Raw genomic sequence first — 46358 nt, 5'->3', positions numbered from 1 at the left:
GCGCGCCCGGAACGATTCGAACGTCCGACCCTCAGATTCGTAGTCTGATGCTCTATCCAGCTGAGCTACGGGCGCGCTGTGGAGGTGGGCTCTTAGAAGCGCTGCGAAAGCATGGCAACCCCCTTGCTGGGGTTATCCACATTTTTTCGGCGGCGGAGCGATAAGCGCCTTCACGGCATTTTGCCCGCGCCCCGTTCCGCGTCTAGGATGATCGCGATGATCCAGTTTCGCTTATGCCCGCCCCGCCCCGCCGCCTTGCTCGCGACCACTGTCATGCTCGCCACCGTGCCGCTGGGCGGATGCGCGCGGGACCGGGATACGACGCCCTATCCTTCGCTTGGCGTGCGACCGGTCGAGAAACAGGGCTTTGCCGAACCCACCGCCAAGCCGGTCGTGCTGCGTCCCGATCCCGCCCTCGACGCGAAGATCGCCGAGATCGGCGGACGGCTGGAAGCGGTCGCGGCGGAATTCGACAAGGCACATGACCGGGCACGGACAAGTGCGACCAAGGCACGCGGACAGGCCGTCGGCAGCGATGCGTGGCTGAACGCGCAGACCGAACTGGCGACGCTGGACGAAATCCGGGCACGCAGTTCAGCCGTCCTGACTGAGATAGACGATCTCGCGATCCAGCGCGCCGCCGCGCTGGAACCCGAATACCCGTCGCTGGTCGCCCTGCGAACGCGCGCGGCGGCGCTGAACACCCGCCAGAGTGAACAGATCAAAACGCTGTCCGCCAGCCTGCCCGCCGGCTGACGCGCTCAGAACCGGCGGATGAAGGGCAGGATGCTGGAATAATCGTCGGTCCAGGCGGCGAGCCCCGGCGGCGCGACCGCCGGGTTCCAGTCGCCGCCCTGCGCCTCCAGCGCCTTCAGCACCCTGCCATCGCGCGACAGAGCCAGCCAGACCGAGGCCGTCGCCGAATATTCGCGGTCCAGATCGGTCGGGACATAGTTGAGCCGGGCGATCGCCCAGCCCTCGTCCCGCGCCGCCGCCGCGACCAGCGGCTCCAGATCGACGAAGCGGTTGGAGATATGGACCAGCAGCAGCCCACGCGACGAAAGAACCCGCGCATAGGTTGCAAAGGCCTCGCGGGTCAGGAGATGCGCGGGCACGGCGTCGGAGGAAAAGGCGTCGAGCGCGAGCAAATCCAGGCTTGCCGGAGCCTCGGCGGCGAGCCGGATACGCGCGTCGCCGATGCGGATGACCGGATCGGGCTGGCATCGGCGCAGATAGCTGAACTGCCCGGTATCGCGCGCGATCCGGACGATGACGGGGTCGATCTCGTAGAAGCGCCAGCTTTGCCCGGAGCGGGCATAACAGGCGAGCGTGCCCGTCCCGAGCCCGACCACACCGATCCGCGCCGCCGGGCCATAGAGCATCGGCGCCGCGCGCATTGCCCGCCCGACGCCCGAATAGGGGGCGTAATAGGTGGTCGGCATACGCTCCCGCGCCTCTGTGCCGCGAAGCTGGATGCCGTGCACCGTCGATCCATGGTCGAGCTCGCGATACCCGGCCCCCTCCCGCACCGTATAGACGCCGAAATAGCTGCGCATCCGGGCGTCGCGCTCCATCGACAGGGAGAGCGCGCGATAGCCGCCGAACAGGACCAGCGCGGCCGCCAACAGCAGGACGAACCCGCGCCGTGCGCCGATGGTCAGGAAGCCCAGCGCCGCGATGACCAGAAAGGCCGTGCCCTGCCGCTCCTCGCCGAACCATGCGGCGGGCCCCATCACTCGCAGGTCCAGCAGCAGAGCAAGGGCGACCGCCAGCGCGATCAGCATCGTACGCGGGTGGCGACGCCACAGGTCGCGGATCGCGGGCAACAGGAATTGCTGCGGAATGAGCGCGCCCGCCGCCAGGATCAGCAGCGGATATTCATAGGTCCAGTCGAACAGCACCGGCGCCAATATCCCGGCGAACACGCCGCCCAGCGCGCCACCGACCGCCATCGACAGATAGAATCCGGTCAGCCGGTCGACCGCCGGTCGCGCCCGGTACAGCGCGGTATGCAGCGCAACCGATACCATGAACAGCAGCAGCAGCGCGACGACGACATTGGAATAGGGCCGCTCCGAATAGCCGCCCATGATGACCCCGCCGAACAGCAGCAGGGTCACCGGCGCGATCCGGGTCAGCGTGTCGGCCGCCCCGCGCCTGGCGGCAAAGGCGATGATGAAGCTCGCCAGATAAAGCCCCAGCGGCAACACCCAGAGCAGGGGCATCGCGACGATATCGGTCGTGATATAGGTGGACGTCGCCAGCACCAGTCCCGACGGCACAGCCGACAGCGCGATCCACAACCCGATACGCCGCCATCCCGGCGACCGGGACGTCGGCGCCACCGCCTCGCCCTTGTCGGTTGAGGGCAGTTGCGCGGCGCAGGCGAGGACCAGCAGCGCGAGCAGGCCATAACCCGCGCTCCACAAACGGCTCTGACCGTGCAGCGTCATCGCGGGCTCGACCAGCAGCGGATAGGCGATCAGTCCGGCGAAACTGCCGAGATTGGATGCCGCATAAAGTGCATAGGGATTGCGCCCCGGCTGCGACGCGGCGAACCAGCGCTGGATCAACGGGGCCTGGGCGGACACGGCGAAGAACAGCGGCCCGATCGACAGGCCGAGCAACCAGGGCACCCACAGCACGGGCTCGGCATCGGCGGGCAGCTCGACCGCCATCAGCCCGATCGGCAACCACAAAGCCGCGACCGCCAGTACCCCGACATGCACCGCCGCCTGCACACGCGGTCGCCACCGCCCCAGCGCATGGGCATAGGCATAGCCGCCCAGCAGCAGCGCCTGATAGACGAACATCGCCGAATTCCAGACGGCGGGCGCCCCGCCCAGCCGGGGCAGCGCCATGCGCGCGACCAGCGGCTGGACCAGGAACAGCAGGAACGATCCCGTCAGGATCGTCGCCACGAACAGCGCGCGCGCCGCCAGGTTTCGGGGTCGGCCGAGCACTAGAGGGAGGATCAGGCGGTCAGCAGTCGCGCCGCATGGGCGGCATGATAGGTCAGGACACCCGCGCATCCGGCGCGCTTGAACGCCATCAGCGTCTCCAGCACCATCGCGTCACGATCCGCCGCGCCCGCCGCCACCGCGGTCTCGATCATCGCATATTCGCCCGACACCTGATAGGCGAAGGTCGGCACGCGGAACTCCTCCTTCACCCGGCGGATGATGTCGAGGTAAGGCAGGCCCGGCTTCACCATCACGCTGTCCGCCCCCTCGGCCAGGTCGAGCGCGACTTCGCGCAGCGCCTCCTCGGCATTGGCGTGATCCATCTGATAGGTGCGCTTGTCACCCTTCAACAGGCCGCGCGTGTTCACCGCATCGCGAAACGGTCCGTAAAAGGCGCTCGCATATTTGGCGGCATAGGCCATGATCTGGACATTGTGGAAACCCTCGGTCTCCAGCGCGGCACGGATCATGCCGACCCGGCCGTCCATCATGTCGGACGGGGCGATCACGTCGGAGCCGGCCCGCGCCTGGGTCAGCGCCTGCTGGACGAGCGCATCCGCCGTCCGGTCGTTCACGACGTAACCGGCCGCATCGACCAGCCCGTCATGCCCATGGGTGGTATAGGGGTCGAGCGCGACATCGGTCAGCACCCCGATTTCGGGCACCGCATCCTTGATCGCCGCGATCGCCCGGCACATCAAATTATCGGGGTTCAGCGCCTCGTGCCCGTCATCGGTGCGCAGGTGCGAGGGGGTGTTGGGAAACAGCGCCAGGCAGGGTATGCCCAGATCCGCCGCTTCCCGCGCCCGCGCGACGATGCCGTCCAGCGACCAGCGCGATACACCGGGCAGGCTGGCGATCGGTTCCTCCACCCCCTGCCCCTCGGTCACGAACAGCGGCCAGATCAGATCGGCCGGAGTCAGCACCGTTTCGGCATGTAGCCTGCGGCTCCACTGCGAAGCGCGGGTACGACGAAGGCGAAGCGCGGGATAAGATGCAGTCATCCCGACAGCATTTGGGGGATCATACCCGACTTGCCAAGCGTTGGATGAAAGCGTTCCGGGTGCGAAAGGAAGCCAGGTTGAGAGAGATACGATCGGCGGCGATGGTGGTGAACGCCAAGTCGCGGCGCGGACAGGCGCTGTTCCGTCGCGCCTGCAGTGCGCTGGCGGGCCTTCCCTACAAGGTCGACGCGCGCGCGGTGGAGGACCCGAAGGACCTGGAGCCGACGGTCCGCGAACTGCTGGCCGCCAAGCCCGACCTGCTGATCCTGGGCGGAGGCGACGGCACGATTTCCGGGCTCGTCGACCTGATGGTCGGGCATGACGTGATGCTGGGCGTGCTGCCGCTCGGCACCGCCAACAGCTTCGCGCGCTCGCTCGGCATCCCGCTGGACATCGAGGGAGCGGTGGAGGTCATCCGGACCGGCCGCCCGCGCCGCATCGACCTGGGCATGATCGACCAGGATTATTACGCCAACTGCGCCGCGATGGGCATCAGCCCGAAGATCGCCGAGACGGTGCCGCACACCCTGAAGCGCGTCGCGGGTCGGCTCGGCTATCTGGGCTGGGCGGCGTATCAGTTCCTGCGCTTCCGTCCCTTCACCCTGATCGTCGAGCAGGATGGGCAGCGCGAGCGGCTGCGCGTCGTGGAGGTCCGCATCTCCAACGGGCCCTATCATGGCGGCACCGAGTTGGTGGAATCGGCCGCCGTCGATTCCGGCGAGATCGTCGTGCAGGCGGTCTGCGGCCATGTGAAGCGCCGCCTGATCGTCAACTGGGCGGCGAGCATCCTGCGCAGCGACTATCGCAAGGAAAAGGTCCGCGAATTCCGGGGGCGCGAGATCAAGTTGAACACCATCCCGCCGCTGCCCATCTCGATCGACGGCGAAGTCCTGGCCCACACGCCTGTCACCGCCAGGATCGCCCCGGGTATCATCGAGGTCATGGCGCCGGCCGCGTAACCCGTTCCTCCGCATCACCGCCCAGGATCAGCCGACGGGCATCGCCTTGTTCGTCGGCTGCCCCTCGGCCAGCGCCTGTCCCTCGCACGCCTCCCGCTCCGCCGGAGCGGTCATGCGCACCTTGCGCCAGCCACCATAGCGATAATAGCCGATCGTCATCACCATCGACGCCAGCGAGCCCGCCGGAAAGCTCCACCAGATCGCGTCTGATCCCAGCATCGGCTCAAACAGATTGGCCAGGCCGAAGCGGACGGGGAACATCGAGATCGCCAGGATCACGAGTGGCCCAACCACCGCCCCGTTCGCCCGCACCGTGGCGGCCAGCACCATCGACACCCCGAACAGGATGAAGCTCCATCCGCCGATCAGGTTGATGCGGGTGGCGATCCCGATCGCGTCCGTCTCGCTCCCCAGGAACAGCCAGAGGACGTGGCGATCGAGCAGCGTGACCACCAGCACCAGCACGCCGGTCAGCAGAAGGTTCATGCGCAACCCGGCCTGGGTGATCTTGCCGACCCGGTCCCACTGCCCTGCGCCGATATTCTGCGCCGCCATCGCGCTGACCGCCGCGCCGACCGCCATGGCGGGCATCTGGATATAGGTCCAGAGCTGGTTCGCCGCGCCATAAGCCGCCGTGGTCGCCGTGCCGTGGCGGTTGACCAGCCCCATCATCGCCAGCGCCGAGGTGGAGACGACCAGCATCTGCAGCCCCATCGGAAAGCCCTTGACCACGATGGTCTTGAGTAGCGTCCGCGTCGGGATCAGATAGCGCCACTCCGCCCCCCGCAGCCGGACGACCAGATCCTTGGCATAGCAATAGGTGACGAGCGCCAGCAGCGAGCCCATATTGGCGATAAGCGTCGCGATCGCCGATCCCTCGATCCCCAGCGCGGGCGCAGGCCCCAGCCCCAGGATGAAGACGGGGTTCAGCACCACGTCCAAGACCGAGCCCAGCGCCATGAACTTCAGCGGCGTGACCGAGTCACCGACCCCGCGCAACGCCATGGTCAGAAGAACCGAAATAAAGCCCGGCGGCATCGCGACGAAGATGACCCGTAAGTAAGCCAGCGCCAGCGGGTAGACCTCAGCCGGGGTCGCCAGCGCGCGAAGAATGGTGGGGGCGGCCAGCCAGCCGACGACCACGGTCGCGGTCGAGATCACCGCAAACAGCCCCAGCGCCGAGCCGAGGACACGGCGCACCGCATCCACGTCGCGCCGCCCCATATTCTGGCCGATCAGGATCGTCGCCGCCATGCCGAAGCCGAAGGTTGCCGCGACCAGCAGGAACATGATGATATTGGCGTTGGTCGTCGCGGCCAGCGCGCGCTCGCCCAGAAACTGGCCGATCCAGATCGCGTTGATCGAACCGTTCAGCGACTGCAGCACGCTGGACCCCAGAGTAGGCAACGCGAACAGCAACAGCGTCTTGCCGATCGGCCCCGCAGTCAGGTCACGACGTCCGGCGTCGGGCTTCACGGCTTCTTGTCTCCGGCCATCAGTTCCTTCTCGATCGAACGCGCCATATCGGCATATTGCGCCGAGGTCCGTCGCGTGGCCCGCCCCGAATACAGCCCGGTCAGATAGCCCCAGTCATAGGCCGTCAGCTGCGCCGGAACCTCGCCGCCGTGAAACAGGGACAGGATCGTGGAGGCGCGATCGCCTTCCAATATGCTGGGGCGTGGGTCGACGACGGCCAGTGTGCGCATCGTCGCATAATCCGCAATCTGGTCGATGCTATGCCCCAGAACGGCCGAACGGTCGATCAGGATGACCGCCGCCACGATCAGAGACTGGATGGGCGCGTCGATACGGCTCGCGCTCGGGATACGCAGGGTCGGGAAGCCGCCATCACCCTGCACGACCTTGTCGCCATCCCGGCTGGCGATCGCGGTCAGATGCCAGGCATGGACCGGGCCGTGATCGCGCCGCAGCGCCCCGACGACGGACGCAGGCAGGTCGCCGAAGATACCGGGCCGATGGTTGACCAGCCAATCGACCTGCGCCGCGCCGTTATCGACGAACAGGATCAGAATATTGGGATGGCATTTGTTCCCCGCCAGAGGGATCTTCAGCCGTTCGGCATTGGCCAGTACGCGGTCGGCCAGCGGCTTTCCCAGCGATGCCGCCAGCCCCGCCGTGGCGACACATAAAGGTTCGCTCACGCGGGCCATGGGATCGTCCGATCCACTTCTGACCGAAAGATCACGCACCCATTTGTCGACGGCCTTTCGCGTGGGCAGCGGCCGGGCGGTCACGACAACGGGATCGCCCGTGGTCTGCGCGGCGGCCGATACCGCCGGCAAGGCCCCTGCCAAGAAGGCAAGCCATGCCAAAGCCGTCCAAACCGTCCTTCGCATCGCCTGCTCCTCCTGTTCGTCGTGTCAGCTGGCGAGCGCGTCCCGAACCGCCTGCAACGCCTCGGCACCCTTGGTACCGTCGGGGCCGCCGCCCTGCGCCATGTCGGGACGGCCGCCGCCGCCCTGCCCGCCCAGCGCCGCCACCGCCTTGCGTAGCAGCTCGACGGCATTGTGCTTGCCCGTCAGGTCGTCGGTGACGCCGACCGCGACCGAGGCGCGGCCATCGTTCACCGCGACCATCACCGCGACGCCCGAACCGCCGAGACGCTGCTTGGCATCGTCCACCGCACCGCGCAGCCCCTTGGCCTCGAAACCTTCGAGCACCTGACCGATGAACGCGACATCGCCGATCTGCTCCGGCCCGGCCGCAGCACCACCGGCGCCCCCACCCATGGCGAGCGCCTTCTTGGCCTCGGCCAGTTCGCGCTCCAGACGGCGGCGATCCTCGACCAATGCGGTGATGCGCGCCGGCACCTCGTCGGGGGTGGTCTTCAGCGTAGCGGCAGCGGCCTTCAGCATGTCGTCACGGTGCGAGAGATACGCGCGCGCGCCCTCGCCGGTCAGCGCCTCGACCCGGCGTACGCCGCTCGACACCGCGCCTTCGGACACGATCTTGAACACGCCGATCTCGCCCAGCGCGCTGACGTGCGTGCCGCCGCAGAGTTCGAGGGAATAGGTGCCGTCGGCATCCTCACCCATCGACACGACGCGAACCTCGTCACCGTACTTTTCACCGAACAGCGCCATCGCGCCCATTTCAATCGCTTCGTCTGGCGTCATCAGGCGGGTGACGACGGGGCCGTTGCCGCGCACCTGCTCGTTCACCTTGGCCTCGACCTCGGCAATGTCGTCGGCGGTCATGCCGACCGGCTGCGAGAAGTCGAAGCGCAGGCGTTCGGGCGCGACCATCGAACCCTTCTGCGCGACATGGGTGCCCAGCCGCTGGCGAAGCGCCTCGTGCAGCAGGTGCGTCGCCGAGTGGTTCGCACGGATCGCGGCGCGGCGGGTGGTGTCGATCGCCAGCTTCACGCTGTCGCCGACCTTGATGCCGCCTTCCTGGATCTCGGCATTGTGCACGAACACGCGGCCGAGTTGCTTGGAGGTGTCGGTGACGACCGCCTTCAGCCCGGTATCGCTGGAGATGGTGCCGCTATCGCCGACCTGGCCGCCGCTTTCGCCATAGAAAGGCGTCTGGTTGACGATCACCGACACGGTGTCGCCTGCGCCAGCGCTATCCACCCGCGCACCGTCCTTGACCAGCGCGAGCACCTCGCCCTCGCCGGTGTCCGAGGCATAGCCAAGGAACTCGGTCGAGCCCGTCTCTTCGGCGATGTCGAACCAGACATCGTCCGACGCCTTGGCACCCGAGCCCTTCCAGGCCGCGCGCGCGGCGCGCTTCTGCTCGGCCATCGCGGCGTCGAAGCCCGCACGGTCGACCGACAGGTTCTGCGCCCGCAGCGCATCCTCGGTCAGGTCATAGGGGAAGCCGAACGTGTCATAGAGCTTGAACGCCGTCTCACCCGCCAGCGTCGCGCCGGGCGCCATGCCCGCCGTCGCCTCGTCGAGCAGCTTCAGCCCCTTGTCGAGCGTCTGGCGGAAGCGGGTTTCTTCCTGCTTCAACGTCGCTTCGATCAGCGGCTGCGCACGGACCAGCTCGGGATAGGCGGCGCCCATCTCGGCGACCAGCGCCGGGACCAGCCGGTGCATCAACGGCTCCTTGGCGCCCAGCAGATGCGCGTGACGCATCGCGCGGCGCATGATGCGACGGAGCACGTAACCACGTCCCTCATTGGCGGGCAGCACGCCGTCCGCCACCAGGAACCCGGCCGAGCGCAGATGGTCGGCGATGACGCGATGCGACGCCTTCTGGCCATTCTCGGCCTTGGTATGGGTCAGCTCGCAAGACGCGGCGATCAGCGCCTTGAACGTGTCGGTGTCGTAATTGTCGTGCACGCCCTGAAGCACGGCCGCGATCCGCTCCAGCCCCATGCCCGTGTCGATCGACTTCTTGGGCAACTCGCCCACGATCTCATTGGCTTCCTGCTCGAACTGCATGAAGACCAGGTTCCAGATTTCGACGAATCGGTCGCCATCCTCCTCCGGGCTGCCGGGAGGGCCGCCATAGATATGGTCGCCGTGATCGTAGAAGATTTCCGAGCACGGACCGCACGGCCCGTTCTCGCCCATCGCCCAGAAATTGTCCTTGGTCGGAATGCGGATGATCTTGTGATCGGGCAGCCCCGCGATCTTCTTCCACAGCGCGAACGCCTCGTCATCGGTGTGATAGACGGTGGCGGTCAGCTTTTCGGCGGGAATGCCCCAGACCTTGGTCAGCAGGGTCCAGGCATGGGTGATCGCCTGTTCCTTGAAATAGTCGCCGAACGAGAAATTGCCGAGCATTTCAAAGAAGGTATGGTGGCGCGCGGTATAGCCGACATTGTCGAGATCGTTATGCTTGCCGCCGGCGCGCACGCATTTCTGCGAGCTGGTCGCGGTGACATAGGGGCGCGATTCCAGGCCGGTGAACACGTTCTTGAACGGCACCATGCCCGCATTCACGAACATCAGCGTCGGGTCGTTCTGCGGCACGAGCGGCGCGGAGGGCACGATCTGATGCCCCTGCGAACCGAAATAGTCGAGAAAGCCGCGGCGGATGTCGTTGGTCGAGGTCATGAGCAGCGACTTAGGCGAGGTTTCATGCGCGCTCAAGCGCCCGCGCGTTCGGGGCGCTCCGTCGCATCGTCAAGCGACCGCATTCTCCCCGGTCGCCCATTGCAATCCGCCGGGCAGCGCGTCGTCGGACAGGTCGATCTGCAACACGCGACGATGCCGCCCCGGTCGTGCGCGGGCCGATCCGTGCAGGATCAGCGTGCGGTAGAGCCAGACGGACCCCGCCCCGGCCAGGCACGTCGCCTCGCCGCAGCGCGCGACCACCGCCTCGATCGACGCCTCCGGTATCAATCCCTCGCGATGCGAACCCGGTGCCACCAGCAGCGGCGCATTCTCGGCATCGACCGGATCGAGATGGAAGCGAACCGTCACCATGCGGTCCAGGAGCGCCACAGGCGGCGCGACATGCACGCGCCCCTGCTTGACCGTCCAGGGACCGAAGCCCGCAACCTCGCGCCGTTCCGCCACTTCGATGGTTCGATCCTGATGCCAGGCGAGCGCCCAATTCGCCGTATCGGTCTTGTCGAACAGCAACGCACGAACCGGCCGCATGGGCGGCGCGACATCCGCGATCAGCCGCCGGACGCCGGAAAGCGCCGCCGCTCGCAACGGGTCGATCCGCAGGCCCGGCCGCCCGGCGGGCCAGTCCGCGAACAAGGCGGCCAGTTGCGCCAACTCGGCGGCGCACAATGGCGACGGCCAAAGCGCATAGCCCCGCTCGTCCAGCGCCTCCATCACCCGATCGGTGCCTCGATCGACCTGGGCGGCGTCGAGAACCAGACCGGCGCGCTGTCGGTCATATGGAAGCAATCCTCCAGCCGGATGCCGAACTTGCCCGGCAGGTAGAGCCCCGGCTCGTTGGAAAAGCACATGCCCGGCGCCAGCGTCGTCGCCTCGCCGCGCACCAGATTGACGGGTTCATGCCCGTCCATGCCGATGCCATGGCCTGTCCGATGCGACAGGCCCGGCAGGCGGTAATCGGGGCCGAAGCCTTGCGCCGTGTAGAAACGCCGGACCGCATCGTCGATGCTGCCCGCCAGCGCGCCGATCCGCGCCGCCGCGCTCGCCACCTGCTGGCCTTTGGCGACCATATCCCAGACCTTGCGCTGCTCGGCGCTCGGGCTGCCATGCACCCAGCTGCGCGATACGTCGGACTGATAACCCTCGACCGTGCAGCCGCAATCCATCAGCACGACCTGGCCGTCTGCCACCCGGTGCACCTGTTTGCTGCCATGCGGATAGGCCGAAGCTTCGCCGATCAGTGCCATGCTGAACTCCGGACTGCCGCCCAGCTTGCGTGTGGCGGCGCTCATCAGCGCCCCGATCTCCGCGCCCGTCATGCCCGCCTCGACGCGGGGATAGACCCAGCGATAGGCCGCCATCGTCACATCGGTCGCCAGCTGCATCAGCGCGATCTCGGGCGGCGTCTTGACCATACGGCACCCGCGCACGACCGGATTGGCCGAGACGAGCCGCGTGTCCGGCAGCACCTTTTGCAGCCCGTCGAATGCGAAGAAGCGCGCGGTCTCCTCGATGCCGACCGGGCGCCCGGTCAGCTTGCGGTCGCGCAGGAACCCGGCGACGACGGCCAGCGGGTTCTGATCCTCCTGCCACACCCGCACCTCGGCGGGCACGGCCAGCGTCTCGCGGACCGAGGGTTCCTCGAAAAAGGGCGTGACGATGCACGGCTCGCCCTCGACCGGCAGGATCGCGGCCGTCAGCCTTTCGCTGCGCCACCATTGCACGCCGGTAAAATAGACCATGGTCGATCCCGGCTCGATCAGGATCGCCCCGATATCGTTCGCCTTCATCAGGCTTTGCGCCCGCGCCAGCCGCCGTGTCCGCTCGGCCGGGCCGATCGGCACCGCCTTGGCCGTCATGTCGGACAGGCCGGAGAGGTCCGGCTCGGCCGCGCGGAGCAGCCCCGGGCGGATCAGCAGCGGCAGGGCGGTGGCGGCGGCGACCAGAGCGCGGCGGGACAACAGGGTCTGCATGACGGGCACGATAGAATTCTTGACCTGAGCGCCGCAATGCCCTTGGCTCGCGCGCGAAACTTATATTGGGGTATGCATGGCCAAGCGGCTGACCTTGTACATCTTCATCGGGCTGGTCCTGGGCCTGATCGTCGGGCTCTCGCTCAACCTGTCGTTGAACGACGGCAGCGCGGCCGCCGCCGCGCAACTGAAGGCGATCGCTGGCTATTTCGCGATCGTCACCGGGCTGTTCCTGCGCCTGATCAAGATGATCATCGCGCCGCTGGTCTTTGCGACCCTGGTCTCGGGCATCGCGCAGATGGGGGATACCAAAGCGCTGGGGCGGATCGGCTTCCGCTCGCTCGCCTGGTTCATTTCGGCGAGCCTGGTGTCGCTCAGCCTGGGGATGCTGCTGGTCAATCTGCTCCACCCGGGCGTCGGCCTGAACCTGCCGCTGCCCGCCGTCACCGCCGATAGCGGGGTGGTGAAGACCGGCTTCGATCTTCAGAAATTCGTGACCCACCTCGTCCCCGCCTCGCTGATCGAGGCGATGGCGACCAACGAGGTGTTGCAGATCGTTATCGGTTCGCTGTTCCTGGGCGTCGCCATCACGGCGGTGGGCGAGCGCGCCGCGCCGTTGGTCCGGGCGGTCGACGCGCTGGTCGCGGTGATGCTGCAGGTGACGGATTATGTCATGCGCGTCGCACCGATCGCGGTGTTTGCAGCCGTCGCGGGCACGCTGACCGAGCAGGGGCCGTCGGTGATCGGCAAGCTCGCCATCTTCATGGGCAGCTTCTATCTGGGCCTGTTGCTGCTGTGGTGCGTGCTGCTGGGCATCGCCGCCCTTTTCATCGGGCCGCGCGTCCGCGACCTGATCGCGCATATCCGCGCGCCGTTGATCCTGGCCTTCTCGACCGCTTCTTCCGAAGCCGCCTACCCGCGCATCCTGGAGGGGCTGGACCGGTTCGGCGTGCCGCCGCGCATCGCCAGCTTCGTGCTGCCGCTGGGCTATTCGTTCAACCTCGACGGCTCGATGATGTACATGACCTTCGCGTCGCTGTTCATCGCCCAGGCTTACGGCATCGACCTGTCGATCGGGCAGCAGATCACGATGCTGCTGGTCCTGATGGTTACGTCGAAGGGGATTGCGGGCGTACCGCGCGCCTCGCTGGTGGTCATCGCGGCGACGATGCCGTTGTTCCACATCCCCGAGGCCGGGTTGCTACTGATCCTGGCGGTCGACCACTTCCTCGACATGGGCCGTTCGGCGACGAACGTGATCGGCAATGCGGTGGCGAGCGCGGTCATCGCGAAATGGGAAGGTCCGCTCGACGCGCCCGAGCCGGTCGACGTTCCGTCGCTGCACGCACCTTCGGGCACACCGGCAAAGGACGCCCCCGACAGTTTCCGTCAGATCGGGGGGCATTGATCGCAGGCCCTATGCCTCACGCATAGGCATAGGGCCCGCCCTTCGCGAGCGCGGCCTGATAGGCGGGGCGGGCATGGACCCGTTCCAGCCAGCCGATCGTCGCGGGGCGGCGGCCGTCGAGCCCGGCGCGGGCCCTTGCTGCCTCCAGCGGAAAGCTCATCATGATATCGGCGGCCGTCATCTGGTCGCCCGCGAACCAGGGCGAGCGGGCCAGCTCGCTCTCGACATAATCGAGATGACGGTCGATCATCGGGTGAAAGCGCTTGATCGCTACCTTGCCCATCACCGGAATGCGGCTGAGCACGAGCAGGACGAAGAGCGGCGGCATCAGCGACCCTTCGGCATAATGCAGCCAGAAGCGCCAGCGCTGCATCGCCTCGCGGTGGGCGGGCGGCCCCAGGCGCCCATCACCCTTGCCGATCAGATATTCGACGATGGCCCCCGTCTCGGCGATCACCAGCCCGTCATCCTCGATGACCGGCGACTTGCCGAGCGGGTGGACGGCCCGCAGCTCGCGCGGGGCCAGCATCGTCCTGGGATCGCGCTCATAGCGTTTCACGTCATAGGGCAGGCCGAGTTCCTCCAGCATCCAGAGAATACGCTGCGACCGGCTGTTTTCGAGATGATGGACGATGATCGTCATGCCTGGTTCCCCTTCATGCGGACAGGGTAACGCATCATAACGACAGCAAGGCCCGAGCACTCCGGTCCGAGCCCGCGCTGCGGACCTATCTCGCCCTGATTCGCCAGATCCATGCCGATGCGGGCAATGCCACCCGGTCTTCGGTCCGGTGATGCGACAGTGCCTCGCGCAGCGCCGTCACGATCCGCGCGCGCTCGTCCGGCGTCGCCGTCGCGATCGCCCGCGCGGCCGGACCGATATGGGACAGGAAATCGACCGCCTCCTCGACCGCGCCCTCCCCTTCGCCGACGATATAGTCGAAGCCGACCCGCGCGGCGCTGTCGATCGTCCAGCCTGCCCGTTCCAGCCACGCGCCGGTCCGGTGAAGATCGGCAAAGGCGAACGGCCCCGGCGCGTAATCGCTCGTCGTCGCCGGAGCATCACCGATCACCTCGTCCGCCAGGGTCGCGAACCGGTTATGCCCGCGCTCGTCGAAGCAGGAAAAGACCATCATCGCGCCCGGCGCCGCCGCCGCGCGAAGCCCGGCAAAGGCGACGACGGGATCGGGAAAGAACATCACGCCGTGGCGCGAAACGAACAGGTCGAACGGCCCTTCGGCCGCCGCCACCGTCACGGCATCGCCGCAGACGAAGCGCGGCGGGTTGCCCGATACCCCGGACAACCACTCGTCGGCACGGGCCTGCGCCAGCGCGAGCAGACCCGGCGACAGGTCGCCCCCGACCAGCGCGAGGTCGGGACGGGCCGCCCGGAGCGCCAGCCCGGTCGATCCCACCCCGCAGCCGATATCGAGTACCCGCCCCTGAGCGGGGGCGACGGCGGCGATCACCGCGTCCAGCTGGGTCGTCAGATGGGTGAAACTACGCTCGGTCCGCCGCCACTGGGCCGCCCAGACATCGCCGACCCGGCCCTGCCAATCCATTCCGCTGGTCACCGCACCGCCCCTTCACAAAGAAATACGGCCCGCCGTTTCCGGCGGGCCGTATCGGCCTTTAGCGCATCGCGCCTCAGATATCGTCCTCGGCATCGGGGCCGGTCATCATCTCCTCGGCGACCTGCTCGGTCCGCTGCCGGATGGCACGTTCCAGCCGGTCGGCCATGTCCGGATTCTCGCGCAGGTAATTCTTGGCGTTCTCACGCCCCTGCCCGATCCGCACCGAGTCGTAGGAGAACCAGCTGCCCGACTTCTCGACCAGGCCGGCCTTCACGCCCAGGTCGAGGATCTCGCCGATCTTCGAAATGCCTTCGCCATACATGATGTCGAATTCGACCTGCTTGAACGGCGGCGCGACCTTGTTCTTCACCACCTTCACACGGGTCGTGTTGCCGGTGATGTCCTCGCGGTCCTTGATCTGGCCGGTACGACGGATGTCGAGCCGGACCGAGGCGTAGAATTTCAGCGCATTGCCGCCCGTCGTCGTCTCCGGGTTGCCGTACATCACGCCGATCTTCATGCGCAGCTGGTTGATGAAGATCACCATGCAGCGCGAACGGCTGATCGAGCCGGTCAGCTTGCGCAAGCTCTGCGACATCAAGCGGGCCTGGAGGCCGACATGGCTGTCGCCCATCTCGCCTTCGATCTCGGCGCGCGGCACGAGCGCGGCGACCGAGTCGACCACCAGCACGTCGATCGCGTTCGAACGGACCAGCGTGTCGGTGATTTCCAGCGCCTGCTCGCCGGTATCCGGCTGCGACACGATCAGTTCGTCGATATTGACGCCCAGCTTCTTGGCATAGACGGGATCGAGCGCGTGTTCGGCGTCGACGAAGGCGGCGGTGCCGCCCATCTTCTGCGCCTCGGCGATGACGTGCAGCGCCAGCGTCGTCTTACCCGACGATTCGGGGCCATAGACCTCGATCACGCGGCCGCGCGGCAAGCCGCCGACGCCGAGTGCGATGTCGAGGCCAAGCGAGCCGGTCGAGATCGCCTCGACCTGCATCGTCTCCTTCTGCCCCAGCTTCATCGCCGAGCCCTTGCCGAAGGCCCGGTCGATCTGCGCGAGCGCGGCGTCCAGCGCCTTTTGACGGTCTGCGTTTGCGGTTGCCATGCCGGTTTCGATCACTTTCAGATTGGCGGCCATCAGATGCTTCCTTCGCTAGACCAAGCGCGTGGTCCATTCAACGCATCTGCAATGTATGCGCTTTGTTCCATGAGAACAAGATGCGAACAAAGCCTATCGTAAAAAAGTCGCCAAGGCCCACCATCCCCTTGCCCGGGCCAGCTCGGCCGCCGCATCACGGGCAGCGACGTCCCCAAACAGCGCGAAACAGGTCGCACCCGAGCCGGACATCCGCGCCAGCGCCACGCCGGGCGCCGCCGCCAGCAGCGCCAGCACCGCGTCGATCTGCGGCGCGATCGCGCGGGCGGGCGGCTCCAGGTCATTGCGGCCGGCCGCGGCGATCGCCATCACCTCGCCCTGGCCCAGCGCCCCCCGATCCACACCGTCCCAGCGCCCGAACACCGCCGCCGTCGATACGCCGACGCCCGGATTGACGAGCAGCACCGGCCGATCGCCCAGCGGCGCCAGCGGTTGCAGCGCATCGCCCTTCCCCTCGCCGCGCGCGGTCTGGCCCAGCAGGCAGGCGGGAACATCCGCGCCCAGCGCCGTCGCCAACGCGAACAGATCGGGATGATCGACCGCCACGCCGTGCAGCCGCGCCAGCGCCCGCAGCGTCGCCGCCGCATCGGCCGAACCGCCCCCTATCCCGGAGGCGACGGGCAAATGCTTGTCCAGCGTGATCGCATGCGACTGCGTGATGCCGAAGCGCTCGCAAAAGCCGCGCGCCGCCCGCATCACCAGATTGTCGTCCCGCGACTCATCTGCCAGCACGGCGGCAAACGGCCCGGTCAGGGTCAGGCGGGTGACATCCGCCGCCTCGACCGTCACCACATCGCCGTCCCGGCAAAAAGCGAACAGCGTTTCCAGCTCGTGATAGCCATCGGGCCGACGCCGTCGCACATGCAGCGCCAGGTTGATCTTGGCCGGGGCGGTTTCGACGATCGCGGTCATGCCCCGCCCATGCGTCGCGCTGCCCGTCGCGGCAAGAGCGTTCACCGCGCCAGCTTGGCCTGGATCGCCGCCTGCGCATCGCCCTCCGCCGTCAGCGCCGCCGCGCGCCAGGCGTAACGCGCCTCGTAATGCCGCCCCAGCGCCCAGTAGATGTCGCCCAGATGATCGTTGATCTCGCTATTGGCGGGTTCCGCCTCGGCCGCGCCTTCGACCAGCGGCAGCGCGCGTTTAGGCTGCCCCGCCTTGTAATAGCCCCAGCCGAGCGAATCGGTGATCGAGGCATTGTCAGGCGCCAGCTTGCTGGCCTTTTCCAGAAGCGCCAGCGATCCGGGGACATCCTTGCCCCGTTCGATCCGTGCATAGCCCAGATAGTTGAGCGCGAGCGGCTCGTCCGGACCCAGTTCGACCGCCTTGGCCAACGCTGCATCGGCCTCATCCGCGCGGCCCGCCTGATCCAGTGCACCGCCATATTGCAGCCAGGCCGCCCAGGGGATGGCGGGATCGGTGCGGGTGACGCGCTCGTACCAGACAGCGGCGTCGGCCGGGCGCTTGGCGGCGATCAGCTGGTCGCCGTAAAGCTGCCAGTCATCGGTCGTCGCCCCCTTCGAGGTGGCCAGCCCCTTGGCCAGCATCAGCGCCTCGCCACCCCGATCGTCCGCGCCGAGCAGGCCGATCCGGACCACGGCGGCACGATGCGCAAAGGCACCGCGTGGATTGATACCCTCCAGCGCGGCGAGGGCCGAGGTCCACGCCTCATCCTTGGACAGCGCCTCGGCCATCAGCAGGCGGGCACGGTCGTTCTTCGGGTCGGCGATCAGGGCGGTTCGGGCGAGCGCGATGACCAGCGGACGCGGCCCGTCACTCGCCAACTCCGCCCCGATCCGGGTGAACAGGCGGGACACGCCGAAGCCGAGATCGGGTTTCGCCCCCAGCGCGCGGCGGTCCACCGACACCAGCGGATCGCTCAACAAACTGCGCGCCACGGTTTCGTCACCCCGCGCCGCCATGATCTGCGCCGCCGCGATCCGCGTGTCGGCGGGCGCACGCAGCGTCGTGAGCAGGATGGCCGCCGCCGCGTCGTCCATCTTGCGCGAGGCCAGCGCGATCAGGATGCGGTGTTCATCGGCGAGACGCCGGGCGACTGGTTCCTTGCCTGCGCTGTCCAGCGCCGCCTCGACCGGCTGCTTGCGGTCCCAGGCTGCCCAGGCCCGCAAGGCGGGGGCGAGGATGCGTAAGGCGCCGTCGTCGATCCGCGCCAGCGCGGCGTCATAGCCCGCCCGATCATCCTTGCGCGCCGCGATCGCCAGGTCGAGCAGCGCGACGTCGATCGGCGCGACCTTTTCGGCCTCCATCACGCGCGCCGCGCGCAGCGCCAGGCTCACGTCGCCGCTCATCATCGCCTCGCGATAGGCGCGGACGGCCACCGCCGGATCGTCGGGCCAGGTCGCCAGGGCAATCGCATAATCCCCGCTCGCCTCCGCCGCACGGCCCTCATCCGACGCCACCCGCGCCGACAGATAGGCGGAAAGGGGCGACCGGCCGGGAACGACCGCCGCCAGCGACGCGGTCGGCCAGCCGCCCATGACCGCCCCTGTGACCGCCAGCGTTACGGTCATCAGGCGGAACGGGGTACGCTTACATATTGGGATAATTGGGTCCTCCGCCGCCTTCCGGCACGACCCAGTTGATATTCTGGGTCGGGTCCTTGATGTCGCACGTCTTGCAGTGGACGCAGTTCTGGGCGTTGATCACGAACTTCGGATCGCCCTCTTCCACGCCCACCACTTCATAAACACCGGCGGGACAGTAGCGTTGCGCGGGCTCGTCGAACAAGGGCAGGTTGTGCGCGATCGGCACCGACGCATCCTTCAGCGTCAGGTGAACCGGCTGATCCTCCTCATGATTGGTGTTCGACAGGAACACCGAGGAAAGGCGGTCGAAGGTCAGCACGCCGTCGGGCTTGGGATAATCGGGCTTCTTCACCTGATCCTTGCGCCACAGGCTCTCGTGATCGGGCTTGTGCTTCATGGTGAAGGGCATCTTGAGCCCGAAATGCTCGGCCCACATGGTCGCGCCCGCCAGGCCGGAGCCCAGCGTATCACCATATTTCTTGACCAGCGGCACGACGTTGCGGACGGTCGACAGCTCCTTGTAGAGCCAGGACGCGCGGAAAGCCTCGGGGTAATCGGTCAGCTCGTCGCCCTCGCGGCCCGCCTGCACCGCCGCGAATGCCGCCTCGGCCGCCAGCATCGCCGACTTCATCGCGCCGTGCGTGCCCTTGATCCGGGGCACGTTCAGGAAACCCGCCGAACAGCCGACCAGCACGCCGCCAGGGAAGGTCAGCTTCGGGATCGCCTGCAGCCCACCGTCATTGATCGCCCGCGCACCGTAGGAGACGCGCTTGCCGCCCTTCAGCAGCTCGGCAATGACGGGGTGGGTCTTCCACTTCTGCATCTCCTGGAACGGGGAGATATAGGGGTTGGTATAGTTCAGCCACGTCACGAAGCCGAGCGCGACCTGCCCGCCCGCCTGGTGATAGATGAAGCCGCCGCCATTGGCGTCATGGCCCAGCGGCCAGCCCTGCGTATGGATCACCCGGCCCGGCAAATGCTTGGCGGGGTCGATGTCCCACAGCTCCTTGATGCCAAGGCCATAGACCTGCGGCTGGCTCTCGCGGGCGAGGTCGAACTGGCGGATGATCTCCTTCGACAGGTGCCCGCGTACGCCCTCGGCGAAGAAGGTGTACTTGGCGTGCAGCTCCAAGCCGGGCTGGTAATCGGACTTGTGCGTGCCGTCGCGCGCGATGCCCATGTCGCCGGTCGCCACGCCCTTAACCCGGCCATCCTCGTGGAACAGGATTTCGGCCGCCGCGAAACCGGGGAAGATCTCGACCCCCAGCTCCTCGGCCTTGCCCGCCAGCCAGCGGCACAGATTGCCCAGGCTCCCGGTATAGGTGCCCTTATTGTGCATGAAGGGCGGGGTCAGCGCGTGCGGCAGGTTGCGGTGCTTGCTCGCGCTCAGTATCCAGTGGAGATTTTCCGTCACCGGCACCTCGGCCAGCGGACAGCCATCGTCACGCCAGTCGGGCAGCAACTCGTCGAGCGCGATCGGGTCGATCACCGCGCCCGACAGGATATGCGCGCCGACCTCCGATCCCTTTTCGAGGACGCAGACGGCCAGTTCGCCGCCCTGCTCCGCCGCGAGCTGCTTCAGCCGGATCGCCGCCGACAGGCCCGCCGGGCCTGCGCCGACGATCACCACGTCATAAGGCATCGATTCGCGTTCGCTCATGGCATCCTCGCTTCTTGACCGCACCACTGCCGTAGCGTCCCGTGTGATGGGCTCGTCCGGGCGCGGACGGTAAACATCCTGTCCTGACAGCCGATCCGACAGATTGACGCGAACGTCAACCTTGCAGCATGGGTTGACCCGATATGGGGGCTCTTCCGACGTTCGATACCGCATTGGCGGCCAGCGTGCTCGATTGGTGGCATGACGCGGGCGTCGACCTGCTCGTGGAGGACGATCCGCGCGACTGGATGGCGCCCGAACCGTCGCGTGCGCTTGTGTTCGCGCCCGCCACCGGCCAGGCCGCTGCTGTTCCGGTCTCGGCGTCCGCCGCGGTCGCGCAGTTGCCCGATACGCTGGAGGCGTTCCTGGCCTGGCGCATCTCGGACGCTGTCCCCGAAGCGAGTTGGGACGGCGTCTCGCTGAGCGCGACCGGCCCGGCCGATGCCGCCCTGATGGTGCTGGTCGACTGTCCCGACCGCGACGATGGCGAGGCAGGGCAGATCCTGTCGGGCGCGCCGGGCCGGTTGTTCGACCGCATGCTGGCGGCGATCGGGCTTTCGCGCGAGACGGTACATATCGCCTCCGTCTGCACGCGGCGACCGCTCGCGGGGCGGACGCCCGCCGATCTGGAGGCGCGGCTGTCCGAAATCGCGCTGCATCATGTCGGGCTGGTCCGCCCGCGTGGCCTGTTGCTGCTCGGCAATGCGGCGAGCCGTGCCGTGCTCGGGACCGAACTCACCAGCGCACGCGGACTTTCACACGCCGTTGACCATAAAAGCGGAAAAGCTTCGGCCATCGCCAGCTTTCATCCGCGCTTCCTGATCGAGAAGCCGATGGCGAAGGCGGAAAGCTGGAAGGATTTGCAAAGGGTCATGGGGGAATTGCGCGCATGAAGCTGGGCCGGGCGATCGCGAAGGGAGCGACCATCGGTGCTTTGCTGGCGGGAGCGAGTGCCGCTGCCGCCGCCGAACCAGCCACCACCCCCGACGCCCGCAGCCCGGCCGCGCTGAAAGCGCCGCCCAGCATTCCCGCACTCCTCGATCCAGACCAGAAGGCCGGTTACGCCCGCGTCTTCGCCGCGATCCGCGAAAGCCGCTGGACCGATGCGCAGTTGCAGCTCGACGCGCTGAAGCCCGGCCCCCTTCACGCCATCGCGCGCGCCGAACTCTACACCGCCAAGGGCTCGCCCAAGGTCGATGTCGAGCGACTGGTCGCCCTGCTCAACGAAGCGCCCGAGCTGCCCCAGGCGGACCAGCTCGCCCGCCTGGCCCGGTCGCGCGGCGCACGGGACCTGCCCCCCTTGCCGGAGGCGCATGACCTGATCTGGCAGGACGGCGCGCCCCGCCGCCTGCGCGCCAAGAGCGTGAAGAGCGACCTGATCGCCGCCGAACTGGCGGTGAAGATGCAGCCCTTCATCAAGGCCGATGACGGCCCCTCCGCCCAGGCGCTGCTCGAATCGACCCAGGGCCTGTCGCCCGAGGCGCTAACCGAGTGGCAGCAGCGGGTCGCCTGGATCTATTTCCTGATGGGCGACGATGCCAATGCCCGGACCCTGGCGACCAAGGCGGCCGATGGGGCTGGCGAATGGGCGATCCAGGGCCGCTGGACGACCGCGCTGTCGGCCTGGCGGCAGAATGACTGCCAGGCTGCCGAGACCGCGTTCGAAGGCACGGCGGCGCGCGCCACCGATGTCGACCTGCGCGCCGCCGCGCTCTATTGGGCCGCGCGGGCCGACATGGTCTGCGGTCGCCCGGACAAGGTCGAGGGGCGACTGCGCTCCGCATCGCAGTTCCGCGAAAGCTTTTACGGCCAGCTGGCCCGCCAGGCGCTGGGGATGCGTGGCGAGCGCGAACCGCGCGGACAGCTTGTCGCGACCGACTGGGCCGCGCTCGATCGGCGCCCCAACATCCTGGTCGCCGCCGCCCTGGTCGAGATCGGCGAGACCGACCTCGCCGATCAGGTCATCCGCCAGCAGGCCCGGATCGGCCAGCCGACCGAATTCCGCAACCTGGTCCGCCTCGCCGAATCGCTCGACCTGCCCGCGACCACCGTCTGGCTGGCGCATAACTGCCCGGCGGGCGTGACGGCCACCGCAGAGGCGCGCTATCCGACGCCAAACTGGGCCCCCGACAGCGGCTGGCGCGTCGACAAGGCGCTGGTCTATGCCCATACGCTCCAGGAAAGCGGCTTTCGCAACAAGGTGGTCAGCCCGGCCGGCGCCTACGGCCTGATGCAGATCATGCCCGCCGCCGCGACCGATTTTGCGCGCGAGCGGGGCGTGTCGATCGACCGATCGGCGCTGACCAAGCCGTCGACCAACATGGATATCGGCCAGCGACATCTGGAGCGGCTGCGCGACATGACGGGCGTGACCGGCGGGCTGCTGCCCAAGGTGATCGCGGCCTATAATGCCGGCCCCAAGCCGGTCGGCGAGTGGAACAGCCTGGTCCGCGACAATGGCGATCCGCTGCTCTATATCGAGAGCATTCCCTATTGGGAGACGCGCGGATACGTCACCATGGTCCTGCGCAACTACTGGATGTACGAAAGCCAGACCGGCAAGACCAAGTCGCCCAGCCGCGCCGCACTGGCCCAGGGCATGTGGCCGCGCTTCCCCGGCCTGCCGGGGGCGAGCGCGGTGCGGCTCCAGCGTCCCAACATCGCTCAGGCGAGCGTGGCGCGCAGGACCACGATCGCGCTGAACGCGACGGTCGGCCCGCAGTCGAACACCGCGGTGCCTCAGGCGAATTGAGCGGCTTTGGAGGCTCGATGGATTTCCTTGGCCTTCGACTTCGCTCAGGCTGAACGGAGGGGGGATTGGGGTCGGCCGCAACCCTCCTCGCCAGTCGTGACACCCCTCCGTCAGGCCTTCGGCCTGCCACCTCCCCTTACAGGGGAGGAATGGCGATGGGCTTCAAGTCCTACCTCCGTTCAGCCTGAGCGAAGTCGAAGGCCACGCCCCACCGCCAACCAAGCCGCCCCCAAAATCTCGACAGAGACGTTCCGCCCCCATGCCCATCGACACCACCCGCCGCTTCACCCCCATCCGCATCGCGGTGCTGACCGTCTCCGACACCCGCTCGCTAGCGGAGGACCGCTCGGGCGACACGCTGGTCGGTCTGCTGGCCGAAGCCGGACATGAGCTGGCCGCACGCACCATCCTGCGCGACGATGCCAACGCGATCGTCGCACAGCTGAACCAGTGGATCGACGAAGCCAGCATCGACTGCATCCTGACCACCGGCGGCACCGGCGTGACGGGGCGCGACGTCACCCCCGAGGCGGTCGAGCGGGTCGCGACCAAGATGATCCCGGGCTTTGGCGAACTGTTCCGCTGGCTCAGCTTCCAGACGATCGGCACCTCGACCATCCAGTCGCGCGCCTGCGCCTGTGTCGCGCGCGGCACCTATATCTTCGCGCTGCCCGGCTCGACCGGCGCGGTCAAGGACGCGTGGAACGGCATATTGCGCGACCAGCTCGACAGCCGCCACCGCCCCTGCAACTTCGTCGAGCTGATGCCCCGCCTGCTCGAGCGCTGATCAGTCGGGCTGCATCGCGGCCAGTTCATGGCCGTCGACATCGCGAAAATGAAAGCGACGCCCGCCGGGAAAAGCGAAGATCGGCACCGCAATCGTGCCGCCCGCCGCCGTAACCGCCGCCAGCGTGGCCTCCAGATCCTCGACCCGGATCACGGGCAGCGGCGCCTTGACCTTCTCTGGCGCGGCGTCGAGCCCGACATCGGTATCGCCGCTCATCGTCGCGGCATAGTCGGGTCCGAAATCGGTGAAGCGCCAGCCGAAGGCCTTGGCATAAAAATGCTTTGCGGCCTCGCGGTCCCCAACCGGCAGTTCGAGATATTCCAGACGCGCCATCACCACCTCCATTGTTCTTGCTATGTTCCGATGACTGGCATAATTTTGGGCCATGGACAAGCCGGTTCGATCATCACCGCGACGGAATGCGTCAGCGCTTGCGGACCTCGATCAGCTTTTCGACCAGGACCGTCCGCGTGCCATCGCCGAGATACCGCTTTTCATGGGGTTCGACGCTGACGCGACCGTAGAGACGGACCGTGAAGACGCCCCAGACGGGCTCAACATGGGCCCAGTGCGCGACACGCCGCGCGCGTGTTTCGAGTTCGGCGCAAAGGTGGTCGAGACAGGCCAGCGACGCCCCGTCTTCCGGGACGGCCTCGACCCCATTGGCCGTCCGGCATTGCTCGAATCGGCTGTTTTCGAAGTTGGAAAACCATCGGCAGGTCAGCAGCATTCCAGGGCCATAGGCGACGCCGCGATGGACCAGGCCATGATCCGGTGGAGCGGCTGCGGTTATCGCGAGCAGAGCAAGCAAAGGTCCCATGCGATCAAGCTATCCCCGCCGCTGCCGAATGCAACGGCACGGCCATGGTAAACCGCGGCGCAACCGGGAATGCGACCAGCACGCGCTTCCGCCTGCCCGCGCGCGAAGCGGACGGCGACTGGCTGGACGCCCAGTTGCTGGTAGACGGTACGCCCCCACCACTCCGGACCAGCGTGACGGTGGTGAAGCCGCGGACCATCCTGACCCGCAACACATCCCCCGACGTGCCGTTTATGCAGTCCATCAATGCCTATGGTGGCTGCGAGCATGGCTGCATCTATTGCTTCGCGCGGCCGACCCATGCCTATCACGACCTGTCGCCGGGGCTGGATTTCGAGAGCCGATTGTTCGCCAAGCCCGATGCCGCCGAACTGCTCCGCGTCGAACTGGCCAAGCCGGGGTATCGCGTCGCACCGATCGCGCTGGGCACCAATACCGATCCCTATCAGCCGATCGAAGCCGAATGGCGGATCACGCGGGCGATCCTGGAGGTGCTCGCGGAGACGAACCATCCCGTCGCGATCACGACCAAGTCCGATCGCGTGGTGCATGATATCGACATACTCGGACCGATGGCAGCGAAGGGGCTCGCCACGGTCTGCGTCTCGGTGACGTCGCTGGATGCGAAGGTCGCGCGGACCGTCGAGCCCCGCGCGCCGACGCCCGAGCGACGGCTGGCGGCGGTGGCGAAGCTCGCGGACGCGGGCATTCCGACCTATGTCTCGATCGCGCCGGTCATTCCCGCGATCACCGATCACGAGATCGAGCATCTGGTCGAGCGCGCCGCTCGGGCGGGCGCGCGCCACGCCTTTTTCATTCCCGTGCGTCTGCCCCATGAAGTTGCACCGCTGTTCCGCGCATGGCTGACGGAGCATTATCCGGATCGCGCGGGCAAGGTGATGTCGATCATCCAGTCCTTGCGCGGCGGCCGCGACAATGATCCGGATTTCTTCACCCGGATGAAGGGACAGGGGCCCTGGGCCGATCTGCTACGCGTCCGCTTCCACCGGGCCTGTCGGCTGCATGGCCTCAACCGCGACCGGCTGCGGCTCGACACCAGCCAGTTTCGTCTGCCGAGCGGCCCACAGGGCGAGCTGTTCTGAGGATCATCCTTGTCGGCCAACGCGTTGGTGGCAGGAAGGAGAGCGATGATGATCCACGATCCCGAACCGACCCAGACCGACGAGATTCCGAACGAGGACGATGCCGACAGCTCCGGCGCAGGCTATGGCAATCACGGCGACGCCGATGAGGAACAGGACCCGCGCAAAGTCGGCGGTTGACCAGCCGCCGCCTCCACCCCGGCCAAGGCCGGGGTGGAGAATTTATCCGACCAGCGCCAGTCGCGCTTCGGACGACTTCATCGCCACGGCCTTCACGCCCGGCAGATCCTCGATATGGCTCGCCAGTTCCGCGTCGAGCAGGAAATTGCGGCCGAGCGTCAGCAGCGTGTCGCCCTCCGCCCCCTTGATCCGCGCACGGACTTCGCCGCGTCCGTTGCGCAAGGGATCCAGCATCGCGTGCAGCGCCTTGAACGCGACCTTGTCCGTCACCGTCACCTCGACCACGAACTTGGCCGTACTGGCCAGACCGTCGAACAGCTGCACCCGCTTGATGCTGACGCGCGGCGCTTCCTCGCCCGGACGGCGATCCAGCTCGACGGTGATGAGGGCGCAATCGCCTTCCTTCGCCGCCTTTTCTAGATCGGCGGCGACCGAGTCGTCGAAACAAGTCGCCAGGAACTGCCCCGTCGCATCCGATAGCTGCGCCATCATGTAGCGCTTGCCGCGCGCGGAGGTCCGCCAGCGCGCATCCTCGACCAGGGCAGCCATGGTGGCCCCGATCCGTGCGCCGTCGTCGGGGATCACCAATTCGGTCAGCGAGGTATAGGTCCGCGCGCCGTGCATCTTGGCGATATGCGCATGCCGGTCGACCGGGTGCGCAGAGAAATAGAAGCCGAACGCCTCCTTCTCCTGCTCCATCCGCTGCGACAGCGTCCAGCGGGTGCCGGTCGGCAGCTTGATCGCGTCGCCCGCCACCTCGGTTTCGCCGAATAGCCCACCCTGCCCGCTGGTCCGCCCCTCATGGGTGCGCGCGGCGATGGCGAGGATGGTCTCGGCTACGGCATGGACGCCCGCCCGATTGGGCTCGATCCCGTCGAACCCGCCCGCGGATGCCAGCGTCTCCAACTGGCGCTTGTTCATCAGGCGCGGATCGACCCGTTTGGCCAGCGCATCGAGCGAGGCGAAGGGACCGCCCGCATTGCGCTCGACGACCAGCTTCTCCATCGCGCCCTCGCCGACCGACTTCAGCGCGCCCAGCGCATAGCGGACGGCGAGGCCATCCTCATGCGCCTCGACATCGAACTCGGCCTGGCTGGCGTTGATGCAGGGCGGCAGCATCGTCACGCCCATGCGGCGCGCATCGTCGACGAAGATTGCCAGCTTATCGGTCAGCGCCATGTCGTAGCACATCGACGCGGCATAGAATTCATGCGGGTGATGCGCCTTCAGCCACGCGGTCTGATAGGCGAGCAGCGCATAGGCCGCCGCGTGGCTCTTGTTGAAGCCATAGCCGGCGAACTTGTCGATCAAGTCGAACAGTTCATTGGCCTTTTGCGCGGGGATGCCATTCACCTCCTGGCAGCCCTTCACGAAGATGGCGCGCTGCGCGTCCATCTCCGCCTTCACCTTCTTGCCCATCGCGCGGCGCAGCAGGTCGGCGCCGCCCAGCGAATAGCCCGCCAGGATCTGGGCGGCCTGCATCACCTGTTCCTGATAGACAAAAATGCCATAGGTTTCGGACAGGATCTGTTCGAGCAGCGCGTGCGGGTAGATGATCTCCTCGGTGCCCTGCTTGCGGCGACCGAAGCTGGGGATATTGTCCATCGGGCCCGGTCGGTACAGCGACACGAGCGCGATGATGTCGCCGAAATTGGTCGGGCGCACGGCGGACAGGGTGCGCCGCATCCCTTCCGATTCCAGCTGGAACACGCCGACCGTGTCGCCCTTTTGGAGCAGGCCGTAAGTGGCTTCGTCGTCCCAGGCCAAAGCGCCGAGATCGACCTCGACCCCGCGCTTGGCGAGCAGCTGCACCGCCTTTTGCAGCACCGACAGGGTCTTGAGGCCCAGGAAGTCGAACTTCACCAGCCCCGCGCCTTCGACGAACTTCATGTCGAACTGCGTGACCGGCATATCCGAGCGCGGATCGCGGTAGAGCGGGACCAGCTGCGCCAGCGGCCGGTCGCCGATCACCACACCGGCGGCGTGGGTCGAGGAGTGGCGCGGCAGGCCCTCTAGCTTGGTCGCCAGGTCGAGCAACCGGCGGACCTGGTTGTCGTTGGCGTACTCCTTCGCCAGCTCCGGCACGCCGTTCAGCGCACGCTTCAGGTCCCACGGGTCGGTCGGGTGGTTGGGGACCAGCTTGGCGAGGCGGTCGACCTGGCCATAGCTCATCTGCAGCACGCGGCCGGTGTCCTTCAGCACCGCGCGCGCCTTCAGCTTACCGAAGGTGATGATCTGTGCGACCTGATCGCGGCCGTACTTTTCCTGGACGTAGCGGATGACCTCGCCACGCCGGGTTTCGCAAAAGTCGATGTCGAAGTCGGGCATCGACACGCGTTCCGGGTTCAGGAAGCGCTCGAACAGCAGGCCCAGTTTCAGCGGATCGAGATCGGTGATGGTCAGCGCCCAGGCGACGACCGAGCCCGCGCCCGAACCACGGCCCGGACCGACGGGAATATCGTGATCCTTGGCCCATTTGATGAAGTCGGCGACGATCAGGAAGTAACCGGGGAAGCCCATCTGGATGATGATATCGACCTCGAACGTCAGCCGCTCGTGATAGGCCTCGCGCCAGCCGGGTTCGCCTTCGCCCTCCAGTTCGGCGATACGGTCGAGGCGGGCGTCGAGCCCGGCGGTCGCGTCGCGGCGGAGCATCGCCGCCTCGCCCTCACGGTCGCCCGCCAGGCTGGGCAGGATCGGCTTGCGCCACGGGGCCATCACCGCACACCGCTGCGCCACGACCAGCGTATTGTCGATCGCCTCGGGCAGGTCGGCGAACAGCTGCTTCATCACCTCGGCGGGCTTCAGCCACGCTTCGGGGCTGCTCTTGGGCCGATCGTCCATTTCGACATAGGTCGAATTGGCGATGCACAACATGGCGTCATGCGCGTCGCGGAACCCGCTATCGGCGAAACAGCAGGGATTGGTCGCGACCAAAGGCAGGTCGCGGTCATAGGCCAGGTCGATCAGCTCCTGCTCGGCCGCCATCTCGATGGGATCGTCGCGGCGCGCGAGTTCGACATAGAGCCGATCGCCGAAGATCGCCTGAAGCCGGTCGGCATAGGCTTTTGCGCGGTCCGGCTGGCCCTCCGCGAACAGCCGCGCGATGCCGCCCTCGCCGCCCGCCGTCAGCGCGATCAGGCCGGTGCTGAATTTCTCCAGCGTGTCGAAGCCGACATGCGCGGCCAGCTCGATCGGCCGGTCAAGATGCGCCGCCGACACAAGCGCGCACAGATTGTCATAGCCGGTCACATCCTGCGCATAAAGCGCGACCCAGTCGACCACCGCGCCGACATTTTCTGGCATGTCGGGCCGCGCGACGCCCAGCATCGTGCCAATGATCGGCTGCACCCCCGCCTTCTTCGCGGCGTCCGAAAAGGCCATCGCGGCGTAAAGCCCGTTGCGGTCGGTCAGCCCGGCGGCGGGAAAGGCGTTCGCCTTGGCCTGCGCCGCAATCGCCTTGGGATCGATCGCGCCGTCGAGCATCGTGAAGGAGGAAAAAATGCGGAGCGGCACATATCCGGAATGCATCGCCCACCCCTACCCGCTCGTGCGTGATTCGACCAGAGCGGAACCCGGCGCAAGGCGATCCGTTACGCCTACAGAAGGATCACCCGAGCGCAGGACAGAGACGATGACCGATATGGACCGTGGCTTTGGCACAGCATTCCGCCCGGGTGCGGGCTGGGGCTGGATTCTGGCATATGGCGTGCTGTCGGCGCTGCTCGGGTTGGCCGCGTTTCTCTTCCCCGTGCCCGCCACGCTCGCCGCGACGCTGGTGATCGGGGCCTTCTTCATCGCCTCCGGCCTGGTGTCGATCGGCGCGGGCATTTTTGGCAAAGGGCATGAAGGACGCGGCTATGCCAGCGGGTTCGGCATCCTGTCGCTGGTCATCGGCCTGATCATGGCCTTCGAGCCCGCGACGGGGGCGATCTCGATCACGCTGCTGGTCGCGGTGTGGCTGGGCCTTCGCGGCGTCCTTGAGATCGTGCTCGGCACCCGGATCCGGCGGCGGCGCGGCTGGATGATCGCGCTCGGCGTGCTTAACATCATCCTGGCGGTCTTCGTGCTCGCGACGCTGCCGTGGAGCGCGATGACGCTGCCGGGTTATATCCTGGGGCTCAGCTTCCTGTTCGGCGGGATCACCGCCATTGCCTCGGCGCTGGATCATAAGAAGGGGGCGAGTGCGTTCGCACTTTGAAGTCGGTCGAGTGGCCTTCGACTTCGCTCAGGCTGAACGGGCGGCCTGAGCGAAGATGGGGTTACAGCAGCCCCTCTATATCCTTCGCCAGATCCTCCGGCTCGGTGGTCGGGGCGTAGCGGCCGACCACCTTACCCGAACGATCCACCAGGAATTTAGTAAAGTTCCACTTGATCGCCTTGGTCCCCAACACGCCCGGCGCCTGCGCTTTCAGCCACTGGAACAGGGGATCGGCGCCGTCGCCATTGACCTCGACCTTCGCCATCACCGGAAAGGTCACGTCATAGGTCAGCGAACAGAAATTCGCGATTTCTATCGCATCGCCCGGCTCCTGCGCACCGAACTGGTTGCAGGGGAAACCGATCACCGTCAGCCCCTGCGCCTCGTAGCGGCGGTGGAGCGCCTCCAGCCCCTCATATTGCGGGGTGAAGCCGCATTTGGACGCCGTGTTGACGATCAGGAGCACCCGGCCCGCATAGCCGCCCAGGTCGACCGGCGCGCCATCCGCCGCCGCGACGGTGAAATCCGCGATACCGCTCATGCGTGTTTCCCCAGCAGATAGTCGAGATTGGCGCGAACGCCCGGCCATTCGCGGTCGATGATCGAATAGACGACGCTGTCGCGGATGCGCCCATCGGCCATCACCTGATGCCCGCGCAGCACGCCGTCCTTCTTCGCGCCCAGCCGTTCGATGGCGGCCTGGCTGCGCTTGTTGAGTGCGTCGGTGCGGATCTGGACCGCCTGCGTCTTCATCACCTCAAAGGCATATGCGAGCAGCATCCGCTTCGCCTCGGTATTCACGCCGGTCCGCTGGACGCGGGTGGCATAGAAGGTGCCGCCGATTTCCAGCCGCCGATGCTGCGGCGCGATCCGCATATAGCGCGTCGTACCGACCACCTCGCCGCCCGGCGTCTCGACCGTGAAGAGCAGCGCACGGCCGACATCCCGCTCCTTCAGCGCCGCCGCCAGCCAACGCTCGGGCACCTTCATCATCGACACATTGGCGTAGAAGATGTTCCAGAGATCGCCCTCGCGCGCCGCCTCGACCAGCGCGGGCAGGTCGTCCTCCCTGAACGGGCGAAGCGTGACATGGCGACCGGTCAGCACGGGCGTCTCGGTCCAGACGCTCATTGCAGGCGCCCTTCATGCAGCCGGACGATGCGGTCCATCTTCATCGCCAGCCGCTCGTTATGCGTCGCGATCAACGCCGCCGAGCCCTCGCCGCGCACCAGCCGCAGGAACTCGGCCAGCACCACCTCCGAGGTATGTTCGTCCAGATTGCCGGTCGGCTCGTCCGCCAGCACCAGGGGCGGCTGGTTGGCGAGCGCGCGGGCAACCGCTACACGCTGCTGCTCGCCGCCCGACAGCTGGCTGGGGCGATGGGTCAACCGGTGGCCCAGGCCGAGCGCGGTCAGCAGTCCCTTCGCCCGCGTCTCGGCTTCGCCGGACAGCTTGCCCTTCACCAGCTGCGGCAGGACGACATTCTCGGTCGCGTTGAAGTCGGGCAGCAGATGATGGAACTGGTACACGAAGCCCAGATAGTCGCGCCGCGCCACGGTGCGGCCATGCGCGTCGAGCTTCGACACCTCCTCGCCCGCGATCCGGATCGAGCCGGAAAAGCCCCCCTCCAGCAGGCCGACCGCTTGCAGCAGGGTCGACTTGCCCGAACCCGACGGCCCCAGCAGCGCCACGATCTCACCGGGCGCGATGGCCAGGTCGACGCCGCGCAGCACTTCGATCGTCTGCCCGCCTTGCGTGAAACTGCGCGACAGCTCGCGCGTCTCCAGCACCGGCTGGGCCGCGCGCGGCTCGATCACGGTACCCATGCGGATGATCGGGTCATTCATAGCGCAGCACCTGAACCGGGTCCGTGCTCGCCGCCTTCCAGGCGGGGTAGAGCGTGGCGAGGAAGGAAAAGACGAGCGCCATCGACGCGATCACGATGACTTCGACCGGATCGGTCTTGGATGGCAGCTCGGTCAGATAGCGGATCGAGGGATCCCACAGATTCTGCCCCGTCACGAACTGGACGAAGTTCACCACGCCCTGGCGGTAGAACAGGAACACCGCGCCCAGCCCCAGCCCCGCGACCGTGCCCAACGCGCCGATCGTCGTACCCACCGTCATGAAGATGCGCATCAGCCCGCCGCGCGTCGCGCCCATCGTGCGCAGGATCGCGATGTCGCGCGTCTTGGCGCGGACCAGCATGATGAGGGAGGATAGGATGTTGAACACCGCGACCAGGATGATGATCGACAGCACGGTGAACATCGCCACCCGCTCGACCGCCAGCGCCTCGAAAAGCTGCGCGTTCATCGTCCGCCAGTCGGCGATCACCGCGCGCCCGCCCAGCTTGTCGGCCAGCGGCGCCAGGATCTGACCGACCCGGTCGGCGTCGACCGTCTGGATCTCGACCATGCCGACCGTATCGCCCATCAGGAGAAGCGTCTGCGCATCCTCGATGGGCATGATGACGTACGCCTTGTCATAGTCGTACACCCCGATCTCGAAGATCGCGCCCACCGTATAGCTGACGATGCGCGGCACCGTGCCGAAGGGGGTCGTCTGCCCCTGCGGGCTGATCAGCGAAATTTCCGAACCCACGCTCGCGCCCAGCGCCTCGGCCAGGCGGCTGCCGATCGCGATGCGGCCGCTGCCCGGCGTGATGCTGTTCAGGCCGCCCATGACGATCTTCGACCCGATGGCCGAATTGCCGCGAATATCGGCGACGCGCATACCGCGCACCAGCACCGCCTCGACCCGGCCATTATAGCTGGACATCAGCGGCTGTTCGATCATCGGCACCGCGCTGGTCACGCCGGGCGTCGCCCTGGCCTCACGCACGATGTCGCGCCAGTCGGGCAGACGACCGCCGACGCCCTGCACCACCGCATGGCCGTTCAGCCCGACGATCTTGTCGAACAGCTCGGCGCGAAAGCCGTTCATCACGCTCATGACGATCACCAGCGCGGCGACGCCCAGCATCACCGCGACCAGGCTGATCGAAGCGACCAGGAAGATGAACGCCTCCCCCTTGCCCGGCAGCAGATAGCGCCGGGCGATCATCCGTTCATAACGAGACAGGATCATGCAGGTCCGATCGATCCATGGAGAAACTGAGTAGCCCAGCGGCTGTACGGGCGGCACCGGACGCTGGCAATGCCGTGCCCGAAGCCGGCGGCAAAACGGCCGACTCCGGCAATTGTTGCCCGCACGCCACACAAGCGCGGCAATCGTAGCGCGGATGCCGCAAGAGGGATGACAAGCCGCCCTGCCGTACCGTAACACACTCTCACTGAGACACAGGCAGCAACGGCCGTGGTTCGGGGATTGCTCCAACGCTCACCCAACGAGGTTGATGCGGGAGCGGGAAAAGGGGGCTGACGAGCGATCGTCACGCAGGCGCCCGGATCGGAAACGATCCGGGCGTTTGTCATTTCAGCCGTGGCGCCATGCCCTCCCTCGGAAAATGCCGCCGGAACCGACGAGGAAACGGGGAGCTTCCAGACTCCGTCTCCAGATGCCGGCCCGGCGCCCGTTCACGGGACTGTCGCTATACCAGATCAAGATGAACCGAATGTGGACGAATCATGGGATTCGCCAGACGGCGGCATGCCCCACCACCACCGGGCTGGCGCCCGCATCAGAACGACTTGGAAATCGTGAACCCATAGGTCCGCGGATCACCCGGCTGGCCCACGATCAGCCCGGTCGACCCCGACTGCGTCGCCAACAGCTCGTAATAATTGTGATCGAACAGGTTGCGGACCCAGACGAACGCGTTCCAGCTGCCCGGCGCCTTGAACCCCGCACGCACGTTCGACAGGCTGTAGCCGTTGATGTCGGTATAGGCCGATCGCGACGGATTGGACGAGAATTTCGACCGATAGCTGCCGTCATAGCCTAGATAGAATTGCCCCTCCGTCCCTGCCACGGTCGCGGGCAGGTCATATTCGGCACCGTAAGAAAAGGCCCAGCGCGAAACGCCCGGCAGCCATTGGCCCGAGATATTGCAATAGGGCAGCGAATTGCCCGGCGTCCCCGCCGCCGCAGGGGTACCCACGATCTGGCCGTTCACCACCGGCAGCGCGGTGCCGCCCGACAGCTCGGGCGGGCACGGCGCGTTGGTGAAACGGGTATAGCGCGCATCGGTGAAGGCGCCGTTCGCATAGACGTTGAACCGCTCGGTCGGGCGGAAGGCCGAGTCGATCTCGATCCCACGCGTCCGCACCCGGCCCGCATTGGCCAGGTATCCACGCAGGACGTTGACCTGAAGATTGTTCACCGTCGCCTGATAATCGCCGATCTCTGTCCAGAAGCCCGCGATGTTCACCGTCGCGCGGCGGTCGGCGAACTGGGTCTTCAGGCCAAGTTCGAAATGATTCACCTTTTCGGGCCGCACGGTCTGCGTGGCGAGGATCGGATTGTTCTGCCCGTCGAGCGGCAGGCCGGACAGGTTGATGCCACCCGACTTATAGCTCCGCGCATAGGTCGCATAATAATGGACGTTCGGGTTGAACTCGTATGCGACGGTCAGGTCGCCCGACAGGTTCCAGTTGGTGAAGGAGGGCGTGTAATTCTGCGGCGCGAGCACCCCGCGCTGGTCGCTGGTCAGGCTGGTCGAGCCTGCGCCATTGGTCACGACCGAGACATAGGAGCCGTCCTTGCGGTCGTAATTCAACCGCAGCCCCGGCGACACCGACAGGCGGTCGTCGACATGCCAGGTCAGCTTGCCGAACAGCGCCGCCGAGGTATTGGTGAAGCCGATCGTGTTGCGCGCGGTCAGGCCGTTCAGCGTCGCCGGATTGCGCCCGCCCGTGCTGGTCGGATTAAGCAGGAAGGCGCTCGCCGCCGGGCCCTGCACCTGCAAGCCTTGCGTGTCGATCGACTGCCAGAAATAAAAGGCGCCCAGCACATAATCGAGCGTCCGCTTGCCGTTCGACGCAATGCGGATCTCCTGCGTCACCTGGCTCTGCTGCGACGGATTGGCCGAAACGGTCGTGATCGGCAGGCCGATGAAATCGCGATCATTCGACGGATCCCAGTGCCAGAACCGCCAAGCCGACACACTGGTCAGCGTCGCCGATCCGACATCCCAATTCGCGACCAGCGACAGCCCGCCCAATTCCTGCTTGGCGCGCAGATCGGTGTCGACATCGGTCAGCCGGTCGAAGGCGTTGGTCGAGGGAACGGCATAACCCTGCGCCGCCGCCAGCGCCGCATATTGCCGGATGAGCGGCCGCTGCGTCGCGCCCACCCGCGCATAATATTGGACGCAGCAATTGGGGTTCTGCCGCGCATAATCGCCCGACAGTGTCAGGTCGAGCGTCGGCGTGGCGTGCCACAGAAACTGGCTGCGCAGCGACAGATTGTCCTGGCTGTTCTGCCATTCCTGCTGGCGCGTGTTCCAGATGGTCCCGCGCCGCGTAGTAATCGACGTCGACAGCCGCACCGCGACCTTGTCGTCGACCAGCGGGCCGGACACCGACGCCTTGGCCTGGAAAAAGTCGTAATTGCCTGCGCTTAGCTCAACCCGCGCCTCGGGCGTGAAGCTGGGCGGGCGGGTGATGATGTTGATCGCGCCCGCCGTGGTGTTCTTGCCATAGAGCGTACCCTGCGGCCCACGCAGCACCTCGATCCGCTCGGTATCGGTAAAGTCGAACGTCGCCGAGGCGATGCGGCTGTAATAGACCTGATCGACATAGATGCCGACGCCCTGCTCGATCCCGTCATTAGTCAGCCCGAACGGCGCGCCGAGCCCGCGGATATTCGCCGCCGAGTTGCGCGGGTTGGTCGAGTAGAATTGCAGCGTGGGCTGGATCTGGGTCAGCCGGTTGACATTGTATGTCCCCGTCTCGGCCAGCGCGGTGCCGCCGATCACCGACATGGCGATGGGCACGCTCTGGATCGTCTCGGCCCGGCGGCGCGCGGTGACGACGACATCGCCCCCACCCTGCTGCGCGGTGCCCAGCCGTCCTTCGGCACGGTTCTGCTGGGCAGCCGGTGCGGTTACGACCGACGTCGCCTGCGGATCGGTCGGCGGCGTGGTGGCCTGGGCGGCCAGGACAAGCGCGAGGGTCAAGGACATGGAAGCTCCCCTTTTGGTTTCATCTCCCATTCACACATCGTTTTAGTGGGCATTCAAGCCCACATGGCTTTGGCCATCCGAAGTTTTGCTTTTCGATCCACAGAGGCTCTTGAAGGCGATTTTTATAGAACCATATGGGTTCGCGTGCGGTGCCGATGACGGGCCGCACGGATGGGTCGGACCACCCCGCGCCGGGGCGATCCGACCGATCCCGTTTCAATTCGCTTCTGATGGAGGTTTTGACATGCGTATCGATCTGACTCCGTATCGCCGCTCGACTATCGGCTTTGACCGGCTGTTCGATCTGCTGGAGGCCAATTCGCGGGCTCATTCGGCGGAGAATTATCCCCCCTTCAACCTCGAGCGTCTGGCCGACGACCGTTATCGCATCACCCTGGCGGTGGCGGGCTTCAGCCGCGACGAGATCGAGATCACCGCGCAGCAGAACATGCTGCTCGTCACCGGCAAGAAGGATGACAAGGCGGGCTCGCCCAACTTCCTGCATGTCGGCATCGCCAATCGCTCGTTCGAGCGGCGCTTCGAACTGGCAGACTTCGTGTTCGTCGAGGATGCGCGCCTGAACGACGGCCTGCTCGTCATCGACCTCGTTCGCGAGGTGCCCGAGGCGATGAAGCCCAAGACGATCGCGATCAAGACGGGCCAGCCGCTCGCCGCGGTGGAACATCACGCCGACGACAAGGCCGACGAGGCCAAGGCGGCGTAAACGACTCGACGTCTTTCCCTCCCTGAAGACGTCGCGGGGCGTCCGGGCCGACGGGTCCGGGCGCCTTTTGTCTTAGGGTCGAGCGCACGGAGCAAGCCCTGCTCCTCCCCAAGCTTGCTTGGGGAGGGGGACCATCGCGCCAGCGATGGTGGAGGGGCGATGACGGACCGGCCATGCCCCTCCACCACGCCCTTCGGGCGCGGTCCCCCTCCCCGAGCGAAGCTCAGGGAGGAATCAATTTGCCCCCGTTCACGCCCCGCCAAAAAGAAACCCGGCCTCCATAGTCTGGAGGCCGGGTTCCGAGATCACACCAACCGGCTCTGCTTCACCGCCGCTTCGACGAAGCTGGCGAAGAGCGGGTGCGGGTCGAAGGGCTTGGACTTCAGCTCCGGGTGGAACTGTACGCCGACGAACCAAGGATGGTCGGGCCGCTCGACGATCTCGGGCAGCGTACCGTCGGGCGACATGCCGCTAAACACCAGGCCGCCCTTTTCGAGCGCGTCCTTATAGGTGGTGTTCACCTCGTAACGGTGGCGGTGGCGCTCGGAAATATCCTCGCCGCCATAGATCGACGCGACGACGCTGTTGCCCGCCAGCTTGGCGTCATAGGCGCCCAGCCGCATCGTGCCGCCCATGTCGCCGCTCGCCTCGCGCTTCTCGAGACCGTCGCGGCCCATCCACTCGGTGATGAGGCCGACGATCGGCTCGGAGGTCGGGCCGAACTCGGTCGAGGAGGCGTCCGCGATGCCCGCCAGGTTCCGCGCGCCTTCGACGCACGCCATCTGCATCCCGAAGCAAATGCCGAAATAGGGCACCCGCCGTTCGCGGGCGAAGCGGACCGCTTCGATCTTGCCCTGCGCACCACGCTCGCCGAACGCGCCGGGGACCAGGATGGCGTGGCAGGGTTCGAGTTGCTGCGCGATTTCGCTCTCGTCGCCCTCGAACAACTCGGCGTCGATCCAGCGGATATGGACCTTCACCTTGTTGGCGATGCCACCATGCACCAGCGCTTCGTTGAGCGACTTATAGGCGTCCTGCAGGCCGACATATTTGCCGACCACGCCGATCGTCACTTCGCCTTCGGGATTGACCAGGCGATCGACGATATCGGTCCAGCGCGACAGGTCCGGCGCGCCCTCTGGCTCGATGCCGAATGCGCGCAGCACCTCCGAATCGAGACCCTCGGCATGATATTGCAGCGGCACCGCATAGATGCTCTTGGCGTCCAGCGCCGGGATGACGGCCGAGGGCGGCACGTTGCAGAACAGGCCGATCTTGGCGCGGTCCGAGGCGGGCAGCGGATGCTCGCAGCGGCAGACCAACACGTCGGGCGCGACGCCAAGCGCAGCGATCTCTCGCACCGAATGCTGGGTCGGCTTGGTCTTCAGCTCGCCCGCCGCCGCGATATACGGCACCAGCGTGACGTGGATGCTGATCGACTTGCCGCGGCCCAGCTCGTTCTTCAGCTGGCGGATGGCCTCGATGAAGGGCAGCGACTCGATATCGCCAACGGTGCCGCCGATCTCACAAAGGATGAAGTCGATCTCTTCGCCATTCTCGTCGAGCGTATCGGCCTTGGCGAACGCCTTGATCGCGTCGGTGACGTGCGGGATCACTTGGACGGTCGCGCCCAGATAGTCGCCGCGCCGCTCGCGCTCGATGATCGTCTTGTAGATCCGGCCCGAGGTGACGTTGTCCGATTGGCGCGAGGACACGCCGGTGAACCGTTCATAGTGACCAAGGTCGAGGTCGGTTTCGGCCCCGTCGTCGGTCACATAGACTTCGCCATGCTGATACGGGCTCATCGTGCCCGGATCGACGTTGAGATAGGGATCGAACTTGCGGATGCGCACGCTGTAGCCGCGCGCCTGCAAGAGAGCTGCAAGAGAGGCCGCCATGAGGCCTTTGCCGAGCGACGAAACCACGCCGCCGGTGATGAAGATATACCGCGCCATGGGGAGAATCGCCTAGCTTGGATGGGGTGGATACGACAACAGCAAAGATGCGCGCCGCCGACGATTTGCGGCGGCGCGTTGGCCTAAGCTGCGGGGAAAGCCCGGTTTAGCGGGCGAGCGGAACCGCCGAATTGTCGGCCGGGCTCGTGGCGGCCGGGGCCGCCGCATTGCCCGACGGCGCGGTCGCGGGCACGGGCTGGGTGACCGGCGCCTGAGTCGCGGGGGTCCGGGCCAGCGAGGTATCGATGGCGGGGGCACCGCGCGTCGCGGCCATCACCGCCAGGACGATCGAAAAGCCGATGAACAGCGTCGCCAGCACGGCGGTCGCACGGCTGAGAAAATCCGCCGCGCCGCGCGCCGACATCAACCCCGCCGGGCTGCCCCCCGTGCCCAGACCGCCGCCTTCCGACCGCTGCATGAGAATCACCGTGACCAGGGTCGCGGCGATGATGGCGTGGATGACGAGCAGGAATGCGAACATGAGGCGCGTGTGATCCCGATGGAGGGTGTGCGAAAGCGCGCACATAGGCGAGCATGGCGGCAGGATCAACCATTTGGCCAACTGCTCTCATTCCTCCCCATCGCATGATGGGGAGGGGAACCGCGCCCGCCAGGGCGTGGTGGAGGGGCATGGCCGGTCCGTCTCGCCCCTCCACCACGCTCTCCGAGCGCGGTCCCCCTCCCCAAGCGAGCTTGGGGAGGAATTTGGAGGAACATCCGTGGAAACCACCACGGTTAAAGGGCGTTATGACCTCGAAACAACGCCCGGCAAAGCCCGGCACAGCCATTGGAATCGCCATCGTGTCCAATCCACACGACCCGCAGTCGCTGTTCGCCTGGATGAGCGCCCTTGTCGATTATGTCCGGTCGGGCGAGCCCGATCTGACCAATCGACAGATGGCGTTGCTGCTCGTCGTTTACCTGCGTCCCGGGCCGCATACGGTGCGCGGTTTGGCGCGCGCATTGAACGTCTCGAAACCTGTCGTCACCCGCGCCTTGAATAGACTAGGAACGCTGGGCTATCTGCGCCGTCAACGCGATGATAGCGACAAGCGGAACATCTTTGTCGCCAGGACACCTGAAGGGGCGGACTTTCTTGAAGAATTCGGACATTTCATCGGCGCCGGCGACGCCCCCGGCCTCCAGCGAGCCAACGCGTAAGAGTTTCGCCCTGCAGGGGCGCACCGTCAGCCTTGACCCGCGCACCCATGCGGTCCGGCCCGATCTGGCCGATGTTCGGCTGGCCGCATACGTATTCGCCCCGCATTATGCCGCGCCTCTACCCTATAGGACCAACGCGCCCGTGACCTTGCGCGAAGGCAGGGCGGCTGGCACCCCGGTGCTCGCCGAACTGACCCGCGGCGAGACGTTCGAGGTCCTTGAGTTGGCGGGTGGTCATGCCTGGGGCATTGCGCCGCAGCTTGGGCTGGTCGGCTATTGTGATGCGGATTTGCTGGAGCGGGTGCAGTGACCAAGACGGTGTTCATCGACGGCGGCGCCGGGACTACAGGCCTGGAGATCGCGGACCGGCTCGCCGGTCGCCCGGACCTGGCGATCCTGACCCTGCCCGATGATCGCCGCAAGGATGCGACGGCCCGGCGCGAGGCGATCAACGACGCCGACTTCGTGATCCTTTGCCTGCCCGACGATGCGGCGCGCGAAGCGGTCTCGCTGATCGCCAACGACCGGACGCGGGTGGTCGACGCATCGACCGCGCACCGGACCGCCCAAGGCTGGGTCTATGGCTTTGCCGAGCTGGAACCGGACCAACAGGACCGCATCGCGGCCGCACGTTTCGTCTCCAATCCCGGCTGCTATCCGACCGGCTTCCTGGCGCTGGTCCGCCCGCTGGTGCGCGCCGGTATCATCCCCGCCGACTGGCCGGTGACGGTCAACGCCGCGTCGGGCTATTCGGGTGGCGGCAAGGCGATGATCGCCGAATATGAAACGGCGACCGAGCGGGCCTTCCGCCCCTATGGCCTGAGCCTGGCGCACAAACATGCGCCGGAGATGAAGCGACATTCCGGCCTGAGCCATGCGCCCATCTTCGCCCCGTCGGTGGTCGATACCTATCGCGGCATGGTCGTCGAGGTGCCCCTGCCCCTCTATGCCCTGCCCGGCGCGCCGACGCTCGACCGCGTCGCCGACACGCTGGCCGAGGCCTATGCGGGCAGCCGGATCGTGACCTTCGGCGCCGGCGATGTCGCGGCGGTGAATATCGAGGAAAATGCCGGAACCGACCGGATGACCTTGCGTGTGTGCGGCAATCCGGCCACGGGTCAGGTGAGACTGATCGCCACGCTCGACAATCTGGGCAAGGGTGCCGGGGGTGCGGCGGTCCAGAATTTGAACATCATGGCCGGACTCGATCCGACCGCAGGCCTCGTGCTCTAAGGAGACGTCATGACGCGCAATCCCGTTGGCAAAGTGCTGCTGTTCGGCGCGACCGGCGATTTGTCGCAGCGAATGCTGCTTCCGTCGCTGTTCAACCTTCACTCGGACGGGCTGCTGCCCGATGGCCTGACGATCACCGGGACCGCGCGGTCCGATTATGACGATGCCAGCTTCCGGGATTTCGCGGCCAAGGCGCTCGACACCTTCCTGCCCGATGACCGGAAGGATGGCGAAAAAATTGCCGGCTTCTTAAATCGATTGCAATACCAGTCGCTGGACGCATCCTCGACGGACGGCTTTCCCGCGCTGGCGGAGAAGGTCGGCGACGTGTCGAACGGCCTGGCCATCTATCTGTCGACCGCGCCCAGCCTGTTCGAATCGACCATCAAGGGGCTCGAATCGGTCGGCCTGGCGGGCGAGACGGTACGGATCGGCCTGGAAAAGCCGCTCGGCTACGACCTGGCCTCGTCCAAGGAGATCAACGACGCGGTCGCGTTCGGCTTCCCCGAGGAGCGGACCTTCCGCATCGACCATTATCTGGGCAAGGAAACCGTCCAGAACATCCTGGCGCTGCGCTTCGGCAATTTCTTCTTCGAGCCGATCTGGAACGCGAACGGCATCGACAATATCCAGATCACCATTGCCGAGACGGTCGGGCTGGAGGATCGCGCGGGCTATTACGAAGGCGCCGGTGCGCTGCGCGACATGGTGCAGAACCATATCCTGCAGCTGCTCGCCCTCGTCGCGATGGAGCCGCCCGCGCGCTATGACGGCAATTCGATCCGCGACGAAAAGGCCAAGGTCTTCCGCTCGCTGCGCCTGATGTCGCCGGAGGACGTGCCCAACAACACCGTCACCGGCCAATATGCGGACGGTGCGGTCGGCGGCAAGATCGTCGGCTCCTATGCCGATGAACTGGGCAAGCCGTCCAAGACCGAGACCTTCGTCGCGATCAAGGCGCATGTCGACAATTGGCGCTGGCAGGGCGTGCCCTTCTACCTGCGCACCGGCAAGCGCATGGCGGCGCGTCGGTCCGAGATCGCCATCCAGTTCAAGCCCGTGCCGCACTCGATGTTCGCGGGGCGCGGCGGGCTCCTCCAGCCCAACACGCTGGTCATCCGCCTGCAGCCCGAGGAATATATCCAGCTGCTCGTGATGGCGAAGGAGCCGGGCCTCGACCGCGACGGCATCCGCCTGCGCGAGGTGCCGCTGAACCTGTCGTTGGATGCCGAGTTCGCGGGCACCCGTCGCCGCATCGCCTATGAGCGGCTGCTGCTCGACCTGATCGAGGGCGACCAGACGCTGTTCGTGCGCCGCGACGAGGTGGAGGCGCAATGGACCTGGGTCGACGCCATCCGCGCCGGTTGGGACGCCAATGACGTGAAGCCCAAATCCTATCCCAGCGGCAGCTGGGGCCCCTCCTCCGCCATCGCGCTGACCGAGCGGGACGGCGTGCACTGGCAGGACGACTAATTGCCTCGCCTTCCACCGTGAAGGCGAACGACACCGACGCAAGCGTGGCCCGCCCCGAGCGTGGGCCGCCCTTGCGCCCGGATATTCTAGGACAGGATGACATGACCGACGAAATCGAATGGTGGGATTATGAAGACACCACCGAAATGGCCGACGCGCTCGCGGGCGACATCCAGTTCATCATCGAAAGCGCGATTGAGGCACGCGGCGCGGCGGTGATCGCGCTGTCGGGCGGCAAGACGCCGATCCCGGTCTATGAGAAGCTGGCCAAGGCCAAGCTGGACTGGAAGCGGGTGACGATCGTGCCCGCCGACGAGCGTATCGTGCCGCTGGGCGATCCGCTGTCCAACGTGACGATGATCGGCAAGATCTTCCTGCCCAAGGGCGCGCGGGTGATGCCGATCGTGCCGCAGGCGACCGCCGACTATAAGGCGGCAGGGCGCTCGGCCGACGCGCTGATGCAGGAACTGCACTGGCCGCTCGACCTGGTCCTGCTGGGCATGGGCGGCGACGGGCATACCGCCTCGATCTTCCCCGGCCCCGATTATGACGAGGCGCTCAACGGCCCCAAGGAGCGCCGCGCGCTGGGCCTGATGCCCGACCCGCTGCCGCCCGAGGCGCCTGTGGCGCGCGTGACGCTGAGCCGTGCCGGGATCGTCTCGGCCCGCTCGATCATGATCGCGATTTCGGGGCCTGCGAAGAAGAAGGTCCTTGAGGATGCGATCAAGGAAGGCGCATCCTCGCCCTATCCGATCGGCCGCGTGCTGGCCGAAGTCGAACTGCCGATCGATATCCACTGGAGCGAGCAATGAGCCTGAACGCCGTCGTCTCGGCCGTCACCGACCGGGTCATCGAACGATCCCGGCCGGGCCGCCAGGCCTATCTCGACCTGATCGCGCACGAGGCCGAGACGGCGGTGCGCCGCCCCAATCTGGGCTGCGCCAACCTCGCCCATGCCTATGCCGGGACCGAGGAAGACCGCGACGCCATGAAGGCGGATCGCGGCATGAATATCGGCATCGTGTCGGCCTATAACGACATGCTGTCGGCGCACGCCGTCTATTATCGCTATCCCGAACTCATGAAGGTCTGGGCGCGCGAAGTCGGCGCGACGGCGCAGGTGGCGGGCGGCGTGCCCGCCATGTGCGACGGTGTGACGCAAGGCTATGCGGGCATGGAGCTGTCGCTGTTCAGCCGCGACACCATCGCGCTGTCGACGGCGGTGGCGCTAAGCCACGGCACGTTCGAGGGGGCCGCGCTGCTGGGCATCTGCGACAAGATCGTGCCCGGCCTGCTGATGGGGGCGCTGCGCTTCGGCCATCTGCCGATGATCCTGGTTCCCGGCGGCCCGATGCCGACCGGCCTGCCCAACAAGCAGAAGGCCGCCGTTCGCGAGGCCTTTGCCGAGGGCAAGGCGGGGCGCGACGAGCTGCTCGACGCCGAGATCGCGGCCTATCATTCCAAGGGCACCTGCACCTTCTACGGCACCGCCAACACCAACCAGATGATGATGGAGGTGATGGGCCTGCACATGCCGGGCGCCGCCTTCGTCAATCCGGGCACCAAGCTGCGCCAGGAACTCAGCCGCGCCGCCGTCCACCGGCTGGCCGCGATCGGGCAGCGGGGCGAGGATTATCGCCCGCTGGGACGCTGCGTCGATGAAAAGGCGATCGTCAACGCGGCGGTCGGCCTGCTGGCGACCGGCGGCTCGACCAATCACCTGATCCACCTGCCCGCCATCGCGCGCGCGGCGGGGATCATCATCGACTGGGAGGATATGGACCGCCTGTCGGCCGCCGTGCCGCTGATCGCGCGGGTCTATCCCAACGGTTCGGCGGACGTGAACGGCTTCGAGGCGGCGGGCGGCATGCCCTATGTCATCCGCGAGCTGCTGTCGGCCGGGCTGCTCCACCGCGACATCCTGACCGTCGCGGGCAAGGACCTGTCGGACTACGGCCAGACGGCGGTGATTGCCGACGACAAGCTCGCCTGGACCCCGGTCGGCGACAGCGGCGACGAGACGATCCTGCGCCCCGCCGCCGCGCCCTTCTCGGCCGATGGCGGGATGCGCATCCTGTCGGGCAATCTGGGCCGCGCCTGCATCAAGGTGTCGGCGGTCGAGCGGGAGCGCTGGATCATCGAGGCCCCCGCCCGCGTGTTCTCCGACCAGTCCGAAGTCCAGGCCGCGTTCAAGGCGGGCGAGCTGGAGCGCGACGTCGTGGTCGTGGTCCGCTTCCAGGGGCCGAAGGCGAACGGGATGCCCGAGCTCCACAAGCTGACCCCGCCGCTCGGCGTGCTTCAGAACCGCGGCTTCAAGGTCGCGCTGGTCACGGATGGCCGCATGTCGGGGGCCAGCGGCAAGGTGCCCTGCGCCATCCATCTCAGCCCCGAGGCGATCGGCGGCGGCGCGATCGGCCTGATCCGTGACGGCGACATCGTCCGTCTGGATGCGGTCGAGGGAACGCTCAACGCGCTGGTCGATCCGGCCGAATGGGCCTCGCGCCAACAGGCAGAGACGCCCGCCCCGATCCAGGGCATGGGTCGCGAGCTGTTCGCGCTGTTCCGCCAGGCCGCCGACGAAGCCGAGAAGGGCGCATCGCCCATTCTCGCCGGTGCGGGCCTGTAAAGAGTCAAGGGGGAGGGTATCATGGAAATCGTCGCTGCCGATATCGGGGGCACCCACGCACGCTTCGCGCTCGCCGAGGTCGAGAATGGACGCGTCGTCAAACTGGGCGAGCCCTGCACGCAGAAGACCGCCGAGCACGCCTCGCTTCAGACCGCGTGGCAGGCCTTCGCCGCGCATGTCGGACGCCCACTTCCCAACGCGGCGTCGCTGGCCATCGCCTCGCCGATCACCAGCGACGTGATCCGCATGACCAACAATCCCTGGGTCATCCGCCCCTCGCTGATCCCCGAGCGACTGGGCGCGGACACCTATACCGTCATCAACGATTTCGGTGCGATCGGCCACGCCGTCGCGCAGGTACCCGAGGAGGATTTCCTCCATATCTGCGGCCCGGAAGAGCCAATACCCGAACAGGGCGTTGTCACCGTCTGCGGCCCCGGCACGGGCCTGGGCGTCGCACAGGTGCTGATGACGCCGCAGCGTTACCATGTGATCGAAACCGAGGGCGGGCATATGGACTATGCTCCGCTCGACGGGATCGAGGATGCCATCCTCAAGCGGCTGCGCCGTACCTTCACCCGCGTGTCGTGCGAGCGCATCTGTTCGGGGCCAGGCATCATCGCGATCTATGAGACGCTCGCCTCGCTCGAAGGCCGCGCGGTGCCCAGCCGCGACGATCGCGAAATCTGGACCGAGGCGCTGGAAGGCACCGACTCGATCGCACTCGCCGCGCTTGACCGGTTCTGCCTCGCGCTTGGTGCCGTTGCAGGCGACTTCGCGCTGGCGCAAGGCGCCAAGACCGTGGTGATCGCGGGCGGCCTGGGCTATCGTATCAAGGACAAGCTGCTTCGCTCAGGCTTCGACCAGCGCTTCATGGCCAAGGGACGCTTTCAGTCGCTGATGGCGAAAATCCCCGTCAAGCTCATCACCCATCCCCAGCCCGGCCTGTTCGGTGCAG

The 46358-nt window shown here is 66.7% G+C and carries 40 protein-coding genes and 1 tRNA gene (1 of these 41 running past the window's edge); 17 read left to right on the top strand and 24 right to left on the bottom strand.

What is annotated here, in order from left to right; genetic code table 11:
- Position 1: 1 nt before the first annotated feature.
- A tRNA-Arg gene (locus tag QZ546_RS10605) sits at positions 2–75 on the bottom strand.
- A 141-nt stretch (positions 76–216) separates the two neighbouring features.
- Here QZ546_RS10605 and QZ546_RS10600 point away from each other — a divergent pair.
- Positions 217–756: a hypothetical protein gene (locus QZ546_RS10600; RefSeq protein WP_294236936.1), complete on the top strand. Its 540-nt coding sequence runs from the start codon at positions 217–219 to the stop codon at positions 754–756.
- Positions 757–761: 5 nt separating this feature from the next.
- Here the strand turns inward: QZ546_RS10600 and QZ546_RS10595 are convergent, their stop codons facing one another.
- Together QZ546_RS10595 and hemB are read right to left on the bottom strand one after the other, a co-directional pair.
- A complete protein-coding gene (locus tag QZ546_RS10595; protein ID WP_294236935.1) occupies positions 762–2963 on the bottom strand; it encodes a fused MFS/spermidine synthase in 2202 nt (733 codons plus the stop codon).
- A gap of 11 nt (positions 2964–2974) precedes the next feature.
- Complete coding sequence (hemB, locus tag QZ546_RS10590; RefSeq protein WP_294236933.1) at positions 2975–3967, bottom strand: porphobilinogen synthase; 993 nt, start codon at positions 3965–3967, stop codon at positions 2975–2977.
- Between the two features lie 101 nt (positions 3968–4068).
- Here hemB and QZ546_RS10585 point away from each other — a divergent pair, with 101 nt between their 5' ends.
- On the top strand, positions 4069–4926 hold the full coding sequence (locus QZ546_RS10585; protein ID WP_294236958.1) for a diacylglycerol kinase family protein: 858 nt from the start codon (positions 4069–4071) through the stop codon (positions 4924–4926).
- A 27-nt stretch (positions 4927–4953) separates the two neighbouring features.
- Here the strand turns inward: QZ546_RS10585 and QZ546_RS10580 are convergent, their stop codons facing one another.
- The 5 genes from QZ546_RS10580 to QZ546_RS10560 form a co-directional block, all read right to left on the bottom strand.
- A complete protein-coding gene (locus QZ546_RS10580; protein WP_294236931.1) occupies positions 4954–6402 on the bottom strand; it encodes an MATE family efflux transporter in 1449 nt (482 codons plus the stop codon).
- A complete protein-coding gene (locus QZ546_RS10575) occupies positions 6399–7229 on the bottom strand; it encodes a hypothetical protein (RefSeq protein ID WP_294236928.1) in 831 nt (276 codons plus the stop codon). The genes QZ546_RS10580 and QZ546_RS10575 overlap by 4 nt, the downstream gene beginning before the upstream one ends.
- Positions 7230–7307: 78 nt before the next feature.
- A complete protein-coding gene (alaS, locus tag QZ546_RS10570; RefSeq protein WP_294236954.1) occupies positions 7308–9956 on the bottom strand; it encodes an alanine--tRNA ligase in 2649 nt (882 codons plus the stop codon).
- Between the two features lie 69 nt (positions 9957–10025).
- Positions 10026–10691 carry a phytanoyl-CoA dioxygenase family protein gene (locus QZ546_RS10565; RefSeq protein ID WP_294236925.1) on the bottom strand — a complete coding sequence of 222 codons (666 nt, stop codon included), beginning with the start codon at positions 10689–10691 and terminating at the stop codon, positions 10026–10028.
- Positions 10688–11947: a Xaa-Pro peptidase family protein gene (locus QZ546_RS10560; RefSeq protein WP_294236949.1), complete on the bottom strand. Its 1260-nt coding sequence runs from the start codon at positions 11945–11947 to the stop codon at positions 10688–10690. The genes QZ546_RS10565 and QZ546_RS10560 overlap by 4 nt, the downstream gene beginning before the upstream one ends.
- 76 nt (positions 11948–12023) lie before the next feature.
- Here QZ546_RS10560 and QZ546_RS10555 point away from each other — a divergent pair, with 76 nt between their 5' ends.
- Positions 12024–13355 carry a dicarboxylate/amino acid:cation symporter gene (locus tag QZ546_RS10555; protein WP_294236921.1) on the top strand — a complete coding sequence of 444 codons (1332 nt, stop codon included), beginning with the start codon at positions 12024–12026 and terminating at the stop codon, positions 13353–13355.
- 16 nt (positions 13356–13371) lie between these two features.
- On the opposite strand, the gene QZ546_RS10550 is transcribed toward QZ546_RS10555, so the two are convergent.
- From QZ546_RS10550 to QZ546_RS10525, 6 genes are all read right to left on the bottom strand, one after another.
- On the bottom strand, positions 13372–13998 hold the full coding sequence (locus QZ546_RS10550) for a glutathione S-transferase (RefSeq protein ID WP_294236918.1): 627 nt from the start codon (positions 13996–13998) through the stop codon (positions 13372–13374).
- 85 nt (positions 13999–14083) lie between these two features.
- Entirely contained in the window at positions 14084–14929 is an 846-nt protein-coding gene (locus tag QZ546_RS10545; protein WP_294236915.1) for a class I SAM-dependent methyltransferase, read from the bottom strand.
- Positions 14930–15002: 73 nt separating this feature from the next.
- Positions 15003–16076, bottom strand: coding sequence for a recombinase RecA (recA, locus tag QZ546_RS10540; protein ID WP_037567466.1), 1074 nt, complete (start codon positions 16074–16076; stop codon positions 15003–15005).
- 93 nt (positions 16077–16169) lie between these two features.
- Positions 16170–17006, bottom strand: a complete 837-nt coding sequence (locus QZ546_RS10535) for a 4-(cytidine 5'-diphospho)-2-C-methyl-D-erythritol kinase (protein WP_294236911.1) — start codon at positions 17004–17006, stop codon at positions 16170–16172.
- A 41-nt stretch (positions 17007–17047) separates the two neighbouring features.
- Positions 17048–18622 carry a tetratricopeptide repeat protein gene (locus QZ546_RS10530; RefSeq protein ID WP_294236906.1) on the bottom strand — a complete coding sequence of 525 codons (1575 nt, stop codon included), beginning with the start codon at positions 18620–18622 and terminating at the stop codon, positions 17048–17050.
- A 19-nt stretch (positions 18623–18641) separates the two neighbouring features.
- Positions 18642–20297: an electron transfer flavoprotein-ubiquinone oxidoreductase gene (locus QZ546_RS10525; RefSeq protein WP_294236904.1), complete on the bottom strand. Its 1656-nt coding sequence runs from the start codon at positions 20295–20297 to the stop codon at positions 18642–18644.
- Between the two features lie 143 nt (positions 20298–20440).
- Here QZ546_RS10525 and QZ546_RS10520 point away from each other — a divergent pair, with 143 nt between their 5' ends.
- The 3 genes from QZ546_RS10520 to moaB all read left to right on the top strand — a co-directional run bounded on the left by QZ546_RS10520 (position 20441) and on the right by moaB (position 23836).
- Positions 20441–21190, top strand: coding sequence for a uracil-DNA glycosylase (locus tag QZ546_RS10520; RefSeq protein ID WP_294236902.1), 750 nt, complete (start codon positions 20441–20443; stop codon positions 21188–21190).
- Positions 21187–23049 (top strand): lytic transglycosylase domain-containing protein, encoded by a 1863-nt coding sequence (locus QZ546_RS10515; protein WP_294236899.1) that lies wholly within the window; start codon positions 21187–21189, stop codon positions 23047–23049. Before QZ546_RS10520 ends, QZ546_RS10515 begins: the two co-directional genes overlap by 4 nt.
- A 259-nt stretch (positions 23050–23308) precedes the next feature.
- The gene (moaB, locus tag QZ546_RS10510; RefSeq protein ID WP_294236897.1) at positions 23309–23836 is read left to right on the top strand and encodes a molybdenum cofactor biosynthesis protein B; all 528 of its coding nucleotides are present in this window, start codon (positions 23309–23311) and stop codon (positions 23834–23836) included.
- Here the strand turns inward: moaB and QZ546_RS10505 are convergent, their stop codons facing one another.
- Positions 23837–24169 (bottom strand): VOC family protein, encoded by a 333-nt coding sequence (locus QZ546_RS10505; RefSeq protein ID WP_294236894.1) that lies wholly within the window; start codon positions 24167–24169, stop codon positions 23837–23839.
- A gap of 91 nt (positions 24170–24260) precedes the next feature.
- Positions 24261–24566 (bottom strand): hypothetical protein, encoded by a 306-nt coding sequence (locus QZ546_RS10500; RefSeq protein WP_294236892.1) that lies wholly within the window; start codon positions 24564–24566, stop codon positions 24261–24263.
- Positions 24567–24700: 134 nt separating this feature from the next.
- Here QZ546_RS10500 and QZ546_RS10495 point away from each other — a divergent pair, with 134 nt between their 5' ends.
- Positions 24701–25759, top strand: a complete 1059-nt coding sequence (locus QZ546_RS10495; protein ID WP_294236890.1) for a PA0069 family radical SAM protein — start codon at positions 24701–24703, stop codon at positions 25757–25759.
- Between the two features lie 45 nt (positions 25760–25804).
- Entirely contained in the window at positions 25805–25939 is a 135-nt protein-coding gene (locus tag QZ546_RS10490; protein ID WP_294236887.1) for a hypothetical protein, read from the top strand.
- A gap of 42 nt (positions 25940–25981) precedes the next feature.
- Here the strand turns inward: QZ546_RS10490 and dnaE are convergent, their stop codons facing one another.
- A complete protein-coding gene (dnaE, locus tag QZ546_RS10485) occupies positions 25982–29470 on the bottom strand; it encodes a DNA polymerase III subunit alpha (protein ID WP_294236884.1) in 3489 nt (1162 codons plus the stop codon).
- A 103-nt stretch (positions 29471–29573) separates the two neighbouring features.
- Here dnaE and QZ546_RS10480 point away from each other — a divergent pair, with 103 nt between their 5' ends.
- Positions 29574–30140 (top strand): HdeD family acid-resistance protein, encoded by a 567-nt coding sequence (locus QZ546_RS10480; protein ID WP_294236881.1) that lies wholly within the window; start codon positions 29574–29576, stop codon positions 30138–30140.
- 61 nt (positions 30141–30201) lie between these two features.
- On the opposite strand, the gene QZ546_RS10475 is transcribed toward QZ546_RS10480, so the two are convergent.
- From QZ546_RS10475 to QZ546_RS10455, 5 genes are all read right to left on the bottom strand, one after another.
- On the bottom strand, positions 30202–30681 hold the full coding sequence (locus tag QZ546_RS10475) for a glutathione peroxidase (protein WP_294236878.1): 480 nt from the start codon (positions 30679–30681) through the stop codon (positions 30202–30204).
- Positions 30678–31271, bottom strand: coding sequence for a GNAT family protein (locus tag QZ546_RS10470; RefSeq protein WP_294236876.1), 594 nt, complete (start codon positions 31269–31271; stop codon positions 30678–30680). Before QZ546_RS10470 ends, QZ546_RS10475 begins: the two co-directional genes overlap by 4 nt.
- The gene (locus tag QZ546_RS10465; protein ID WP_294236946.1) at positions 31268–31966 is read right to left on the bottom strand and encodes an ABC transporter ATP-binding protein; all 699 of its coding nucleotides are present in this window, start codon (positions 31964–31966) and stop codon (positions 31268–31270) included. Before QZ546_RS10465 ends, QZ546_RS10470 begins: the two co-directional genes overlap by 4 nt.
- A 13-nt stretch (positions 31967–31979) precedes the next feature.
- Positions 31980–33230 (bottom strand): lipoprotein-releasing ABC transporter permease subunit, encoded by a 1251-nt coding sequence (locus QZ546_RS10460; RefSeq protein WP_294236873.1) that lies wholly within the window; start codon positions 33228–33230, stop codon positions 31980–31982.
- 553 nt (positions 33231–33783) lie between these two features.
- Complete coding sequence (locus QZ546_RS10455) at positions 33784–36228, bottom strand: TonB-dependent receptor (protein WP_294236871.1); 2445 nt, start codon at positions 36226–36228, stop codon at positions 33784–33786.
- Between the two features lie 244 nt (positions 36229–36472).
- Here QZ546_RS10455 and QZ546_RS10450 point away from each other — a divergent pair, with 244 nt between their 5' ends.
- Complete coding sequence (locus tag QZ546_RS10450) at positions 36473–36952, top strand: Hsp20 family protein (protein WP_294236868.1); 480 nt, start codon at positions 36473–36475, stop codon at positions 36950–36952.
- A 305-nt stretch (positions 36953–37257) separates the two neighbouring features.
- Here the strand turns inward: QZ546_RS10450 and QZ546_RS10445 are convergent, their stop codons facing one another.
- Positions 37258–38907, bottom strand: coding sequence for a CTP synthase (locus tag QZ546_RS10445; RefSeq protein ID WP_294236865.1), 1650 nt, complete (start codon positions 38905–38907; stop codon positions 37258–37260).
- Positions 38908–39013: 106 nt separating this feature from the next.
- Entirely contained in the window at positions 39014–39388 is a 375-nt protein-coding gene (gene secG / locus QZ546_RS10440; RefSeq protein ID WP_294236862.1) for a preprotein translocase subunit SecG, read from the bottom strand.
- A gap of 359 nt (positions 39389–39747) precedes the next feature.
- Between secG and QZ546_RS10435 the strand changes: the two genes are divergently transcribed.
- From QZ546_RS10435 to glk, 7 genes are all read left to right on the top strand, one after another.
- Positions 39748–40068, top strand: coding sequence for a MarR family transcriptional regulator (locus QZ546_RS10435; protein ID WP_294236943.1), 321 nt, complete (start codon positions 39748–39750; stop codon positions 40066–40068).
- A gap of 142 nt (positions 40069–40210) precedes the next feature.
- Positions 40211–40378 carry a hypothetical protein gene (locus QZ546_RS17670; RefSeq protein ID WP_367113525.1) on the top strand — a complete coding sequence of 56 codons (168 nt, stop codon included), beginning with the start codon at positions 40211–40213 and terminating at the stop codon, positions 40376–40378.
- Positions 40375–41301, top strand: a complete 927-nt coding sequence (argC, locus tag QZ546_RS10425; protein WP_294236859.1) for an N-acetyl-gamma-glutamyl-phosphate reductase — start codon at positions 40375–40377, stop codon at positions 41299–41301. The genes QZ546_RS17670 and argC overlap by 4 nt, the downstream gene beginning before the upstream one ends.
- A gap of 9 nt (positions 41302–41310) precedes the next feature.
- Positions 41311–42774: a glucose-6-phosphate dehydrogenase gene (gene zwf, locus QZ546_RS10420; RefSeq protein ID WP_294236857.1), complete on the top strand. Its 1464-nt coding sequence runs from the start codon at positions 41311–41313 to the stop codon at positions 42772–42774.
- 101 nt (positions 42775–42875) lie between these two features.
- Positions 42876–43586 carry a 6-phosphogluconolactonase gene (gene pgl, locus QZ546_RS10415; protein WP_294236854.1) on the top strand — a complete coding sequence of 237 codons (711 nt, stop codon included), beginning with the start codon at positions 42876–42878 and terminating at the stop codon, positions 43584–43586.
- Complete coding sequence (gene edd, locus QZ546_RS10410; protein ID WP_294236851.1) at positions 43583–45400, top strand: phosphogluconate dehydratase; 1818 nt, start codon at positions 43583–43585, stop codon at positions 45398–45400. Before pgl ends, edd begins: the two co-directional genes overlap by 4 nt.
- Positions 45401–45421: 21 nt before the next feature.
- Positions 45422–46358, top strand: partial view of a glucokinase gene (gene glk / locus QZ546_RS10405; RefSeq protein WP_294236847.1) — the 5' portion only. It continues 29 nt past the right edge of the window; 937 of the gene's 966 nt are visible here — the first part of the coding sequence; the start codon lies at positions 45422–45424; its stop codon lies off the right edge, out of view.

The sequence above is a fragment of the uncultured Sphingomonas sp. genome, assembly GCF_913062585.1.
GTDB lineage: Bacteria > Pseudomonadota > Alphaproteobacteria > Sphingomonadales > Sphingomonadaceae > Sphingomonas.
This window is presented reverse-complemented; position numbering and strand designations above follow the sequence as displayed.

What these genes read in the sequence shown, in the direction of transcription:
- QZ546_RS10600 (WP_294236936.1), top strand. Translation starts at nt 217, where the DNA reads ATGATCCAGTTTCGCTTATGCCCGCCCCGCCCCGCCGCCTTGCTCGCG.
- hemB (WP_294236933.1), bottom strand. Translation starts at nt 3,967, where the DNA reads ATGACTGCATCTTATCCCGCGCTTCGCCTTCGTCGTACCCGCGCTTCG.
- QZ546_RS10585 (WP_294236958.1), top strand. Translation starts at nt 4,069, where the DNA reads ATGGTGGTGAACGCCAAGTCGCGGCGCGGACAGGCGCTGTTCCGTCGC.
- alaS (WP_294236954.1), bottom strand. Translation starts at nt 9,956, where the DNA reads ATGACCTCGACCAACGACATCCGCCGCGGCTTTCTCGACTATTTCGGT.
- QZ546_RS10560 (WP_294236949.1), bottom strand. Translation starts at nt 11,947, where the DNA reads ATGCAGACCCTGTTGTCCCGCCGCGCTCTGGTCGCCGCCGCCACCGCC.
- QZ546_RS10555 (WP_294236921.1), top strand. Translation starts at nt 12,024, where the DNA reads ATGGCCAAGCGGCTGACCTTGTACATCTTCATCGGGCTGGTCCTGGGC.
- QZ546_RS10550 (WP_294236918.1), bottom strand. Translation starts at nt 13,998, where the DNA reads ATGACGATCATCGTCCATCATCTCGAAAACAGCCGGTCGCAGCGTATT.
- recA (WP_037567466.1), bottom strand. Translation starts at nt 16,076, where the DNA reads ATGGCCGCCAATCTGAAAGTGATCGAAACCGGCATGGCAACCGCAAAC.
- QZ546_RS10535 (WP_294236911.1), bottom strand. Translation starts at nt 17,006, where the DNA reads ATGACCGCGATCGTCGAAACCGCCCCGGCCAAGATCAACCTGGCGCTG.
- QZ546_RS10530 (WP_294236906.1), bottom strand. Translation starts at nt 18,622, where the DNA reads ATGACCGTAACGCTGGCGGTCACAGGGGCGGTCATGGGCGGCTGGCCG.
- QZ546_RS10525 (WP_294236904.1), bottom strand. Translation starts at nt 20,297, where the DNA reads ATGAGCGAACGCGAATCGATGCCTTATGACGTGGTGATCGTCGGCGCA.
- QZ546_RS10520 (WP_294236902.1), top strand. Translation starts at nt 20,441, where the DNA reads ATGGGGGCTCTTCCGACGTTCGATACCGCATTGGCGGCCAGCGTGCTC.
- QZ546_RS10515 (WP_294236899.1), top strand. Translation starts at nt 21,187, where the DNA reads ATGAAGCTGGGCCGGGCGATCGCGAAGGGAGCGACCATCGGTGCTTTG.
- moaB (WP_294236897.1), top strand. Translation starts at nt 23,309, where the DNA reads ATGCCCATCGACACCACCCGCCGCTTCACCCCCATCCGCATCGCGGTG.
- QZ546_RS10505 (WP_294236894.1), bottom strand. Translation starts at nt 24,169, where the DNA reads ATGGCGCGTCTGGAATATCTCGAACTGCCGGTTGGGGACCGCGAGGCC.
- QZ546_RS10500 (WP_294236892.1), bottom strand. Translation starts at nt 24,566, where the DNA reads ATGCTGCTGACCTGCCGATGGTTTTCCAACTTCGAAAACAGCCGATTC.
- QZ546_RS10495 (WP_294236890.1), top strand. Translation starts at nt 24,701, where the DNA reads ATGGTAAACCGCGGCGCAACCGGGAATGCGACCAGCACGCGCTTCCGC.
- QZ546_RS10490 (WP_294236887.1), top strand. Translation starts at nt 25,805, where the DNA reads ATGATGATCCACGATCCCGAACCGACCCAGACCGACGAGATTCCGAAC.
- dnaE (WP_294236884.1), bottom strand. Translation starts at nt 29,470, where the DNA reads ATGCATTCCGGATATGTGCCGCTCCGCATTTTTTCCTCCTTCACGATG.
- QZ546_RS10480 (WP_294236881.1), top strand. Translation starts at nt 29,574, where the DNA reads ATGACCGATATGGACCGTGGCTTTGGCACAGCATTCCGCCCGGGTGCG.
- QZ546_RS10475 (WP_294236878.1), bottom strand. Translation starts at nt 30,681, where the DNA reads ATGAGCGGTATCGCGGATTTCACCGTCGCGGCGGCGGATGGCGCGCCG.
- QZ546_RS10470 (WP_294236876.1), bottom strand. Translation starts at nt 31,271, where the DNA reads ATGAGCGTCTGGACCGAGACGCCCGTGCTGACCGGTCGCCATGTCACG.
- QZ546_RS10465 (WP_294236946.1), bottom strand. Translation starts at nt 31,966, where the DNA reads ATGGGTACCGTGATCGAGCCGCGCGCGGCCCAGCCGGTGCTGGAGACG.
- QZ546_RS10460 (WP_294236873.1), bottom strand. Translation starts at nt 33,230, where the DNA reads ATGATCCTGTCTCGTTATGAACGGATGATCGCCCGGCGCTATCTGCTG.
- QZ546_RS10455 (WP_294236871.1), bottom strand. Translation starts at nt 36,228, where the DNA reads ATGTCCTTGACCCTCGCGCTTGTCCTGGCCGCCCAGGCCACCACGCCG.
- QZ546_RS10450 (WP_294236868.1), top strand. Translation starts at nt 36,473, where the DNA reads ATGCGTATCGATCTGACTCCGTATCGCCGCTCGACTATCGGCTTTGAC.
- QZ546_RS10445 (WP_294236865.1), bottom strand. Translation starts at nt 38,907, where the DNA reads ATGGCGCGGTATATCTTCATCACCGGCGGCGTGGTTTCGTCGCTCGGC.
- secG (WP_294236862.1), bottom strand. Translation starts at nt 39,388, where the DNA reads ATGTTCGCATTCCTGCTCGTCATCCACGCCATCATCGCCGCGACCCTG.
- QZ546_RS10435 (WP_294236943.1), top strand. Translation starts at nt 39,748, where the DNA reads ATGAGCGCCCTTGTCGATTATGTCCGGTCGGGCGAGCCCGATCTGACC.
- zwf (WP_294236857.1), top strand. Translation starts at nt 41,311, where the DNA reads ATGACGCGCAATCCCGTTGGCAAAGTGCTGCTGTTCGGCGCGACCGGC.
- pgl (WP_294236854.1), top strand. Translation starts at nt 42,876, where the DNA reads ATGACCGACGAAATCGAATGGTGGGATTATGAAGACACCACCGAAATG.
- edd (WP_294236851.1), top strand. Translation starts at nt 43,583, where the DNA reads ATGAGCCTGAACGCCGTCGTCTCGGCCGTCACCGACCGGGTCATCGAA.